The organism is Vreelandella sedimenti (assembly GCF_013416325.1).
In the GTDB taxonomy this organism is placed as follows: Bacteria; Pseudomonadota; Gammaproteobacteria; order Pseudomonadales; family Halomonadaceae; genus Vreelandella; species Vreelandella sedimenti.
Map to the genome: position 1 here is coordinate 172,816 of NZ_JACCGK010000006.1, position 57,671 is coordinate 230,486.

Below are 57,671 nucleotides of genomic sequence, written 5' to 3' on the forward strand. Positions count from 1 at the left end.
TTGCGCCGCTTTTTCCTGATCTTCTTGCCGACCAGCGCCTTCGAGGCAAGCCGCTTTCCACTGCTGAATTTGCTCGGGATAAAGGCCTTTTTCGCGACAGTAAGCGCCAAGCTCTGCCTCTGACAGGGTGGCGGTTTCGATGACCACGGCGAGCTTGGCGTCGGGCGACCATTCGCTGTCGCCTGGGGTGTAACCTGGCACAGGCACTCCTTTTACTCGACACTGTTTTAACCAACTATACAGCGTCGCATCAGAGATGCCTTCCTCTGTTGCTACCGATGCCACACTGTGATTATGGGGTGGTAACAACTTCTTCAGGACGGCTGCTTTACGCTCTGCAGAATAACGTGGCACAAGGACTCCATGCCGCTCCCTCTGGATTAGATTTAGGCGATATCACCAACCGGACAACAAGGCTGACAGAGGGGGGATTTGCGGCGGATGTTTTTTTATTTTAACTTTTAAATATCTGATTATTATAAATAATAATAAATTTTATTTTTTCATAGTGTCGTGTTTTTGTGTTTGTCAGTCTGAAGGTATAGAGTAACTATTGTCATTGTCCAGCTACTGGAGGTGTTACATGACTACTCAAACGCTTGAGTCACGCATTCGTGACAAAATTCGCAAAAGTCGGCGAATGGTATTTCTACGTGATGATTTCGCTGCACTGGGTGGTTATGACCAAGTTGGCCGTGTGCTTCGGCAATTAGAAGCGCAGGGAAGATTAGTACGTATTGGTAAGGGGCTATACGCTAAAGCGCGCCCAAATCGTATCACGGGTAAACCAATGATTGCGGCGCCCGGTGGCTTTGATCAAGCCGCCAAAGAGGCATTGAATCGCCTAGGGGTGCAGTGGGAGCCAGCCAGTGCAGAAAAGGCTTATCAGGCGGGCCGCACACAAATTCCGGCGCGAGTGATGGTCAGAGTCAAAGGCCCGTTTCATCGTCAGATTGCCTACGGCAAATATCGCTTGGGTATTGAGCGTGTTTCTGCATGAACATCGATCCGGGACTGTTTCCCGATGTGGCGGATGCGCTGGGCATTGATAGCCCTGCTATCGTGGAAAAAGATGTGTATGCCGTCCAGTTATTGAGTCTGCTTTCTGAGCTGCATTCGGAAACGTTTGAGCTGGTATTCGCAGGGGGTACCAGCCTAGCAAAAGCCCACCATAAGCTTTTCCGTATGTCCGAAGATATCGATATCAAGCTTGTTCCTCGCGATGGGATTGCAACGGGCATGTCTAGAACAGCACTGAAGGCAGCACGAAAGGCGGTGCTGACCGAAATAGAAACAATCATCAGCCGTTCTCAGATCTTAGAGATTGATCCCGATGATGGTATCGTCAAGCGTAACGAGTACCGGTATGCGGAGTTTACCATTCGCTATCCCCGAACCCAGGATAGCATTTCTGCGCTTCGACCTGACTTGAAGCTAGATGTCACAGCATCAGAACTTTATGAGCCCGCCGTGGTTTGCTCTGTCAGCTCCTTGTATGCCGAGGCTCTTAAGTTACCCCCAGAGGTAGGTTCCTTTCCGGTGGTTAGCCTGCCTGCCACGATCAGCGAGAAGCTGGTGGCATTACTGCGTCGCACAGCTCACGTGAATCGTGATCCTTCCCGAAAAGACGACGAAACGTTGGTGAGGCACGTCTACGATCTTCACATGGCGACATCCGGCGGATATGACATGGCCGCATTACGCACGCTAGTACAGGCAGTAATACAGACGGACGTGGCTCAGTTCGGGAATCAGCATGCGCAATTTGTCACTAGCCCAGCAGATGAACTGCAATATGGCCTCGGGTGCTTACAGACCAATCCTATCCATCAGGATCGCTACGAGCGTTTTATCGGCCCGCTGGTTTATCACGATGAACCCGCGTCCTGGCATGAAGCCTTGCAGACTGTGGACGAATTGGCCAAGCAGCTGCTGCTGGATGCTAGTGCTGAGCGCTGAAGCTTGCTTTTACCCATAATGCCATCTGTTGTTCGCCTATCACGTCGTACCTAGAATAACGGCCTTAGCCGCTTTGGGCGGCTTTCTATGCCGTTACCTGGCTACCTATTAGCTTTATGGAATAAAGCCTGGGAGGCGTGGGGTATCGTTTTTGGATAAACTACTAATCTTTTAGGCATTTTAGTGGCTATGAAAATTTCTTCTGCCCCCGTCAGCTATCAGACCCACGTTCGTCCGGCGCAAGTGCGTGACATGATTCGCTGCTGTGAGGATCTACAGCAGACGTTCAACCGTCTGGCCGATGCGACGACCAAAAACCTTGGCCATTTTCAAGATATTAGTAAAGAACCCGACTGGAAAGCAGTAGCGCTTCAGTGGCCGCAGCAGCCAGCAGTACGAGAATTCAAGGAAGCGGCGCTCAATAATCACTTCGTATGTGCCAATTGGAAGGCTTTCGATGAGCTTCAAGGTGAAGCGCATCGGTCACGCGAAGAATTACTGACGGCACGGTCTTTGGTGCCTGTGGATGCTGGTTTCATGTGGCTACGCCGTTTCATTCATTCAGTTGTGACGTGGGAGGGGCAGACCCGCAATAGCGTGTCGCCGTCGCTACAGGTAGCCGCAAATAATAGTGGCTGGATGATAATTGCTAGATTGCTTCAGCGTGAGCTGGATCAGGCTGAAGAAGTTTTGCTGGAAGACAGCAATGATAGAGGGAGAAGCTGGGATGGCGGATAACAGAGACCAAAAGGAGCCAAGCTGGCAAAAAAGGCTTAAAAAGCTCGCGAGGCAAGTCGCGGAAAATGATGAAGCTGTGAATGCGGCATACGGTGTTAACGAGCCGGACTCGATTGATGACTTTGTTAATACACTGCCAACGGACCATAGCAATGAGGCAATAGCGCCCGTCAATTCGGCTCCCCAGTCACCTATGACCAAGCCCTTCGATAACGTTTCTAGCGATTGGGGCTTAGTGGAACCTCCTCCCTTAACGCGAGTGAGTAACGAACCGCCTAAAAGTATCTTTTCCGATCCTTCCTGGCTAGAAAATGCGACGAAACCTATACGGGAAAAGCAATCGATACAGCCTCAGCTAACCAAACCTGCACAAGACTATCGCCAGCGCCGTGTTGATCGTGTTTCCAAGTTGCTACAGGATCGCTACCGGCGTATTACCAACGAAGCCAATAGCCCTTTGCTGGTGGATGTCTACACTGGTGACGTCTTGCCCGATAGGCTTGATGCCATTTCCTCAGCAGTGGCAGCTGACTATAGGCACCATTATCAAGCAGAAGTCCCTAATGCGGATATCAAGCGAGCTTTTAGTCACCTCAGTGCGCTCGTAGCGCCTTGGGAGGCTACAGTGTTTTTTGGCAGGGCAGGCTACGACCCACATCATCGAGAGCGCTATATCGATGCGGGACCGGGAAGGTGCTTCGTATTTACACCCGGTGCATCTTATTATCAGCCTCTAGTCGGCCAGCCGTGTATTCGACCACTCCAAAGTCGCCCCCTAGCTATTCCCGCTGAGATGGGAAATGTAAATCCCCGTTTAATAGATCCGTTGTTTGCTCTAACGGTGCTGCCCCAAGACTCGAATTTACTGGTCATTGCTTGGATGATTCTTTGTTGGATGCCGGACAGAAAGCAAGTCATGTTGGAGCTGCTTGGCACGCCTTCTAGTTCGCTAGAGCAAAGCCATACCCTCATCAAAAACGTGGTCGATCCGGCCACGGTGGCGTTGCATAACGAGCTGCCGAACCATGTTAAGCAGTTTAATAACTTGGCGCTCAAGCACTACCTGCTGAGCTTCAACCAGGTCGATGCCCTTACCCCTACCCAGCAAAATCATCTCTCTACCCTCATGCGGGGTAAACAGATTCCTTGGCAATGGCAGGGTAAAACGGTGGATGCGTCGATTACCGTCCAATGCCCCGTGATACTCAATAGCCTTGAAAGCGTTGTCACTACCTCCAAGCTTGCTGATGCAACCTTGAGCGTTGAGGTAGAGGAAAAAGATCAATCAAAGGGGCTTCCTGCCATGTTTCCCTCGGCAGCGAGTCTCACGGTGGGCCTGCTGATGATCTTTGGTCAGGTACATAGTGACTGGGAAACAGTGAGTTATGATTCCCGCTTTGAGCGGTATGGTGATCTCGCCGATCTCTGTCGTGTGGGAGAACTGGTGGCCGTTAGCCTTGGCCGTGGTCGGTCAATGTTCTGGGAGCAGTTTGACCGTAACCAGCAGGGGCGACGTGGCTTCGAACTGGAAGAGACGCCCGTGGCACAAGCGGTTGCGCATGCCCTCGACGATGTCCCTGGTGGCGTAATTGAACTGCCGGTCAAGCAGTGGCTGGCTCACCTTAAACCGTACCGCCCAGACGTCACACGCCCCGAGCAATGGCCCACCAGTTCAAGGGGCCTTGGGGCAGCATTCAAGCGGATAAAGCCCTTGTTACGAGACGTAGGGATCACCCTGACCTCGACCGGTCAGCGAGGGCCTTTCTGCTATTGGCGAGCCGAAAAGACCACTTCGCATTCCGCCGAGTAAAGAATGGCAATGCCTACTCAAGCGTGACGTTGTGATATATAAATGGCAGAAAATGGAAAATGCGCGATTTTATAGTGCACCATTATCCTTTTTGTATTCTCGACGTCACGATATCTTGTTTTGGTAGGCCTCCAACCAGCGCCTTAACAAGGTCGTGCCGGGGGCCTTGGGCATTCGCCGAAACTGCAGCCACTCTTCCAACGTTCGGCATGGCACCCCGACCTCCTCGGCCATTTGCGCCTGAGTAATCTTGCGCATCTTGTACAGCGCTTTGGCGTCCCGAATAAGCCGTCGCTTGGGTTCGTCACGCTCCATGGCTGTCAAGCGCTTGTCGGCGTCATCCTCGGCCATCGCGTTGCTTGCCCAAGGCAAGGCAGCGGGTGTCGAGCGGCGCGTCTGTGAGAACGCCTGTGGCGCTTGCTGCGGTTTATCTTGAGGGAAAGGAAAGTTAAACATCGTGCTGCTCCTTAGGATTCAACGAAAAAGGCCTGCTCCCAGAAGGGCAGGCCGTTAGATCGAAGGGTGAATGGTTTCCGGCGTTTGCCGTCGGCGGGCGTATTACGCGGCTTTAATCCGTGTAAGCGGGAAAGTCGTTATATCATAGGCAAGAGGACGTTCAGTTTTTGGTTCAGGGGAAGTCGACATCACCGAATGACCTGTAGGCAGGGAACAAACGTGGACGCCCAGGGCGAGGTCCTTCAGGCACATCACGCATGGCGCTGGTTTGGAACTTACGCCCTGTTACCAGCATCTCAGCATACTCGTCGATCTTGGTCAGGTAGCGGGCGATGTACTCCAGCCCGCGTTGCTTCTCAAAGTCGTGATAGTCGATGCAACCCAAAGCATTGTAGTGATACACGTTCTCTGCGTTTTTATTGCAGTTACGGTAAACACCCTGGCTACCGGTGATTGAGTGTACCCATAGCTCACCGATGCGTTTGGCATGGGGAACGTCTTCTTGTACATGGTGGCCATGGAAAAAAAACAGGAAGTGGTAATGAAAGCCCTTTTGGGGTTTCCACTCTAGCTTCCAAGCGTAGCCGAGCAGGTGAACGAACAGCTCATGCCTGTGGAACGTCTCACACAGCTGTTCACGATGGTAGCGTGCTGTCTCGTAGTCGATATAAGGGCCATCCATTTTGCTATAGCTCAGATCCACTCGCAGTACCGTCAGACGGCCGTAGCGCTTAAAGAGCGCATCGATCAGCTTACGCAGGCTCTGGTAGTTGTTGCGACTGTTTCGGCGGCTCCTATAGCACTCGCGTGCAAAAGCAGGTTCCTTAAGAAACTGGTGCCAGGCCATCAATCGCTGGTTGAGTTCCAGAACTGTTTGCTCAGCTACTTGTCTGCTCATGGTGGGTGGCTGATAAAATCCTGCCTCGCGCAGGTAGGCACAGCTCGAAAATGCCCATAGAAAACTAGTGGCGTAGGGGCTCGGTCGATAGTGCTGCCCAATATCAGTTTCATGGAACATCGTCACCAGCACTGTATAGATCGTGGTCAGTGTCTCCAGTAAGGCATCCGGGGCCAACACCACCACATCACTTCCATAGCTATTTGGCAGTATCAGCCGGTCACTGTTCAGAAGCGCTTCCACCCTCGCCAATTCTTTGAGTTGGCGATCTATCTCAATCAGGTCCTGCCGCCACAGGTGATGGGAAAGCGTAACGATATCTTGCCCTAAGGCCGAGGTCTCCAACACGGTGTCGCTCATGCCTAGGCACATGGCCAGCATGTCCGCTTCGCTCAGGGTATCGTCGTAAACATCATCGTACATGGGAAATGCCTCTGTTGATGGTATCGGAGTGTTTCGCTCGTACCATCGCCAAGGCATGTAAGAAATTACCTCACCACCGGGAGACGGGGCAGGTCACTTTCAAGAGACCTGGCACCTTGTTGGTCTCGTTGGTCTCCATCCAAAATTGGGAATCGGTTCGATCCATTGAGCAATCTTCCCTGTTGGCCTATGGCCTATTGAGTACCTCTTAATGGGTGCTGACTACGTGCACCCATTGCCTCTCTATTGCTATTGAAACCCCCATTAGAACTACTGGTTACTTCTAATAACATACAAAGCCAAATAGCTCAGAACGGTTAGTGGGTGCATGACCAAACAAAAGGTACCGGTTAATCGGTGTATACTGGAAAGTTGGGCTATAAGTGATTGAAAAAGTTAGTGTAAAAGACATGGCTTGCTACTGAGTAGCTGGCTGCCCGCCAACCGTGTCAATTCAAAAAAATCTCAGCCACATACTACCCCCATGAAGCTATCAGGAATGGCTTGATACGCATCCATTCACTGTTCATGGAGGAAAATTATCATGACGATCCATTGCCCTAGCTGTGGTTCACCACACGTTATATCCCGCAATGTCGGAAGAAAGGTAGGCGGTGCCACTGGAGCGGCTGCCGGTGCTGCCTCTGGGGCAGCCGGTGCCCTTAGTGGTGCCAAAGCAGGTGCGCTGGTCGGTGCGATGGTCGGGCCCGCAGGTATTACGATTGGCGGCCTATCAGGTGCTGTATTTGGTGGGTTGTTAGGCGGCACGACCTTTGGTGTTGCCGGTGCCAAGCTAGGGCATGAACTTGATCAGAAAATGCTCGATAACTACGCCTGCTGTGCCTGTGACTGCACCTTTCGTCCTCACGCTGAATAACCGCCTATCAGCGGCCCTATCTACCGCTTAATACGACGACTACCTCAACACGCATTCGCTTGCCCGCCTTACTTAGGGCGGGCCGCTATGCCGTGCGCGCTCATTAATACTGAAAATCCTAAAGGAGTTTGTAATGGCTCATCTCGTTGAACAAATGGCTTATGTTGGCAATACCCCTTGGCATGGCCTGGGGCAGCAACTTTCTCGTCATCAACCGCTGGAAGTCTGGCAGCAACAGGCCGGTATGAACTGGCACATTGAAGAAGCCCCGGTCCGCTTTATTGCCGAAGGCGCAAGCCACCTGGGCAGCATTCACTCATTTCCCGAACAGAAGGTGCTCTATCGCTCCGATACGAAGGTACCGCTATCGGTGGTGTCCCAGCGCTATAAGGTGGTGCAACCCGAAGAAATATTGGAATTCTATCGAGACCTCACCGAGTACGCTGGCTATGAGCTGGAAACCGCTGGGGTATTAAAAGGCGGTCGTAAGTTCTGGGCTTTGGCACGTAGTGGCTTAAGTACCTCGCTTAAAGGCCAGGATGAGGTCAACGACTACTTACTACTGGCAACCTCGTGTGACGGCACCTTGGCGACGATGGCCACACCTACCACGGTAAGGGTGGTGTGTAATAACACGCTGCAGATTGCAGTGGATGGCACCTCACAAGCCGTGAAAGTACCCCATCGCTCGGAGTTTGATCCCCGAGCGGTGAAGAGCCAACTGGGCATTTCTGTTTCCCAGTGGAACGACTTCATGTACCGGATGAAGACATTGGCAGAACGCAAGATTGATCACCATGAAGCCCAGCACTATTTTCAGTCAGTGATTTGTGGGGCTGAGAAGCCGTTAGATGATCCCTCTAAGCTGCCCAACTACCGGGCCCTGAATAAAGTGCAGAAGCTCTACCACGGTGAAGGCCGAGGTTCGCACTTGGTTACCGCCAAAGACACCGCCTGGGGCCTGCTTAATGCCGTGACCGAGTACGTGGATCACGACAAACGGGCACGCAGTAACGACACCCGGATGGATTCGGCGTGGTTCGGCCAAGGCGCCCAACTCAAGCAGGAAGCCCTGGATGCCGCGCTAACGCTAGTGTCTTAACCAACCCATCTGCTGGGCTTCGTTCTACCCCTTACTGTGATCTTCCCAATCCAATGATATCCACCATCTCCCCGGCATAGACGCCCAGCCCCTCAAAGGCTGGGCGTTTTGCTGTGGGGCTTATGCCGCGAGGTACTGCCATGACGTTTATTTCCCATGCCATTGAAGTTGCTTTGACACGTCTGACTGAAGAGCTAATAGCCAACCATGCCCACCGCGCTGACACCGTGGTCTGCGCTCAAGGCACGTTTTATCGAGCTGAGGTACGGCTAGTGCCTATTAAAGCCAATGAGCTAGCCCAGCATTTAGCGGAGTAATGCCGCGATCACTTCATAACGATGCCTGCCGACACGGCATCACCACTATTTCTTGTTTCAATGGAGGTGCCCCATGGCACGATCATCTAATGTGGTAAATTCTTCCTCCCGTCCGGTCACTCCCCCAACCAAAGCCAACGCCGCTGCCGTCACAGCTGTGCCTGCATCCCCCGTGGAGTCGACCTCTACAGCAGAAAGCACCGCGATCATCCAGGTAATCGAGCGTGCTGCCCTCAATCCCGATGTCGATATCGACAAAATGGAGCGTCTCCTACAAATGCAGGAACGCGTCATGGATCGACAGGCCATGATGGCCTATAGCGCTGCCATGGCGGCCATGCAGACCGAACTGCCTAGCATTGAAGAGCGTGGGCAAACCAACAACGGTTGCTACGCCACGTTGGAAGATATCGTTGATACCGTGCGGCCGATCATGCAGAAGCATGGCTTTGCGGTGAGCTTTCGTATGCAGACGCAGGAGCGCGGTATCCAAGTAACGGGGGTGCTGATGCACAAGGATGGCCACCGCGAAGAGACCAGCATGCTATTGCCTGCGGATATGAGTGGTAACAAAAATGCCGTGCAGGCGTTTGGTTCCTCTACCAGCTACGGCAAGCGTTATGTACTTTCCGCACTGCTTAACATCACCACACGTGGCCAAGACGATAATGGCAACGCTGCCGGTGGGGTTAGGCTCGTGACACCGTTTCAGGCAGGCCAGATTCAGCGGCTGATCAGCCAATGCCCAGCCACGACCCAGGAATGGTTCAGCGGCAAGTATGGTTCCGCCGTTCAGGTGCCTCAGGCTGACTTTGACAAGCTACGGGCGTCTCTTACCAAGCGGGCTGTTAAGTAATCGCGTTATCCCCCTGAATTTTTAAGGAGACATCTATGCAAATACTCAACATGGAGCAAGGCTCCCCTGAATGGCTGGCGGCGCGCTTAGGGCGCGTCACCATGTCGGAGCTAAAGTCATTGCTGGTTAAAGGCAAAGGCCGTGGTGGATTGGGTGCCGGGGCCATTACCTACATGCACCAATTGATCGGCGAGCGCATAACCGGCGAGCTGGCCGAGCCGTTTCAGGGTAACGCGCATACCCGTCGTGGCCATGAGTTGGAAGGCGTGGCACGTGCGCTTTATTGCGATGCCACCGGCGAACCCGAGCCCCAGGAAGTGGGCTTGATCCTCAATCACGAGGTGGGCTACTCGCCAGACAGCTTGGTAGACGCTAACGGCCTGCTAGAAATCAAAACCAAACTGCCCAAGTTCCAAATTGAAGTGCTGTTGAATGGAGAAATACCCGATGAGCACATTCCCCAATGCCAGGGTGGCTTATGGGTCAGCGAGCGGGAATGGATCGACTTTGTGAGCTACTGGCCGGGCATGCCGCTGTTTATTAAGCGCGCTTACCGTGACGACACCATGATTCGCACCATTGCTGAACGGGTCGAAGCATTCCATGAGGAGATGGAGCGACGCATTAGCCAAGTGATGGCTGCGTGACGGAACTCATACCTCAAAACTCAATACGCTACCTAACGACATAGATGCCGGGGTTACCACCCCGGCATTTTTTATTTTTTGGAGGCAACCATGACACACGCCAAACTCAAAGCCGGGGAAGTGGCAGGCACCTACCATGTAACATCGCCCGTGACCGAAACCGACATCATCACCATGGCCAAGCGCTTTGCGCGGCGTAAGCTCGCCAAAGGCCGCAAGATCACCCAGCCCTCGCAGGCCTTTGAGCATATGCAACTACTGTTTCAGGACTACGAACATGAAGTTTTCAGCGTGCTGTTTCTGAATGGCCAGCATCGGGCGATCCGTTTTGAGGAGCTATCTCGAAGCACCATCGACAACGCCAGTGTTTACCCGCGTGAACCTTAGAGGGTGGCTTTGCCATGTTTACTTGCTTTTTTTTTGCAAAAATTGGTAAAGGTGTATTGATAGCATGGCACACACTATATCAAGCCAAGCTTAGTAGTAGGCTGATGAGCGTATCAATTTGTCAATATAGTCTGGGGATTCATAAAAGAGGTCCCTATCTCGCTAGAAAAAGCTTGTTGTATCGAGCATTATGGAAGCTAGCACATTTTGCTCACTATATTTTGGTAGGTAAATCATTGGCGGAGCAGAAGAAGCCCATGGATTTCATGGTTCAGTCGCCGTTTTGAGTTTCTAGCAGTAAAAGAGATGCCTGATGATAAGCAAAAACAGAAAGGACAAACGGGATCGTAAGTCGATATCATCAGACGTGCCCTTGCTTTCTCAGGTTAATCAACTTGTTAGCCATGGTTTACGCCAAGCAGCTATTGATTTGCTTGATGAGGCCATTTCATCATCCCCAAATGATACCTCGCTGCTAAGCGCGCTGGGGCGTGTCTACCTCCTGGATAGGCAACCGGACAAAGCAGTCATTTATTTACGCCGTTCTCACGTTCAGTCAAATTCGCATTCCGCACAGGAGAATTACTACGCTTCAGAGGCGTTTACAGATGAAGACGCCGCTTACCTTGATGAAAGGTCTGAAGAACTATCGAATGAAGAATTCTCTATGCAAGATGAAGTGTCTACTAGAGAGCCAGATGATAGTAAGCCGCAAGCTGAAAGCCCTCGTAGGACACTACATTTGAAATGCAGTCGAATCAAAAGACGTCAAGCAATTACCAAAGGGGATTCTGGACCTAAAATTACTGTGATCAAACGGCGCTCGAAGGGAAATCAGGCTGAGCAAGGCGTAGATTTCGAGGAAGAGTTAAAACCAGTGGAGTGGGTAAATGAACTTCCGGAAATCAAAAAAGGTAACGACCTTGCGTCGGTTGCATCGAGAAATATAGAAGGATCATTGCCGGTTACCTCAACTTTTGGCGAATCACTTTCAAATGTCGACGTAAATTCTTCGAAATACGATGATCTACATAGGGACAATCATTTAACTACCTTATTTGATGAGTGTCTTGATGATTTAGAGGAAGATTTAGATCTTGATGACCTTTCTAGTAGTGCTCTTTCTTTTAATAAAATCGTCGATGACTTTGATGATGACCAGAACGAAGTCGATTTAGAGCTTGAGCAACTGGAGAAAGTCCCTTCAGTAGATGACTTCGACTTCAACTCCGAAGATTTCGGATGGGAAGACCTTGACGATTTTGAGGAATCTGCCAGTAGAGAAAATGAAGATGAAGACTTAGCTTTAATAGGAATAACGAGGACAGAGCGGGCCCGCCAGGTTGCCGTTGTTGTGTTGGGACAAACTGAGTGGGATCCAGAATATTTAACGTTGCTTCAGACAATCTTTACGGAGAGTGGTTGGGGGGCAACCCGCATCGCGATTGAGGGCCTGATTGAGAGAGGCGCAGTCCCTGAGGAGATCATTCTGGCTCGTCAGATCCGATCGATATGGTTTAACAATGAACACCTTTGGACCAGTTTCAGAATGAAGTCCAACGCGCCTTTCATGCAGGCTGAGGCTGTTTACAAAAATTTTAGTTGGGCAGATGCCTTGAGACTGATTCATTGTTTTCCGTCGATTCCTGACGGAACAGAGATAGAAGCTTTTATCGATCATATTTATGACGAGTGGTACTCCAATGACCGTTTAAGACGGCATTTCAAAGCATTTCTAAAGTATTTCCGGTATCGGATTGTCGAGACGAAAAGAACTCTACCCGGGGATATTGGCTTTCTGTTCAGCTCGCCGCTAGAGGCAGAGTGGGGCGCAGATAACCCAGAGCTAATGAGCGCAATCTCTGACATGAGATCGGAACTGAGGGAGCTCGGTGCAGATAGCGGATTTGAGATGCCTGGAACTGATAATAAATTCAATATCCTTCTGAAGGAAACATTTGACGAAGAAAAGGAAAGCAAGTGAGTAAAGCCGCTAATCGTCTCTTGCCTGTCAAAAACTGCTGGGTTAAGAAAGTGTCTCGCGCAGGCGAAGATATTGTAGGGCGTGTCGTCGACTCAGTGGATCGGGGGGATGACATCATCGTCACTGTGAAGTGGCGAAAAACTGGTCAAATTTCCACTGAATCCTTAAGCGATCTTAGAAGCGGGTTAAAACTGCAGATGGAAGTTCAGGATCTTCCATACTCTCGAGTCAGGACATCTCTTGGTGAAGGTGTGATCCAGCGATTGCGAACCATTGGTGATCGGGATCAGGCGTTGGTGGATTTCTTCCAGTTGGGGCGGCAAGTTTGGTTGCCTTATGAGAATCTGCGTCAAATAAAGGGTGCACGCCACCGCTTTATTCTTGGTGATACCGGACCAGAAGACAGTGCGGAACGGTTCCGACTGAAGTCCTTGGCGCACGCTCTGGAAATGTGGAATGAGAACACAGGGTCGCTGTCTCATTTAGAAATTGATCCACTCCCACACCAGATTCATTTGGTACACCACATTCTCGCTTCCGGGCATTTGAACTGGTTGATCGCGGACGATGTGGGTCTTGGTAAGACTATAGAAACCGGCATGCTTTTGGCCGCCTTGAAACAAAGAGGCCACCTGAAGCGAGTTCTTCTGGTCACCCCAGCGGGCCTAACGAAGCAGTGGCAAGAAGAGCTGAATTATAAGTTCAAAATGGGCGAATTCCAGATCTACGGAGAGGATTTCATCATCAATGAGCCTCGCCATTGGAAAATGTTTGATTTTGTCATTGCCTCCATCGACCGGTTGAAAAACCCTGAGAACCTAGAGCAGGTTCAGCAAGCGGGCAAATGGGACATGGTTATTTTTGATGAAGCCCATAGGCTGAGTCGTCGTCAATACGGAATGAAGCTGGATGCGTCCCAAAGGTTCCAGCTGGCAGCTAACCTGCGCCGCCATACCGACGCTCTAATTTTGTTGAGTGCGACTCCCCACCAGGGCATGCAAGACAAGTTTCAGGCTCTTTTAGAGCTACTGCATCCTGAACGAAAAGAAGAGATCACCACGCTTGCATTGAACCCCGAAATCATTGGAGACATGGTGTTTAGAAATAACAAAGCCGATGTTACTGATGCTGAAGGTAACTTCCTCTTCAAGGGAAAGACGACTAGCTCTGTACCCATTCACGTTTCTGATGAAGCTAAGGATTTCGATAAGAATCTCCAGGATTACCTCCGGAAAGGATATACAGCCGGAGCCGCTCTGGGCTTCAAGGGCAATGCTATCGGCTTTGTGATGACCGTTTATCGAAAGCTGGCGGCCTCAAGTGTCGCAGCTATACATCAAGCGCTATTGAATCGAAAGGCGAGACTTGAAGGTGAGATGATTAAAGGCTTTAGCTCTGAAGAAGTTGAGTCACAGGATCAGCGCTTTGTTGGTGAGTGGGAGGAGCAGTTAGTCACCGATGCAAGAGAGTTCTTCGAGGGTGAGCTAGAACTTCTGAACGAGCTAATCTTAGAAGCTGATGCCCTTCGCGACGACGATAAAAAACTGAAAGGTTTCTCCAATAAGGTGATATCTCAGATTCTTACGAGCAATCCGAATGAGAAAGTTCTGATCTTTACAGAGTATCGAACAACTCAGGCCTATATCCGCCAGACTTTGGAAGATCAGTACGGTGAGGGCTCTGTTGAATTGATCAACGGCTCGATGCCTCATGCCAAACGTAGAGAGGCCATTGCACGATTTGAGGAAAAAGTGAACTTCTTGGTTTCGACAGAAGCCGGCGGGGAGGGGATCAACCTTCAACGAAAGTGCCACATCATGGTGAATTACGATCTGCCTTGGAATCCGATGAGACTCGTGCAAAGAATCGGCCGTTTATACCGTTATGGTCAAAAAAAGCGGGTCGTTGTGTTTAATCTTCACTCCCCAGAAACAGCCGATGAGCAGGTTATGAATCTAATGTATACCCGCATTGAGCAAGTGGTGGATGACCTGGCAGGGGTGAGTACCGAATACAATGAGCAGCTCCGCGACGATATCTTAGGTGAGTTGGCGGACTTACTCGACATCAACCAAATTCTGGAAGATGCAACGGTTGCAGGGATAACACGAACCCAAGAACGAATATCTGATGCTCTGGAGCGGGCAAAGACCTCCACAGAAAAGCAGAGAGAACTTTTTGAACATGCGGCAGGCTTTGATCCCAATGAAACCAGAAGCAGTTTACGCATTGACCATGAGCACGGTGTAGCATTTGTGATCGGCATGTTTCAGATGCTGGGTGTGGAGGTTGTTGAAACAACACATGATGGAAGGCTATTCCATATCCGTTTGTCTGAATCTGTGCAGCAAGAGTTGGGAATCGAGCGCAGCCGCTATGAGGTTACCTTGGACCGTGAGTTGGTTGTGAACCGGCCAAACACGCATATGCTCGATCTTGACTCATTCTTGATGCAATACCTGCTCAGTAAGGCCAAAGGCTACGACTTCATGGGATTGAGTGCAGTCATACAAGCCCCGTCTTTTGGGCACGGAGTCCTGCTAACTAGCCTCCTTCATTGGCAGAACGACCAGGGGGGGCGAATGAGACAAGAGTATACAGCCTACTGGGTAAAGCAGAATGGTGATGTCCAAACAAATCCTGATGCTTTTACTAACTGGTTAAAGACACCTGCTCTAACCGGAACGCTGAGTGTAGACCGAAACGAAAATCAGGTCTTGTTTAAGCGGGCTGAAATAGCTGCCGACGATAGACTGAGGGTTGTAAGTAATATGAATTTACACCCGGAGAATAACCAATGGGTGTCTGGTGCTTGGCTCGTGTGACGCGTTGAAGAAAAAATTACACCTGGATTGGAGTAGATATGAAGTTGGACGGACCGTTTTACCAATCATTCGTTGAACAGGGCGACCGCTATACAGCTGATGATAGGCAATGTATCGAGCGGACTGTGAGCCGTTTGAGCGATATTCAGACGAGTGAAGAGCGACCCGGAATGCTGTTGGGAAAAATTCAGTCCGGTAAGACAAAAACGTTCCTCGCGATCATGGCACTTGCGTTCGACAATAACTTTGATGTGACAGTCGTACTTACCAAGGGCACTAAGGCGCTTGCCAAGCAGACCTATGAGCGAATCCTATCCGAGTTTAAAAGGCATGACCAAGACGACCGATTGAAGGTTTTCGACATCATGACGATGCCTAACCAACTCACAGGTTTCGAAATGAACCAGAAGTTGGTTCTGGTTGTTAAGAAACAAAAAGATAACCTAAATAGGCTGATTGATCTCTTCAGTAACAAGCACCCTCAATTAAGCAAAAAGCGCATTTTAGTTGTGGATGATGAGGCCGACTACGCAAGCGTTGGTTTTAAGAAAGACCAAGGTGAAATGGACATTAATACGACTGCTCTGCAGCTTGAAAAATTGCGTCAGGTGGCTGAGAGAACGTCTTTCTTGCAGGTAACCGCTACACCGTATGCACTCTATCTCCAGCCTGACAAAATTGAAATCAAAGGTGAAACATTCAAACCTATAAGGCCTGCCTTCACCGAGCTAGTCCCTGTGAATGAGGCATATATTGGCAGCGATTATTATTTTTCGGAGGATCACGAAGAAATCGAACTGGCGGATTATCTCTATTGCCCGGTTTCATATGAGGAACTTCTGCGTTTGCGAAAGAAGGATGGTCGTCGCCTCAAGCTAGAAGAGGTTCTAACCAGCAATAGTATTCCTGCGCTAAGAGCGGCAGTTGTTAATTTTATTGTTGGGGGGTGCATTCGCCGGATTCAAGAAGAAGAAAAAGGACAAGCAAAGAAGTTCAGCTTTCTTATTCATACCGAATCTGGAAAAGCCGCCCATGCTTGGCAAGAAGAGTTAGTTGATGCGATCAAAACACAGCTTACTGAAGCAGCGCAAAAAAATGATCCAGTGCTTCATGCGCTAGTCGAAACCTCTTACGAGGAGCTGCAGCCATCAATCCAGCTAAAAGGTTTCCATTGCCCCAGCCTACCTGTAGTTGTTGAGTCAGTCAAAAAGGCCTTGGCAGATGACTGGGTGATGATTTCCAGAGTTAACTCTGAAAGGCAAGTAGAAGAGTTGCTGGATGAGACTGGCCAACTTCGATTAAGAACCCCGCTCAATATTTTCATTGGGGGGCAGATTCTCGACCGAGGTGTCACAATTGCTAATCTCATTGGATTTTACTACGGGCGGAGTCCCAATGTGTTCCAGCAGGACACTGTACTGCAGCACTCTCGCATGTTTGGCTTCCGACCAGTCGCGGACCTTACCGTGACCCGTTTCTACACAGAACCTACCATCCATAAGGCCATGCAACGAATGCATGAAAGCGATATTGCGCTACGGGATGCGATCGAGAAAGATGCGGAGCAGCCTGTTGTCTTTATACAGAAGGCCGCTAATGGCGCGGTGGTTCCCTGTAGCCCGAACAAGATTGCACTCTCCAAGACGACAACATTAAAGCCCTTCAAACGCTTGTTGCCAATAGGTTTTCAAACGGATTACAAGAGCTATTTGCGACCTGTGACGGAGAATATCGATGAAATATTACGCGCTTTTGCTCCAGCAGATAGTTTTGATGAGCCATTCTTAATCACTAAAGAGCAAGCGAATTGGCTACTTAGTGAAATCCAGCCAACGCTGAAGATGGAGACTGAAGAAGGCTATGATTTTGACTGGGAAGCAACAAAATCGGCATTGAATTACCTGGCGAACCTGGGCAGTGACCACAACGGCGGAAAGGTGTGGTGTTTGGTTCGCACAGGTAGAAAACTCTCCCGAACCGTTGCTGTCGGGTCTCATGCCAAATACGCGGATGCTCCAGACTCTACCAAAACAGAAGGCGAAATCAGAAAGCATTATGCAATCCATAACCCAATGCTTATTTTGATTCGCCAAAATGGCGATGTTGAGCAAGGCTGGCGCGGATGTCCATTCTATTGGCCAGTCATCTCTGCGCAAAAGAACATCTCTCCAGCGATTTTTGCAGAGCAAACACTGAATTAATTCATCAGATAAACAAGTTATTAGCGTTCTACCTTTTGTAGTACGTAACTTGGCAAACTATTTTTAAGGTTTTTTATGGCACACGGAAAGCAGGATTCAAAAAACGCACAGCAATCGGGCACATATAGCCATCAGCAGGATGCTGTGCAGCGCCCGGATGTGGGTGTTCAGCCTGAATTTAATGTCAGAAAACCACCGAAAAACTACCGCTATGACTCCTCTTTAGCCCCAGAGCTAGTGTGGGATGAAAATGCAGAGCGCGATATGGCGGAATGGTTGTTGAGCCTGGTAGAAAAAACTGCCGACAAAGGCGAACAGGCCTTATTCTCTGAGCCACAAGTGTGGCTCGGCACTGGTGAGAAATTCCATTCGCTGGCGGAATGTATCGCTCGCCTTCGAAGCCTCACCAAGCCTTTCCTTAATTGGGCGGGTAAGGCAGAAAGACAGCAAATTAGCGTGCCGACTATTCCCTTATTCGTGCATGAACGGCATTCCACACAAGCAATTCTTGAGACGCTGGAAAGCTACAAGTCTTCGGGTAGCACCTTGGACCTTTTTGGGGATCCTGAACTTGATGTTACGGACAAGTTGGATGCCTACGAGCACAAGGGCCCTTGGACCAATCGAATGGTCTTGGGCGACTCTCTCCAAGTAATGAACTCACTTCTGGAATATGAGGGGCTTGGCGGGCAGGTCCAGATGATTTATGTAGATCCGCCTTATGGCGTTAAATTTGGATCCAACTTCCAGCCTTTTGTGCGAAAACGAGATGTGAAGCATGGCAAAGACGATGAAATGATTCGTGAGCCAGAGATGGTCAAGGCGTATAGGGATACATGGGAGCTTGGATCTCACTCGTATCTTACTTACATTCGTGACCGGGTTTTAATGGCGCGAGAATTGTTAACACAAAGCGGTAGCATATTCGTCCAGATTTCAGATGAAAATCTAGACTCTGTAAAAGCTGTTTTGTCAGAGGTTTTTGGAAAGGATAACTTCATGGCAATAATCTCGTATAGGGTTAAAAGCCCTCTCGGGGTTAATCATTTAGGCCGAGTAAATGACTTTATAATTTGGTTTGCGAAAGACAAAGAAAAGGTCCGATACAATCAGCTTTATATTCCAAAATCTCTTCAGTCAAATTCTGAGTTCGATCGTGTGGAGTTAGATAATGGGGATGAGTACACGATTGCAGAGTATTTAAAAAAGCATGATGAGCTGCCGGAAAACGCAAGATTTTATACTGGTCAGAACCTTGCTTCATCTGGACGAACAGAGTCCTGTCTTTACGATTATGAGCTAGATGGAACTATATATAAGTCGCCTCGAGGCAAGAGTTGGAAAACAACAAAGAAAGGAATGAGGAAGCTCGAAGAGAAGAATAGGCTACTTGGTTTAAAGTCGAGCTTGCGATGGAAATATTATCTCGATGACTTCTCGGTTCAGGAAATATCAAATGTATGGAATGACACGTTTGCTGAGCCAAAACGTGCTTATGCAGTCCAAACTGCGATGCTTCCCATTCAACGTTGTATGCTAATGACCACTGATCCTGGGGATCTTGTGTTTGATCCAACATGTGGCTCAGGAACAACTGCTTATGTTGCCGAACAATGGGGCAGACGTTGGATTTCGTGCGACACCTCCCGAGTTCCATTGGCGCTGGCCAGACAAAGGCTGCTAACCGCGACTTTCCCATGGTACGAGTTAAAAGAGCCAGACAGAGGCCTTAGCGCGGGATTTAAATATACTCGCAAGCAAAACAAAAAGGGTGAAGAGGTCGGAGGACTGGTTCCCCGAATTACGCTGAAGTCTATTGCAAATGACGAAAGCCCAGTAACCGCAACGCTTGTCGACAAACCTGATGTTAATAAGACAATAACTCGCGTCTGCGGGCCATTTACCGTCGAAGCCACGATACAGGCCACCGGCACGCTCCTGGAAGATACCAAAGGGATTAAGGAAAAAAATGATAGTCAGGATGAACCACGAAAATACTTGGATCGCATGATTGAGGTACTACGCCAGAGTAGAACGCTGCGTCTGCCTGGCAATAAGTCTCTTGAGTTTGATCGTGTACGTCCACTTGGTACCGAGTATGAGCACTTGCATGCGGAGGGCGTTGAACAGAATGGTGAAGACCGTCGAATTGCAGTGATGTTTGGCCCTCAAGATGGCGCTATTGATTCTGGAATTGTACTTGAGGCTGCTAGGGAAGCATGGTTTGCGAAGTTTGATGCTATTTATTTCTTCGGCTTCGCCATTCAGGCGAAGGCCAGAGAACTGATTGAGAATCGCGGCAAATTAAAGCTGCCATGCACTTATGTCTCAGTAACACCGGATGTTGTTATGTCCGACCTTCTAAAAACCAGTAAGTCGTCTGAGGTTTTCTCCATTACTGGTCTGCCAGACCTTGAGCTTCGCCTCACGGGTGATAGTTCAACGGATAGTAATCAGCTCTTCGAGGTAGAGCTGCTAGGTCTCGATATTTTCCGGCCACAGGATTTGGAGACGGAGTCTATAGAGGCAGATAACCTGCCATGTTGGATGCTGGATACGGATTATAACGGAATGGCTTTTATCGCCCGCCAAGTGTTTTTTCCGAAAACCTCAGCTTGGGACAATCTTCAGAGGTCGTTGAAAGCCAAGTTTGACGCCTCGGTCTGGGAGCATCTTGCAGGAACGATTTCTGAGCCTTTTGTGCTTGGTCGCAATAAGCGAATTGCAGTAAAGGTTATCGATGATCGTGGTAACGAGCTGATGGTTGTGCGAGAAGCATCGGAGGCAAACTCATGAGTCAGCCGAAAGTTTCTGCCCCGATCGCTTCGAATGAGATTGAATCGCCAATTATAAACTCGCCCTTCAGAGAGCCTGAATTTTTCTGGCAGATTGAAAAGGGTAATCAGCCGCTTAAAGCTTCAGGCCGGCGGCCTGCCAGTTATTTCTATCGCGTTCCTGAAAGTAGTGGTCGGAATCGTAAGGTTAAAGACCAATTGAGCCTGGAGGGTGACCTGGGCATAGGTCAGCAGGAAGATATCCCTTTGGTGAACTGGCTCCGGCAACGCATTAAAGAGTGGCGTGCAGGAGGGTTTACGGGTATTCCTTATGACGGCGCTTCATCAGTCAGTAAGGAATTAATGGAGCTCTGGCAGGGTGATGGAACTCTTCGAAAACAACGTCTGTTTTATGCGCAAATAGAAGCCGCCGAAGCAATTATCTTTCTTGTTGAAGCAAACCCGGTATACCTAAAAGGGTTACCTGAAATTCCAGTTGATCACCCCGGCGAATCTACAAGAGAAGCTGGTTTTCGTGCGTTTACTCGTTATGCCTGCAAAATGGCGACCGGTACTGGGAAAACCACCGTTATGGGGATGCTCTCTGCTTGGTCAATATTGAACTATGTTGCTTCACCAACGGACGAGCGTTTCTCCGATACTATTTTGATCGTATGTCCGAACGTGACGATAAGGGAGCGTTTGCAGGAGCTCAATCCGTCTTTAGGAGACAACAGTCTTTACCGGACCAGGCAATTGGTGCCGCCGCACCGGATGGAGGAGCTCCGTAGAGGTGAGGTAATGATCGCCAATTGGCATCGATTGGCGAAAAAAGAGACCAGTACTGTTAACGGCACATCAGCCAAGGTTGTGAAAACTGGTGAGCCGGTGGAAGTGGTCAAGAATGCGGGTAAGGCCAACGAGGAAGTCGAAGTTAAGTACTTCGAATCTGACCAAGCCTGGTTCAAAAGGATGCGCCAGGAACTCGGCTCCGGCAAGGGGCGTAGTCCCCACTGGCTTATTTTTAATGATGAGGCTCACCACGCGTACCGTCGTGGCGAGTCGAGTGCTGAATTAGACCTTGAAGATGACGCGACTCTCGCGAAGAAAAATGCCAAGGAAGCAACGATCTGGATTGAGGGTCTGGACCGGATTAATAAGCTGGCAGGTGGCCGTAAAAAAGGCATTCGCTTCTGTATCGATTTGTCTGCCACGCCCTTTTATATCCAAGGCTCCGGAAATGAGGTCGGTAAGCCATTCCCATGGATCGTGTCCGATTTTGGGTTGCTGGATGCAATCGAGTCTGGCTTAGTAAAAATTCCCCAATTGCCGACTCGTGACATTACCGGGGAAGAAGATGCAGGTTATTTTAATGTCTGGCGTTGGGTCGAGTCGATGGCCGAAAAAGACGGGCTAGGCACTAAGCTCAATCCGCAGATTGTAATGACCTATGCGGCTGCGCCTATTACTACCCTTGCCCAGGATTGGCACATGCGCTTCCAGCAGTGGCAAGAAGACAGCAAGGAAGATTTACACCCTGTTCCTCCCGTTTTTATTGTTGTTTGTAGAGATACCAAGGTAGCCGCTGAGGTATTTAATTGGCTGGCTGACAATGATGGTAATTACGGTCAGGCTCCAGACTGGTTCAGGAACCAGAAGGGTGAGGAAGTCACTGTCCGTGTTGACTCTAAAGTGGTGGAGGATCTTGAAGAGGGTGGGACTAAAGATGAAACCCGCCGGTTACGGTTTATCTTAGACACCATTGGCAAGAAGACTTGGCCAGGAGGTAAGGTGCCGGAAGAGTGGTCGGAACTTGTTCGAAAGAACAATGAGAAAGCGGCCAGTGACGATAATGATGGTGCGTATAAATGGATCGATGAACGTGTTCCTCCTGGCCGTAATATTCGATGCATTGTGTCTGTCTCGATGCTGGCAGAAGGCTGGGATGCCAATACTGTCACTCACATTGTTGGGTTGAGGCCGTTCGGATCACAACTGCTCTGCGAGCAGGTGATTGGACGTGCGCTTAGGCGTCGCAGCTACGCGCTCAACGAAGAAACTGATCAGTTCGAGGAAGAAACGGCCAAGGTGTTCGGTGTTCCTTTTGAACTGGTTCCTTTCAAAGTGTCCGACACCAAAGATCCAAAGCCACCAAAAGAGCCGAATCACATTTTTAGCGATCCGGAAAAAGAAAAGTACGAGATCGAATTCCCTCTAGTGGAGGGGTATTACAGCCCACAGACATTCGAGGTACACGTAAGCTGGGATCAAATTCCGCAGCTTACGATCGACCCCAAAGAAGTGCCGGATCAGGTCGAGATGAACTCAATGACATCGCCGGAAGGTAGCCTGGCTAAATACGGGCCAGGACAGAGGCCCGTATTGAACTTGTCTACTTGGCGGAAGCAATTTAGAAATCAGCAGGTAGCTTTCCGGTTAGCGCAGCAGGTTTGCAAGCGCTGGCAGGCTGAACAGGGGGATTCTGAGGCTGAGACCGTGCCAGTACACGTCCTGTTTCCAAAGGTAGCGTTTGCAGCTAAGCGATTCCTACACGAGAAAATCAACTGCAAGGGCAGCGCAGAACCATGCGACGTGCTACTGGTCGGCAAATACCAACAGCAAGCCGTAGACAACTTGTTCGAGGCCGTGCGAAAGGGCTCTGGCGGTTTAGTAGATAGCCCGGAATTACCGCGAATTCCAAAGGGTGCATCCGGCCGGGGCAGTACCCACTACGTTGACTATCATACAACTAAGTCTGTCTATTCAGTCACTAAATGCCATCTAAATGCCATGGTCGCTGATACCAAGAAATGGGAGCAAAGTGCGGGCTTCGCGCTGGATGTCCATCCAGGTGTCGTTAGGTGGGTAAAAAATGAGCACTTGGGCTTCTACGTTCCATACCGTAAGCACGGCGTTCCGTCTCGTTATATTCCTGATTTCATCGCTCAGCTTGATATTGGGCTGAATCTCGTTTTGGAGATAAAAGGTCAGTACGGCGACGACGCAGATCTCAAGGTGAAAGCCGCTGAACGTTGGGTAAATGCTGTAAACGAAGATGGTGGTTGGGGAATGTGGCTCTATCGAGTCGTTACGGAGCCTACCGACCTACCTAACCTGATCAATGAATTTGCGCTTGCCAAGTGGGATGATGAATCGCTAATTTTGGGTGGTAATGAAGATCTGCTTTCGCATACGAAAGAACGAGGTAATAACGATAATCAACACCTATCTGAGTCAGAGTTCATTCATTGGCTGAAAGCTCATGATATTTGGTCTGAGGAGGTTAGCCCTAGTACCTCTCGTCGCATTGGGAGACAAAATGCTGACGAAATGATGGATATGATGATCTCCGTAACTTCGGGAGATTTATCTGAGGCAAAGGTTACAAGAATTAATCTGAAGCGCTTATTGAGCCTTCCCCCACTTTCAGTGGGTTCCGTATCTATTAGCGGTGATGTTTATGCGATGACCGATGCATCATCAGATGCTATTTCGATAGGCTTGTTTGCACTGGCAACGCTGCTTTGTGGTGCAGTAAGTGCAAAGGAATTAATTACTGATACGTTTGATAGCCAGTACGCAGCTGTCCTGATCAGTTTGAAAGGAGTGGAGGCGCCTAATTCTATTTCAAAGAGTGCCCTCTTCGAAAAAGTAAACCAGTTACTGGCGGATGATGGAGAGGCAAATATAACTGAGAAGAAATTTGAAAAAATCCTAGGCAGACTGGAAAAAGATCTAAAATGTATAGAAGCTAATGTTCAAGGAGTTTGCCTGAAATCAAATGTGAAGTATAAATAATTAGATTTTGGTGCCAAGGAGAAGTAATGTATTTCTAGCAACTTTAAAGGTATGGTTGATAATGAGCTATTAATAGATAAAAAATTGCGAAGCTGTTAAATTATTTTGGTGGGCTGGGTGTCACTTCTAGCCTGCTGAAATAGATCGAGATGTCTGTTTTAAATGCTATTAATTTGGTGGCGAGACTAGACGCATTCGCAAAGTTATAAACCTTACATTCAGCGCAGCTGATGCTGGGGTCTTTAAGTGATCCGTAGTTGAATGTATTTTCATGATGCTCCATCTGACGTTTTCAGATTTACGTTTTGTGCAATCGAAACGGCGTTAGCTGGGCTATAACGCTTACGTTTACAAGTACAACATGGTAATACCTTATCAACCGAATTCCTAACACATCAAGCACTGGGCAAGCATGGTCACGCTCCGGTCCCTTATGCTCTCAATCCAACAGATGATCACCCGGCCCGTTGAAGAGGTGGGATGGCGAAACGCACCAATCAGCCTTTGTCATAGCACCAGGGCCTGCATCAGGGCCAGGATACGCTTGCGGCGAGTGGACTTCTTCTTATTCTGGTGCTCAGCTTAGGCGAACGAGATCTGCTTCATTGGATGGCTCTGTCAGACGGTGTGTAGTGGTAAGATTCTACCCGCCGCTGGTGATCAGGCAGCTACGACAGGGTTTGTGCAGCGTTTCCTTAACAACGCTCCTTGCACCACGAAAGGAAATATTTTCCGTACCAGAAAAAAACTATGTAAACGCCAGCGGCTACGAGCCCATGATCAAGGAGAAAGAATAGAGAAAGAGCAATCGTTGGAACTGCAAAGTGAAAGGCTAAAATTGCTTTGGATACGGCTGAATCTCGATCTGAGTGCCATTTTTGAACCATAGCTTTATGTTGCACATCGATAACATTATCCAGCTGCTCCGCACAGTACAGCATTTGAGCGCTAACGGCTTTAATCATCGATACCAGCAAAAGCGCTCCCGCGCCCACGCATGAAAGAGAAACTAGAATACGACGTGGAACCGATACAGAAAACTTAAAATGCTCGGAAAAAACAAGCGGCCAAGCTTCATACGTGCTTTCCAGCTTAGGCCATGTTCCGAGAGTAACAGCTACAAAATATGCTCCCACAAAACCTAATAAAACACCGCATAGTCCTGGGAAAGAAGAAACCACTGCTTCGTATGCATTGGGGGCGGCGGGATACTCTTTGGCCCTTGCATTCATTGAACCCTACCCCCGCAAAGTGGGCATTTATAAAGCTTATGCTTACCACAAAAAAATTCAAAACAGCTACTATTTTGACATTGAACAGCTGCAGACCGAGAAACTATTTCTAGATTATTCGGAAGTGCACAGACGACATTCTTGCTATTCCCGTCAACTCCTGACGGGAAACACTTCCAAAGGCTGTTCGTTACATATGCCGATATCTGCATTTCGAGATGAGCCCACTCGTCCTGCGAAAGGTGTTCTAGTAAGGAATCAGCATGTTCTGAACCAAGATTCTCTTTCGCAAGCTTGGCGATCAACTCTCTAATAATTTCTTCATAATTTTCCATATTTTACCCCCACCGAGACCGTTCTAACAGTTGCTAGGCTGATTAGATAACGATTAGAGTAACTTAACGGTTGCATTTTCTGAAACGGCCAATGGTTCGAGTTTTTCACGGCCATCTTGTACAGATTTAATATAGCAGAATTCGAAAAGTTAGCTAAATTGAGATGGTAAAGGCGGATAGATTTTGTAGAGACGGTTTTTAATATGCGAAAATTTCTCATTTAAGTACGATTAACATAAAGCGATGAGATTTCTTCTGTAATTTTTATTGGTTTTTTAATAATAAGAGGGGGAGATATGCCATCCATTCATGACTATGAAGGAAAGCTTGAGAAGTCTCTAATTGATGCTGCATCATTACCAGATTTAAGAAAATTCATGGAGCCAAGTGATATTGAGCAAAAAGTAATAGACTATGATGGCGGTTTACAAGCCCGTGTCGATTCATTAAATGCTTTATCAGTGAGAAAGTTCATTGAAAGAATAATAAGCGAAGCTCGACAAAAAGGGGTTGACCTTAAAGAATGGATATGTGGAAAAAAACAGTTTAACCTTTGCGAAAAATTAGATAGCCCTTTAGGGGATGTGATGCGTAGACTTGACGAGTTTATAAAAAATAAGATTTCTCAGGGTGGAAAAGAGATTATTGCCTTGGCCGCAGCTTTCAGTACAAAACTCGCGTCGCTAGAGCCATTGCTGGTTTTGTTTGGGGCTATTGGGTTCTTTAATAATGTCTTTATAAATTTGTGTGATTGTGAAGTTAACGGAAAAAATAGAGAAAAAGAAAAGAAAATTTTTTAATTATCTGATTTAATATTCACTTTATTAATTAATGTAAATTTTTTTACACAAATAAAATCATGGGATAAGTTATATCAATATAACTATGGTAGTTTTATTACTATAGTGGTCAAGTTGAACTGGCCACTGGTTTATAGTTATTCCACAAGTCTTTATCTCCTTATTTGAACTTATCCATTTATTGTGCTTATGTGTTTGAAGGGGGTAGTAATCCGATCAAATACTTCACGACGTAATGCTATGGCCGGGCGAGTGAGCTGAATAATAGATGCTAATGCGAAGCAAGTTCGTTGAAAAAAGCTGGGTTGTCCTGAATCGTCGCCAGTACCTTGGCGGCTAGCCCTGTAGGGTTACGGCGCTTGGTTTCCCAGCTTTTGATGGTGTCCACACTGGTTCCCATAGCCTCGGCAAACTCGGCTTGAGAGACGTGTAGTTTTGCTCGGATAGCTTTTACATCAGCCAACTCATGGCGTGTGATGCGGCTGGCTTGGGCTTTGCCTTGTTTGATTTCAACGGCTTCCTGCAGCGATGTTTGCAGTTCGTCAAAAATGCTCATTTGGAAACCTCCCCCTTCAATTGGTGGGTAAGTATTTTCAGTGCGGCCTTTTCAGCAGGCGTTAAGCTGTCCTTCACGCTCTTGGGGTAGGCCAGTATCAGATAGATTCTCTCTGCCGTTGCCAAAAAGTAGATAACCCTGGCGCCGCCGCTTTTGCCTTGGTTGCCCAACGCCATGCGTATTTTGCGCAACCCACCTGTGCCCTGAATTAGGTCACCTTTGTTGGGTTGAGCAATCAGGGTGCGTTGTAGTTCCTTTAATTCGTCGTCTGTGGCAATGGCATGGATCTGGCGTGTGAACGTTGGGGTTTCGATAAATTCAATCGCATGACTCACTTTGAGGCACTTCCTTTAGCCATTGCGTATTTTAGTGTACATAGTACATTTTGGGTTATCAATTATCGACTCTGCATTTTGCTGTAGCTGGCTGTAATTTGGTTGCCAACTGGTCGCCGCCTGGTTGTTATTTGGCTGTTAACAGGGTGAAAATCATGTGAGTAATGTAAACCATGGAAAACCTTAACTCATTGAAAAACCTTTGTTTCCGCATTGCAGGCGCGATCCCGAAATTTGTTTGGTTGCACTCATAATCCCTTGGTCGTAGGTTCAAGTCCTACTGGGCCCACCATTTCTATATTTACCTATTTCAAATGCAGGGAGTAATTAGTCCCTGGAGCTGCGGTATATCTGATTCTAGTTATCCCCTGCGTACTTCTGAGACTTTCAAGCCCGCCGTTTTTTACGATATTACCCAAACCACCAGCGCCAACCAGCAGCACAAAGCATACCCATTGCAATTGATACCAACGGATTCCTCATCACTACCGCCACCGTACCCGCCGCAATGGCAGCGAGCCGAACGCCACCGTCACCATGCACGATGATAGGTGTAATGACGGCAATCAGGACTGAACTAGACATGGCATCGACGAATCGCCGCACGCGTGGGCCTAGCGGCACCCGCGACATGATTAGTAGTCCCAGCACTCTGGATCCATATGCAATCACCACCATTAGCATGATGGCTATCAACGACTGCCACACGGGTGATGAGCTCATGAGGCGCTTTCCCTTAACCAGCGTCCGGGTAACAATACCGCCACCACGCCACCAGTAATCGCGCCCACCATCACATGTAGGTAAGGCGGCAGCCACCAGTACGCCATTAATGCACTCGCCGCTGCTGCCAGCCAGGGTAGGGCCATTGCTGCTCGTGGGTTTCCACCGACAACGATCATCAGCAGAAAGCACAGCATGATCACATCAAGGCCAAAGCGTTCAGGCTCGGTAATGCCCCCACCAAAGGCTAGCCCTATCGCAGTACCTCCGACCCAGGCGCCCCACAGCGCGATACCGCCACCTAGAAGAATGCCCAGGTTTCGCTCGCCGCGCTGATACTCTCCCAGTGCCATTGCCCAGTTGGAGTCGGTTAGCAGAATCACCATAGCGAATTGCTGGCGTTGAGGTAACGCCTTGAGCCAGGGATAAAGCGCCGCACTCATCAGCATATGCCGGGTATGAATCGCGAGTGTGACCGCTGCCAGAGCAAGCAGTGGCAGAGGCGAATGCCACATCTCAAGGGCAGCAAATTGCGATGGCGCCGCGAAGACAAACAGGCTCATTAGCATCGCTTCCCAGCCGGCCAACCCTTGGTGCACAGCGGCTACGCCAAACGCCAACCCAAAAGCGATCGTAAAAACCGCCAAAGGTAGCATCATACGAATCCCTTGCCAGGTACCCGCAATATCCAGCCGAGTAGGATTTTCTTTTATTTTCATTGCTTAACCTTTCTATGCGAAGCAGGTCGTATCAAAAACAAACAGACCTGCTTGTTTTTTTATTATTTGAAGTCTAGATTGAATTATGTACACGCGCCACATCGGGTGACGTGTCAACAATACAAAGTGATACAACAGAAAAAACAGCCGATTAAATCGGCCCGGGAAACTATATGAACTTCACTCGTAATACGCTGACACTCGCCGTTGGAGCGCTGGTCTTGCCTGTCGTTGCTTCTTCGGCCCATGCCGCAACATCCTTTATTGCCAATTCGTTTTATGACCAACAACACCCCCACTCCCGCTACGGTTACATCGAGTGGGCAGAAATGGTCAAGGAGCTCTCGAACGGTGAACTGCAACCCGAGGTTTATACCGGTACCGTACTGCTGGCACCACGCGCTAACCTGCAGGGTATCCAGGATAACGTGGTTCAGGTTGCTCACCATGCGGCTATTTACACACCTTCTGAAATGCCGGTAGCGAATGCCGTGCAGGAGTTAGGGTTTAACTATGATGACCCACTGATAGGCATACTGGCGGTGACAGACTTCAGCCTTAATAATCCGACTCAGCTAGCCGAGTGGGAGGAACTGGATATTGTCTACCTGGGCGCCTATAACACGCCTTCCTATGTGCTGTTCTGCCGCGAGCCAGTCCGCAATCTTGAAGAGCTGCGGGGTAAGCGTATTCGTACCGCAGGCTCGACTGTTTCTGCCTGGGTCGAGCAAGCCGGGGGAACGCCCGTCAATGTGCCTTCCAGTGAGATGTATAGCGGTCTCGATCGTGGCTCGTTGGACTGCGCCTCTAATGCGGCTAACGACTTGATTGACCGCTCATTGTGGGAGGTTGCCGAGCACACCACGCTGCTGCCTACCGGCATGTATTGGTCTGGCCCTCAGTGGGGTTTCAATTCAGGTTTTTGGGCTAGTCTCAACGATGAGGAGCGTGATGTCTTCAAAGAAGCGACTGCCAAGGCAATGACACGCATGATTGTCCAGTATCTGGGCGCTTCTGAAGCTGCACTGGAAGAAGCCGCCTCCCACGGCAACAACATCTACGAGCCCGAAAAGGATCTGATGGCTTCCGTGGAAGCTTTCCGCAATGAAGCGTTGGCAAACGTCTACGATAAGGCTCGTGATGAGTATGGCGTTGAAGACCCCGAAGCGCTGATTGATGATTTCATCGCGACCTACGAAAAGTGGGATGCCTTAATTAGCGAGATTGATCGCGAAGACGAAGAGGCACTGGCCGAACTGGCCATGCAAGAAATCTACAATAAGCTTCCTGCAGACTACGGAATTTATTAACGCTGCGACTCTTAGGCCGTCGCATTGAGGCGGCCTAGGCCAAATAAGGGTTCGCTATGACGAAGCGACAGAATCAAGAAGAACGCTCACGCCAAACCCAGGCCAGGGTCACGCAAGCGACTATCGAATGCATTCTCGAGAAGGGCATTCGTGCCACTTCAACCGTGGATGTCGCACGTCTGGCGGGCGTTTCCCGTGGCGCTTTAGTTCACCACTACCCTTCTAAGACATTATTGATGCAGGCGGCGTTGGAGGACTTGCTGAGTCGCGAAGTCGAAAGCGTAAGAGAGATGGCCGTGAAGGTTAAAGCAGGCGAGCTTAACTTTGACAACCTGCTTAAAGCACTGCATGAGCACTTCAAGGGTGACCTTTATATGGTGACCCTCGAATACCTCACTAACGCACGTACCGACCCCGACATCATGAGAGTGCTAGTGCCGCTGGCAGCCAATTTCAATGACTCTTTGGAGCAGATTTGGGAGCAACTGGTTGCCAGCGCCAACCACACGTCACATCAGAATCGCGTCGCCCTGAATGCCACCTTGTGCATGATGCGGGGTATGGGAGCGCAAAGTATTTGGCGAGATGACCCTGAACTCTACCGCGATATGTTGCTGTTCTGGAAAGAGACGCTTCTGGAGCTGGGTTTTTCTGCCTCAGATGCGAAGAGGAGTGAGCCTGTATGATCGCTAAACACGTAGAGTCGTTGAGCCAGTGGATCGCCAAAAGTGCCATGGTGCTGGCGGCCCTCTTTCTGGTGCTTATGGCGCTGCATGTCTCACTCGATGTTGGGCTGCGCTACTTATTCGGAAAGTCGTTTACCGGCACCCTGGAATTTGTGTCTTTTTACTACATGGTCGCCGTCGTCTTTCTGCCTCTTGCCTATGTGGAGCTTCAGCGGGAACACATCAGCGTGGATGTGCTGGTGGGAAGGCTTCCGCCTAGCGCCCAACTGGTGCTTTACCTGTTTGCCAGCACCCTGGGGCTCCTCTATTTCGGCATGCTCTGCTACCAGAGCTATCTAGATGCAGTGCGCGCTACGGTTCGAATGGAAACGGCCATGGCCAATTTCACCTTCTATCTATGGCCCAGTCGCTGGGCGTTACCGGTTGGCTTCGCAGCCATGTGCCTGGCCATCCTCGCCAACATGATTAAGGCGCTGCAACAACGCCAAGCCCTGTAGGAGTTTCCTAATGAGTAATATCGAGATAGGCGTGGCAGGCATTGCCATCGCCTTGGCCCTTATCGCCCTGCGCGTACCAATCGGCGTGGCACTGGGGTTAGTGTCGATTATCGGCATTGGTGAAATGACCAGCATGCGTGTGGCCTGGGGGATGATTTCGGCCACTCCGTTCGACTTTGCAGGCACCTGGGAGCTGACCGCGGCACCTATGTTCCTGTTTATGGGCTATTTGTGTACTAGCACTAATATGACCCAAGGCCTGTTTCATGCCATGCGCCTTTATCTGGCGCGCCTGCCTGGCGGTCTGGCCGTTTCCAGCGTAATGGCCTCTGCCTTCTTTGCCGCAGCCTCCGGCTCTAGCGTCGCAACATCGGCGGCCATGTCGCGTATTGCCGTGCCCGAAATGCTCAAGCATAACTACGACAAGGGGTTGGCCACAGGTACCGTGGCAGCATCTGGAACACTCGGCTCGCTGATTCCCCCAAGCGTGCTGCTGGTGCTCTATGGTGTTTATGCCCAGGTGTCGGTGGGCCAGCTGTTTATGGCGGGTTTCATTCCCGGTGTGCTTTCAGCGCTGCTTTACATCGCCATGATCATGGTGCGAACCAAGCTTAACCCCAGCCTGGCGGGCAACACCGATGTGCGCTCTAGCTGGGACGAAAAATGGGATGCCTTTAAGCATATCTGGCCGTTGCCACTGCTGATCGGCTCAGTCCTTGGTGGGATTTTTCTGGGTATTTTCTCGCCTACCGAAGCGGGAGCAGTGGGTACTTCCATTGCAGCTCTGATCGCCTTGTCACGGCGCACGCTAACCTTTTCAGCCATTCGGGAAGCGCTGATTCGCACAGCGGTGAGCACGGCAAGCATCTTTATTATTCTCATTGGGTCGCTGTTTTTCACCCGTTTTCTAGCCATGAGTGGCGTGCCCGCTGCTTTCTCCGAAATAATCCTCGGCGTCAGCACCGAGACCTGGTGGATCATTCTCGCTGTGGCACTGATCTATCTTGTGCTGGGCATGTTCATCGACTCCATTGGCTTACTGCTGCTCACTCTGCCGCTAATCCTGCCCTTAGTAGAAGGCGCAGACCTTAACTTGATCTGGTTCGGCATCATCGTCGTCAAGCTGCTTGAAGTGGGGCTGGTCACCCCGCCTATCGGGCTCAATGTTTATGTCATCAAAGGAGCCCTGGGCAATAGCGTCACCTTGTCTGAAGTGTTCAAGGGCGTCACCTGGTTCATCGTCATGGATATTGTTGCCCTGTTGCTGATCGTGCTGATTCCAGCGCTTTCGCTCTACCTCCCTCAAAAAATGTTTTAACGCCACTCTCACCTGGAATACCCACAAGGAACACTCATGACAACGACACGTTTTATTAATGCCAACGTCATCGACACGCGCAACGGAAAGGTACTCGCCAACCAGCAGGTGCGTATTCAGGATGGCCGTATCGTCGATGTGAGCGATTCGCCGCTAGAGGGCAGTGATGATCACGTCATCGATATTCAAGGCTACTTCCTGATGCCCGGTCTGGTTGATTCGCATGTACACGTCACGGCAATTACACCCAATTTTGCATTGCTTGAGACGCTCTCGCCTTTCTATGTCGGTGCCAAATCAAGCGAGCTGTTGGAAGCCATGTTGATGCGCGGATTCACGACCGTGCGTGACGCTGGTGGTGCAGATTACGGGCTAGCCAAGGCTGTAGACGAAGGCGCTCTGGTCGGCCCGCGCATCATGTACGCCGGGAATGCACTCTCTCAGACAGGTGGCCATGCCGACATGCGTGGCCCAGGTCAGCAAACCTTTGAAGGCTGCTTCTGCTGCGCTGGTCTAGGTCGTGTTTGCGACGGTGTTAGTGAAGTACGACGAGCCGCCCGGGACGAGATTAGAAAAGGTGCCACTCAGATCAAGATTATGGCCTCTGGCGGCGTTTCTTCACCTACCGACCGTATAGACAGCACTCAGTTCTCGCTTGAGGAAATTGATGCCATTGTGGAAGAAGCCACCGCCGCTAATATTCACACCATGGCACATGCTTATACGGCGCGCGCTATCAACCGGCTTATCCCAAGAGGCGTCAAGACCATAGAGCACGGCAACCTCATGGACGAGGAGAGCTGTCGGCTATTCCTTGAGTACGACGCTTATCTTACTCCGACCCTCTGCACTTACGATGCCCTGGCGAAGGAAGGTGTAGAGGCGGGTATGGCTGAGCACCTACAACGCAAGGTTTATGATGTGCTGGATGCTGGCGGTAAGGCACTGGAAATGGCTCAACGCCATGGGGTTAAAATGCTATATGGCTCTGACTTACTCGGTCGGATGCAGCGCCATCAGCTTAATGAGTTTAATTTGCGTAAGGATGTAGTGCCCACCGATGAACTGATTCGTGCAGCGACAAGCCACGCCGCCGACGCTTATGGCCATACCGGTGATTTTGGCGAGATTATTCCAGGCGCAAGGGGAGACGTCATCGTGCTTCAAAACAATCCTTTGGACGACATTAATGTGCTTACTCAGCCGGATGAGCAGCTTATGCTGATTATGAAAGGGGGAGTGGCTTACAAAAACGTACTTTAGTCAGGCTTAATGCTGCTTAATAAAACGCTGCGTAATGAAGAGGCCAACCAATGGCCTCTTTACGTAGCCCGTTGGCGTTGCAGAGGAGGGGCTTATTAAACGCTTGATCAAGCGTTACGCATTCTTCCTCTATAACACCGGCAACATTTTGGCGTATAACGCGCAATCATCGCTATAGCACTCGCAGGAGGCCTCGATTAGGCCTAGTCGATCAAGCACCGTGATGGTTCCACGCTGGTAACGGATTAGACCACGCGTCTGCATGGCTATCGCTGCCAGGGTAATGCCTGCACGTCTAACCCCGAGCATCATAGCCAGAAACTCATGAGTCAGATTCAACTGATCAGTACCAGCGCGATCCTGAGTCATCAGCAGCCAGCGGGCGAGGCGCTCTTCAATTCGATGAAAATGATTACACGCCGCAGATGTCGCCAGCTGCTTCATCACGACATAGATATATCGCTTTAGTCGCTGATGTAATACCGGAGTGCTAAGGAGTAGTTGTTGAAAGGCTCCAGCGTCAATGCGTAGGGCCGAACCTGCCCCTTGAACCAGCGCGAGTAGTGGCGCCTCATCAATGCCTAACACTAAGGAGCTGCCCAGCATTCCTTCCCGGCCCGCCATCGCGACTTCCAGCTGTTTTTCCGTATCGATGACGACAATCAGTGAAATGAAGCTATCGATGGGAAAATAGACGTGGGTAAATGTCTCTGTGGGCTGTAACAGCACTTCACCAAAGCTAAGCTCCACGGTGTCGCAGGCAGCCATAAAGGCATTTCGCTCGACTTCCGGCAACTCAACAAGGAGTTGATTGGCAGCGGGAACGTTTAAAATAGACGTCATGTGCCTCTCCGGTTATAAGAACCTGGCAAACGGCACAATGAAGGTGTAAATCATTTTGATGTCGGCTGCAGATAGGCCATCATCAGCGTTATTGACGGACTATGCGTACATTACATTGGGTAAATCAAGCGTCGGCACGCTAGCGTACATAACGCTGGAAGGGTGTTTACGGGTAGATGGATAGTAGGGATTGAAGGATTACATTACGTCATGGTGGTTGAGTAGGCGGTCGTACTCGCGCTTAACCACCGCGTAACACTCGCAGACCCGCTTCTCTAGCCCAGGCCTGTCAATGACGGTGATATGCCCGCGGTTGTAGGAAATCAGCCCTGCTCGCTGGAGTTTCCCTGCGGACTCGGTCACGCCTTCACGCCGCACGCCCAGCATATTGGCAATTAGCTCTTGGGTCATAATCAGTTTGTCGCCCGGTAGCCGGTCGAGGCTGAGCAGCAGCCAGCGGCATAGCTGCTGATCGACGCTGTGATGGCGGTTGCATACCGCTGTCTGTGCCATCTGCGTCAGCAAGGCCTGGGTATAGCGCAGAAGTAGTCGCTGCATGGGGCCCGCGCGATAGAATTCGTTTTTGAGTAATTGCCCCTTAAGGCGGTAAGCCGTCCCTGCACTCTGCACAATCGCTCGGCTGGGGGTGGTCTCACCACCCATGAACAGAGAGACACCAACGATCCCTTCATAACCCACTACTGCGATTTCGGTCGAGGCACCATCCTCCATCACGCAAAGCAGCGAAACGATGGCATCAAGAGGAAAGTAGACGTGGCTCATTTGCCGGCCGGATTCGCTGAGTGACTGACCCAAGGACAATGTAACCTGCTCAAGATGAGGCAACAGATGCGCAAGGTCTTCTTCGGGTAATAAGCCAAGCAGAGCGTTCTGCTGGGGTTCTAGCATCGCACCTCTCCCCCTGTTGTTGGCTATCGCGCAGCTTTTGATCACAACTGTCTGAGTAAGATGTTATTTTCTAATGCTTTTTACTGTTATCACAAATTTTTATACAGACATCGTTTTAGTATAGGCTATCGGCAGGCCAACTCAGCACGCTAACGCACATAAGCCTCTTGGAACAGGCTTAGAAACAACGCGTTGTATAAGAGAGAATAGTTGGAGAGGGATAGTTATTGCAGGAGTTTTCACCCCCGTGTTCGCCAGCGCACAGCCAACAGATAGCTAACTGTTTAATGTACCCATAAGTGTGGCAACGGAAATGCCTAAACAGGACGTTGCACTTTGCGCTGCAGGGAACGCAGCGCTTCTCTTCTCAAATCTCAACTGCTAAAGCATCTAAGCAGTTGAGATGCATTGGGTACAGTCTGTTGGTGTCGAGCTCAGTCAGCGTTGAAAAACCCCGCATTAGGCCATTGAAAGCATCTATTCAAAAGCGCTATCATGAATGCTAATAACAACGATTATCATGATGCTTATTTCTCTGCTTCCTCTTTGCTCCTAATTCCAACTGAGACTCTATCATGCCTCGTCTGCCGTTTGCCCGTCGTCCTTTGGCGCGCTCAATTTCCGCACTGATCCCCGTCACTGCGGCGCTCTTTTGCGCATCTGCCTATGCTCAGGAAGAAACCACTTCCAACGATACCGTGGTGGTTACCGCCACGGCGCTAAAAGTCGATACCCCGCTAGTAGAGACGCCACGTCCGGTCTCAAGCGTTGACCGTGAAGAACTGGAAGCCCGTAACGTCCAACAGCTAGATGAAACGTTCCGCTATCGTGCGGGCGTGCTGTCGGGCCATTACGGTAGCGATAACAATACCGATTGGCTCAAGGTGCGCGGTTTTGATCAATCGACTTACCAAGATGGTCTGCGTATCTACCGCGAAGGGTTTTATCAGTGGCTACCCGAGCCTTATGGTTTGGAGCGTATCGAGGTATTTAAAGGGCCTTCATCGATTCTTTACGGTGAGGCGCCTCCTGGGGGCTTGATCAATGCGGTCAGTAAGCGTCCGACTGAGACGCCTCAAGGGGAGTTTAATTTACAGATTGGCAATCGCAACCATCGCCAAGTTGGCATTGACACCAGCGGGCCGCTGGGAGAGTCAGACGATGTGCGCTATCGCTTGGTGGGATTATACAAAGAGCGCGACGGCGATTTAAACGCCACGGATAACGAGCGCTACTATTTTGCGCCGAGCCTGGCGGTTGATCTTAGTGAAGACACTACCGTTACCTTTTTAGCCAGCGTGCAAAAAGATGATGGCGTTCCCGTTAATGGCTTTAAGCTGCCCTATGGCACTGTGGAAAACACCCCCTTTGGCCACATCGACCCACAGACCAACTTGAGTGAACCTGGATATGACCAGGATAAACGCACTCAGTGGGGGCTTGGTTATGAGCTTCGCCACGCTATTAACGATACCTGGTCGTTTGAGCAAGATCTGCGCTACAGCGAACTGGACTTAGAGCTGCGCAGCACCTACGCGCTCTCCATGGTTGATGATCGACGCGCATCCCGTGGATTGGTTTATCGCGATGGTTCCATTGATAGCTGGACGATTGATAACCGCATGGTGGGTACTTGGTACGGTGATCGCACCGAGAATACGCTGCTGCTGGGTGTTGATTACCAAAACTTGAGCCTTAGTGGCCAGGAAGGGGATAACTATGCGTTCGGCGAGCCGATTGATATCTTTAATCCAACCTACGGTAACTTTACGCCGATTGCGGAAGAAGATCTGCAAACTCGGGAAATCGATAAAGAGCAGACCGGACTGTATGCCCAAAACCAGCTGCGTATTGATGACCGCTGGGTGCTGTTGGGCGGCGTACGCTACGACCAGGCGGAAACGGATAACCGTAATCAAACCGCAGGAACCACTCAGCGCTCAGATGACGACCAAGTGTCTTGGTCAGGTGGCGCAATGTACCTGGGTGAAAACGGCGTTAATCCTTACGTTAGCTACACCGAGTCATTTGACCCAGTGGGTAGAGTAGACGATGCGGGCGACCTGTATGATCCCCGTGAAGGTCGTCAGTGGGAAATAGGCGCTAAGTTGGCGCCGTTCGACTGGGATGGCTATGTAACGGCGGCAGTTTTTGATCTAGAAGAGACCAATACTCTAGTGACCTCTCCAGCAGGCTTCCAGGTACAAGAGGGCAAGCGAACCTCTCAAGGCTTTGAGCTGGAAGGGGTTGGTTATATTACCGATGCGTTAAAAGTCACCGCGGCTTACACCTACACCGATGCCCGCCTGGAAGGCGATGAGCGTGCGCCGTTAATCCCGCGCCACCAAGCATCAACATGGTTGGATTACGCCTTCACCGGCGGCGCGTTAAATGGCGTGACGCTGGGTGGTGGTGTTCGTTATGTGGGCAGCACCGTTGATACCAGCGTCGCCGACAACACAGCAGTGGATAGCTACACCCTGGTCGATGCCATGGTGGGCTATGAGTTTGCTGACGGCTGGCAGGCTCAGGTCAACGTCAACAACCTTACCGATAAAGAGTACGTGGCCAGCTGTGAATACTGGTGCTACTACGGTGAATCCCGCAGTGTGATTGGCAGTGTGAAATATAGTTGGTAAAGGGCTATCTCGAACTAAAACCCTTATTTAATGAGTGTCCACTATCTGCGGATGACGCAGGTAGTGGACGAGTTTATGACTAACAATTTTTGGATGTTTCAGTCTATTTTAAATCTCTCGGCCAAGTGTCTGAAAGTTGATAACCCTCTGGCCATGGGTCGCTGGGATCGAGTAAATGCTGGTGAGTTCCAGTAATCCAGGCGCGTCCGGCTAGACTAGGAATAATTGCTGGGCGACCCGCTATATCGCATGGGCTTACGATTCGACATTCAAACTCCGAACCGATAATAGATCGACCGATAAAGGGCTCCCCAACTTTCAATTGACCCTTCGCGTGCAGCACCGCCATGCGTGCAGAACAGCCTGTGCCGCAAGGGGAACGATCAATCTTACCAGGACGAATCACCACCGCATTCGTGGCGGTTGCTACGCCGCTTTCGTGGCTCACCGGTGCCGCTATTTGGCAAAAAGATATATGTGACCATTGTGGATTCAATGGATGCGTAAACCCCAGCTGTTCATTGGCAGCATGGGTGATCTTAAGGCCGGTGGCGACTAGATCGGCTGCTTCATCAGCATGCAGTGAAAACCCCAGCTGTTGGGGGTCGGCAATGACAAAGCTATCGCCCCCGTAGGCGGTATCGACTTGCAGCGATCCTACCCCTTCAACCTCGATCCAGCGGTCAATTTTGTCGGCAAAGGACGGTACGTTATGCACTTCAACTTTCTCGGCTTTGCCGTCTCGGCACTGCGCGGTAATCTCAACCAGCCCCCCCGGCGCTTCCAGTACCAAATGGGTAACAGGCTCCGTCATAGGCAGAATGCCGCTATCGAGCAGCACAGTTGCGACACAGAGCGAATTAGAACCGGACATCGGTGGTGTATCGGCGGGCTCCATGATGATCCATGCCATCTGGGCGCGAGGGTCTTTTGACGGCACCAGTAGATTGACGTGTCGAAATACGCCCCCACGTGGCTCATTGAGCATAAAGTTGCGCAGGGTTTCATCGCGTGCAATCCAGCGCGATTGCTCCCATAACGTATCGCCAGGTGGTGGGGCGACGCCACCTACGATGACATCTCCGACTTCTCCCTCGGCATGACAGCTGACAACATGAATGACTTTGCTTGAACGCATGTGAACCTCTAGACCACTGATTTGAGAAAGGCGGCTGTTTCCGGCTTCTGCGGGTTATCTATCACTTGATCGGGAGGGCCAATCTCATGAATGAGGCCTTCACGGAAAAAGGCCACGCGATCTGATACGTCTCGTGCGAACGGGATCTCATGGGTAACCAGAATCATCGTCATGCCGTCTTCAGCCAGTAGGCGCATGGTGTCGAGTACTTCACCTACCAGTTGTGGGTCTAGCGCAGAAGTGGCTTCGTCGAAGAGCATATAATCTGGCGTCATAGCCAGCGCCCGGGCAATCGCCATGCGCTGCTGCTGGCCACCAGAGAGCTTGCCGGGAAACACTTTGAGCTTATCAGCAAGGCCCACATGGGTGAGTTGCTTTACAGCTAACTCTTCGGCTTCAGCACGACTTTTGCCCTGAACTTTGCGCGGTGCCAACATAACGTTCTCTAATACATTCAAGTGGGGAAAGGCGTTCCACTGCTGGAAGACAATGCCAATTTTCTGGCGTAACTGATTGATGTCGGTGCCCTTAGCATGCACCTCGGTGCCGTCGACTTTAATCGATCCACTTTGGATATTTTCCAAGCCGTTGATGCACATCAGCAAGGTTGATTTCCCCGAGCCGGAGCCTCCCACTATGGAGACCACCTCGCCTTTTTGTACCGTCAGGTCAACCCCTTTGATCACTTCTAAATCTTTAAATGATTTATGTACTTTTTCGATCTCAATCATTCTGCTGCCACCTTTTTTCCACTTGGGCACCTAGGCGGGATACCACCAAGCTAATGAGGTAATAAATAAGCCCTGCGATGCACAGCACCAGTAATGGCTCCTGAATGCGCGTGACGATGGCCTGGGAGGCGCGGAGCAATTCAATGATGCCGATCCACATGACCAGCGCGGTATCTTTCATGGCCGAAAGCGATAGGTTGAGCCAGCCGGGAAAGGCGACCCGGGTCGCTAGTGGTATTACCACATAACGCAGGTCTTGCCAGTAGGTCATGCCCAGCGAGCGACTGGCCAAACGCAGGTTCTGGGGCACCGACAGCACGCCGCTGCGAACAATCTCGGTGCAGAAAGCGGCTACATACACGCCAAGGACCACACAGCCCACGGTGAAAGCGCTCCAATCCAGGCCCACAATGCTCTTGAGCGAATTGAACAGCACAAATTGGATCAGCAGCGGCACGCTGCGAAAGATATCCAGAAACCACCCCAGCGGAATCGTTGCTCTGGGCAGTAGCGCGCGGAGTAGCCCACAAGAGACGCCAAGAAAGGTACCGAGTAGCATCGACCAAAACGTCAGTAACAGAGTGACCCAGGCCCCTTGAAGCAGAAACAGCAGGTCGTTCCAGGTAAAGCTAGTTGAAAACATGGTCAGGCCCTCAATAGCGGAATAAGCGCCAGGCCAACAGCCGGGCTATCGCTACGATTAGTTTGGCGATCAGGTAATAGATCACCGCTGCCAGCGCAAACAGCTCAAAAGTGCGGAACGTTCTGACGTTGTAATCCTGGGTCACCCCGGTGAGGTCGTTATTTAGGCCAACGATTACCCCTAACGACGTCATTAATACCGCCCACACCATCTGGTTGGTGATGGGGTAAAACACGATCCGCAGTAGTTGCGGCACCACCACCAGGCGATACGCCTGGAAGCTGCTCATTCCCAAGGAGCGGGCCGCACGGACTTGGGTATCGGGTATTGCTTTGAGGCCGCCACGAAAATTTTCAGCCAAGTAGCCAGCGTTATTGAAGGTGATACCGGCTAACAGGGCAGCCCAGGAACTGACATGCAAACCGATGGCGCCTAGGCCGAAATAGACGATGTAGATCTGGAACAGAGCAGGGGTGTTGCGAGCGATTGACACCCAGGTACCTGCCAATGCCCGCGTAGCAAGGTTGGGGGTCTCCCGCATCGCCAGCAAGGCAAGAGCGATTAAGACACCGAAGATCATCGATAGCGCCGCGGTCTCAAAGGTGACAACAGCGCCTTCGAGCATATCCGGCAGGGCTCTTAAGGCAGTACGCCACTGGAAGGTGTAATCAAACATGGCTCAGTGTGCTCCTTGACGAGTTGCAACGCCTGTTAGCCAGGTAGGTAGCCGGCCACTGGCCTCTCCGCTGCAGGCGGTTTCGACACACTCAGCAAGGTTGCCGAAGTGCACCTGACGACCGACTAACCCAGGGGCGTAGTGGGCATATTTCCCCGAGTTAGTCATTAGGGTGCGCGCCGTTGGCGGCACCACAGGCTCACCCAGCATGCACCAGCAGGTATCGTTGATAAGCTGGGCACCGAAACGCTCCAGGGTAGTGACGTACCCCGCCGCGCTAGCGTCGGCATAAACTGCCCGCCCGAGCGTTACTGCCATGGCGACATCCGGATGTTTATGGCGTCCAGTACAGAGCTTCGCCAGTGCCGCGCATTCGCTTAGCGAAAAGTGCGGATTGCCCAAGGAGACAAGGCCGACTTGACGCGCCTCAGCGTGATCCAGTTCATACCAGCTAGTGAGTAGATCCGCGGGTTCAACCGTTAGCTGGCGTAAAGGCGGTAGTTCCCCCAGGGCCCGGGATTCACTCATCGCTTCAGGGGTAATCTTGCTGATGTGGAACATCGGTGCAGCGGAGGTAGTAGCGAAGGCCGCACCGAATGCTTTGAGATCATCGCGGCTGGGAGCTGTCTCTTCCAGTCCGCAAAGCAAGGGAATCTCACTGCCGCAGAGCAGTCCGACGTGATACCCCAACAACGGCCAGAAAGCGTCATCCAGTGTATCGAGTGGCTTAATGTCAATACGCAGCGTGGCAATACGCCCCTGGTCTCGATGAGCGCCAATATAGGGAGCCCGCCCCGTTAAGGCGATGCAAATATCCAGATAATCAGGGTATTTCAGCGTTCGTGCCGCGAGCACACTGTTGGCATAAACGACGGCGTTAGACTCGGCCCAGACGATCTGTTCGCCTGCCTTAGGGGCGCTGTCGAGTAAATAGGGCGCGCAGGTGTAACTGAGTTGCGCGCCCATGGCCATATAGGCGTTGCCTAGCGCACTGGCAGGTTCGCCGAAAGCGGGGTCGATGCCCTGGGCCCGCCAGCGGCACTGGTCAACAGAAATAGCATTGAGGGTGGTGGGAACACTCACCTGTGCCCCCCATTCAACTAGCTGTTCAGCGAAACGCAAACTGGCGGGGCCGGTGTAAATACAGCCGTCTATATGCGCTTGGCTGATGTCTATCAGTTGGTCTGCGCCCTGAAGCTCAGCCATTCGTAACACGATGCGCATCGCCTCCTGAGCCGCTTTACCATGATGACCACTAAGGAACGCCTGGTCGCTTTCGCTGAGCGATACGCGGGAGAGGGTTGGCCTGACGGGCGCTGGTGTAGAGTCGGTGTTGTTCACCTTTGCCGCCCAATCTCCTAAGGGAGGAGTATCGAAAAAGCTTATTGTTTCATTTTCAATACGCGCAAAGCGCCTTTGGCGCAGCGTGGTAAACAGTTCTGGGCCGACGCACACTACTGGAATCGAGGATTTAAACAGTGTTTCGGCGATGATGACCCCTAGGGTCAGGATCTCTTCTTGATCGGCGAATATTAGCGCGGCGGGGGCGTTGTCGCCGGTAAGCAGTTCAAGTAGCACGCTGCTACCAGTGCAGGAGCCGCGTCCACTAGGCAGTGCGAGTATGCGCCCGGCAATACACTGGCCTCTCAACGGGTGATGACAGTCAATAATCTCGCCACTGAACGGATCGACACCACCCCAAAAGCTCAAGCCAACGTCGGTATACAGTAGTTCGCCCTGGGCTGAACCACAAACCAAACTACGACCGGTGAGCGAAATATCAGACATAGCGTCATCTCGTTCGTTGGAAAGGGCGCGCCGCTCGGGCGGCGCGCGATACATGGTTGTGATTGGATTTGTGTTACGTGGCTATTAGTAATAAACGCCGGGTACGGTCAGGTCGACGGGTTCGCCGCCCACCCACTTGTCGTAGAGTTCCGCATAACGCCCAGTGCGTACTTGCTGGTTGACGAATAGATTTAGGTAATTCAGTAGGCCGTATTCGGTGCGATTGGCTGCCAGTGATACGTAATCAATGACATAGGGCGCTTCGCCAGCAATTTTAAGACCTTCATATTTGCCGGATTCAAGGGTCGAGGATGCCACTGTGTTGGTGACCACGGTTGCATCAATATGGCCTTGGGCGACAGCGAGAATAGTATCGTTCTGGGTTTGATAAGCACGGAAGCTGCCATCACCCCACTCATCAACATCTTTCTCCAGTGCCATGGCTTCGTAGGTACCGCTGGTATTGCCAACAGGGCGACCCTGCAAATCATCATATTGATCGATACCAGTGTCGTCACGGGTTAGGACGACCATCTGGAAAGCGAAGTAGGGAATGGACATGCCAACGGTTTTGGCGCGCCCCAAGGTGTCAGAAGTGGAGGCCACGATCACATCAGCGCGCCCGGAGACCAGCGCAGGAATGCGGTCAGGGAAGGGGGTTTCAACGATTTCAGCATCGACTTCGAGGACATTGGCCAGATCGTTACAGTAGTCGACATCGAAGCCGGCAGGCTGGTTGTCATCGTCTCGAAATCCCATGGGGGGAAAATCCAGGGTGACAGCACAACGTAGGGTGCCAGAGCTAATTATTTCATCGAGTTTGTCAGCCTGCGCCTGACCGATGACGGATACACTCAAGATAGCGGAAAGCGCTAATGGGGCTGTCTTGTTTATCATTCTTGACCTCCTAGGTGGGCTTTGCTTGGCTGTAAGAAACAGCAAACTTAGTATTTATTATTTCGGATACGATTTGCAAGTTTTGCAGTCATTAATTCTTATTTATAACTAAGGTGTTGTTTTCTTCGTTTTAAATAGAAATTTCGAGTAACGGTGCAAGGTGGGGTGATCATAATAATGAGGGAATAGACCGCTATATCACCGCTTTAGAGCCGCAGCGTTGAAACAGATCACGCAAGAACAAACACAAGATACTGCCGGGTTGGGCAGCGAGAGTATCGCTGCCCTGCGGATTAAGAGGGCGAGTGTTTGTGATCTAAGCCTGGCTGAAAAGTCAGCGGCTATTTGGCAAGTCGGTTAGGCAGGTGATCGTAAAGTGTCCGACACACACCGATGATATGGCGCTCAACCAGTGCCGCTGCTTCGTCGGCGTCGCCTGTACGGCAAGCGGCAATAATCGCGCGATGCTCAGTGTCGGCACGAGCCTTTCCCTGGGATAAGCTTAGCTGTAAGCGAAGGTAGCGCTCCACCTTATCGTGGATAGATCGAATCAAACTCATCATAAAGGGGCGCTGCGCAGGCTCGTAGAGACAGGCGTGGAACTCCCAATTTAAGGCGGCCCAGCGGCCCACGTCGTCCTCACGGTTGAACTCGTCGCAGATGCGTTCGGCATTATCGAAGGTTGCCAAGCCCATGTTGGGTACCGCGAGGCGGATGGCCTCTACTTCCAGCAATACACGTACTTCGAACATCTGGGCAAGCTCGGGTTCGGAGATTTTGGTTACCACGGCGCCTTTGTTGCGCTGGAACAGTACCAAGCCCTCCGCTTCCAGGCGTTTGAGCGCCTCCCGTACCGGGATTTTGCTAACATTGAACTTGTTGGCTATGTCATCCTGGCGAATCGGCTCCCCCTCTTCGATTTGGCCAGCAATAATGGCTTCGCGCAGGTGTTTGACGATCACCTCTGAAGTTGAAGGGGTAATGCCAAGGTTAGGTGCGTTAAACATGGTAAATGACAACTATAAGAATCCGTAGGTGAGAGAAATATATGAGATATTGTATACCAACTTAGCATTTTGCAATTCTTTTTCGCCTCAACTGCGTAGCTTAATATTTAAGCTGTTTGGCATGTTGACGATTTTTCCTGTCAGGTAAAACGGCTTAACCGGTAGGGCGATAAGTTAGCCACCGGCTGAGAGTGAGAGCACGCTGCCAGGTCGGCAATAATCTCTGCAGTCAGCGCTGCCTGGGTCAAGCCAAGGTGGTGATGCCCGAAGGCCAGTAAAACCTTGCCATCTTTGACACTGTCGATAATCGGCAGGGAATCGGGCAGAGAGGGGCGAAAGCCCATCCAGGGTTTGGCCCCAGTGGCATCCAGCTCATTTCTAAATAGCCCTTGGCTGAGCTTATGTAGCTGCCAAGCGCGCTGCATATTGGCTGGCCGTTGAAGCCCAGCAAACTCAACTGTCCCTGCCAAACGTAGCCCTTCATCCATTGGCGTCATGATAAAGCGACGCTCCAACGACGTAACCGCCACCGGTAGGCGTCCTCGTTCATTTGGCAGCATCAGGTGGTAGCCCCGCTCGGTATCCATCGGAATACGTATACCCGTTAGCGCGGCGGCCAACTTGGCCGAGTGGGCGCCGCAGGCTAACACTACTTTGCTGGCCGTCATGGGCGATGCGTTGTCAGTCTGTAGAGTGACGCCTTGATCATTGACATATCCCGTTAGCACCGTGGACTGCCTGAACTCTACCCCGTTCGTTTCAGCGGCCCGCACCAGCGAGTTAACTACCTGCCAGGGGTTGATAACATGGGCGGTACCTGGGAAAAACAGCCCCCCTTGAATGGTGTTAGACAACTCGGGGGCAACGTCTCGAATGGCACTGCCTGACCATCTTTCTACCGGGACTTTCTGCTCGGCCATCCGTGCCCGCAGCACCTCCAGTTCGTGGGCAGCGTCGGCCTTTTCGTATACCAGGAAAGAGCCTTCTTCTTTCAATAAGTGTCTGCCATTGATGCTGTCGAGAAGTCGCTGCCAGGCAGTCAAACTGTGTTCATTCAGGGCGCTAATGCCCGCCACGCTAGTTTGATAAGGGGCTTGGCGTAGATTCCAGAGTAACCGAGTGAACCAGGGCAGCGCTTTAGGCATATAGCGCCAATCCAGCCGCAATGGCCCCATGGGGTCGAGCAGCATCTTAGGCAGCTGTTTTACGATGGCGGCATCGGCAATGGGGAAGACCTGCTCCGTTGCCATATGCCCAGCATTCCCATAGGAGGCTCCCATCCCAGGGAGCTGGCTATCCAGCACCACGACGCGCAAGCCTTGTTGACTTAAAGCCAAAGCGCAAGCGGTGCCGATAATACCAGCACCAATAACGACGATATCAGCCGCTATATTGGGATGGCTTACTGCCTGTGGGTTTGTTTCCATGGAAATTCCCGGTTTTTACAAAAGAGCGCTTCGGCTGGATACACAGCCAACGTGTAGCTAGGTTATTAGCGATTATCTAGCGAAGCAGACCAGCTCGAATACCAACTACGGAAGAGCGCGTACTGGGACTCCACATAGTGACGTTGTGAATCGCTGAGCGCGTCGGTTTCATTAAAGTGCAGGGCGTATTCGCTATCGCCATTGAGCACCATCAGGTGCTTGTAGTAGAGAACCAGGTCGCCGCCTTCGTCAAAAGAGGAGAGCACGCCTAGTGCTTCCTCTAGCTCCATGGCCAAACGCCGTGCTTTGACGTCCCCTTTCGCGGCCTGTTGGCTGAGCGAGACAAGTTGCAATACCTCTCGGGGCAGCGCATTGCCGATACCGGTTATAGCGCCCGTGGCGCCACAGTTGACGAAACCATGATAAACAGTGGTGTCGACACCGACCATCAGAGTGACATCTTCGTCTTGAGAGGTAATGTTTTCCGCCGCATAGCGGAGATCATCAGCGCCGCCAAACTCTTTGAAGCCAATCAGGTTGGGGTACTTGCGGCGTAGCTCAAAGAATAAGTCGGCACGTGTGGCGAAGCCGTAATAGGGGCTATTATAAATCACCGCCGGTAGCTTGGGCGCCGCGTCCAAAATGGCCGAAAAGTGTGACTTCTGCGCAGCCGCCGAGGTGCCTCGTGAAAGCACACGCGGAATCACCATCAGCCCTTTGGCACCTACTTTAGCGGCGTGAGCCGCATGGGAAACAGCCTCCCGTGTGTTGATTGCACCGGTACCCACAATCGTCGGAACGTCAGCCTCAACGAGGCGTGCGACGCCTTCCTGGCGCTGCGATTCGCTGAGTAACGGCCAGTCGCCCATGGAGCCACAATACACCACACCGCTCATACCCAGATCTACCAATGAACGGCCTTTAGCTACCAGGGCGTCGAAATCAGGTTGACGGTTAGCGCTGCAAGGCGTCATTAGTGCCGGTATGCAGCCGGTAAAAATGTTATCGCTCATTGTTGTTCCTCTTCGTTTGGTGGTATTGGCCGTGGGAGTTAGTGTTGCGTTCAAGAGCAGGGTGGCCGGTATAGAATGATTACGAGGCAGTAATTCCCCAGGCGAACGGATCTTGCTCATCAATCAACAGAGTGGTGTCGGCGCTTAAATAAGCACGACCTTTAATGTAGGGGCGAACACGGTCACCTTCCCATTCGTAGTGTGCTTCGAACTGACTGCCGCAAATACTCGCCTGTACCCAGGGTGTGCTGGGTGCAAGTTTGCCATCCGCCGCTAGGCACGCCAGCTTGGCGCTGGTGCCGGTACCGCAGGGGGAACGGTCATAGGCCTTGCCGGGGCAGAGTACGAAATTACGGCTATCGGCCACAGCGTCGTCAGCAAATAGTTCGATATGGTCAATCTCGCCACCGTCATCCCCGGTGATGGCCGCCGCTTCTAGCGCCTGGCGAACGGCCCAGGTGAAATTCATCAGCGCCTCGACGTTATCCAGGGTCAATGATTGGCCATGGTCACTAATCAGGAAAAACCAGTTGCCGCCCCAAGCAATATCGCCGTGTACCCGCCCGAAGCCGGGTACCTCAAGGGGAACGTGCTGACGGAAGCGATAGGCGGCTACATTACGAACGGTAACCGCCCCATCATCATGGAGCGTTGCACTGATTGGGCCGACCGGGGTGTCGATCTTATGATTACCGGGGCCGATCAAACCCAAGTGATGCAGAGAGGCCACTAGGCCGATGGTGCCGTGGCCGCACATGCCCAGATACCCCGTATTATTAAAAAAGACCACCCCGCAGGTCGCATCCGGCGACTCGGGTGCGCAGTAAAGCGCACCTACCAGTACATCATGGCCCCGTGGCTCTAACATGCAGGCGCGTCGCCACTGATCATGGGAGGTGCGTAGTGCATCGCGCTTCTCCGCCATGGTGGTGCCAGGGAGGTCGGGGAAGCCCTCTATGACCAGCCTTGTCGGTTCCCCCCCCGTATGAGAGTCGATGACGCGTACCTGTTTCATGGGACACCTTTGGTTTATGCCATGTGTTTTATGTCATGGGTTACTAATGCTGAAAATAGCAGTCTGCCTAATCATGCCTGATTTTTTATATCTTATACAATATCCAAAAAACTTTGTGAAGCTACCCATGTTCCCTCTATGAGGATTGTCGGTATAGCTAGGACGTCGCATTGGTTTGGTTTTTATCTCAAGAAAATCTTGCAATGCACTTTGGTATATCTTATACCAAAAAGAGAGGCGAAAACTGATTAGAGAATTTAGTGAGCTGGTGGCTTACCCGGTTTTGGTAGCGTCCAGCCTGTCTCAGGGAGAGATGAATAAAACCAACACACAGCAGGGGTGATTGATCATGAATATTATGAAAAGTAATTTAAAAACAACGAAGTGGATTCCATCAGTGCTAGCAACAATAGCGCTTTACTCTCCCTTATATGCAGCAGAAGTCGAGTGGCGAGTGCCTACTTCAGTGCCAGGAGGTTCTCCTTTTTATGAAAACTTTCTTGAGAGGTTCGCTGATAATGCAGAGAGGCTAACAGCAGGCAGAGTGGAGATTAGCCCTTTCGGCGCAGGCGTTATTGTGCCTGCATTGCAGGTTTATGATGCGGTAAAAGAGGGCACCGTTGAGGCTGGCCATTCCACTCCTAGCTACTTAGTTAACCAAAATCCCATCAATGCTATTTTTGCTGGGTTTCCGGGAGGCATGGGATCGCAGTCATATATTAACTGGATTTACGAAGGGGGTGGCCAACAAGCGCTGCAAGAAGTTCGAGCTAGCGAAGGGTTGCACTCACTCATTGTGGGGATTGGGTCTACTGAAATATTTGCTCACTCCAATGTGCCCATTAATGGTCCAGATGACCTTGATGGCTTGAAGTATCGAACTTCTGGGCCTTGGGCTGAAGTTGTGCGCGAGTATTACAATGCGGTGCCCACTGTGGTGCCACCCGGTGATATTTATACGTTACTACAACGCAAGGGTGTTGATGCCATTGAGTGGGCAACCCCTTCCAGTAACTATCCAGAAGGCTTTCATGAAGCAGCCCGCTACATCATCGTGCCCGGCGTGCACCAACCCACCTTTCTCTGGGAAGTGGTTGTCCGTCAGGACACTTGGGATCAAGTCCCTGACGATCTAAAGCAACTTATTGAGTCCGCTGCTAAGTTAACCACTTACGAAGGACTTACCAATTTTTATCATAACGATCTAATCGCTATGGAAAATTATCGCGCCGGTAGAAACGAAGTGATCAGTTTGGACGAAGCGTTTGTTGAACAGCTAGCGGAAAATGGCCGTGCTTGGATCGCGGCCCGAGCAGCGGCAGAGAGTGATGCAGGCAACCCAGCCATGGAAGAAATTTTAGAAGATTACCAAGCTTATCAAGCGCGTTGGAATGCTCAGAAAGACTATCTCATCACTGACTAATATAAACCTGCCAAGGGAAGGCGCCTAAGCCTTCCCAGGTAGTTATACCTATGAGCAATGTACCGATATGAGTGATGCCTATCATGTTTTTTAATTTAGTGGATCAGCTGGCTAAAATATCGGCTTGGCTAAGTAAGCTGGCGCTCATCGTCTTGGCAGGTGCGATGTTATACGAAGTAGTAGCGCGCTACGTTTTTAATGCCTCCACCATCTGGGCTTTTGATATCTCCTATATGGCCACTGGCGTTGCTTTTATGCTGGGTGTCGCCTGGACAGCGCAGGTGGATGGTCACGTCAAAGTAGATGTTCTGAGTAGTCTTATGCCAGTTCGCCTCTCACGTATTATAACGGGAGTGGCTTATACCTTTGTGTTGTTCCCAACTCTTTCGATGGTTGCTTTGTATGGCTGGAAGAAATCTCTGTCGGCCTTTACAACAAGTGAAGTTGAAATGGTCAGTACATGGGCGCCGAAAATGTTGCCCTTTTATACCTGTATTGCTGTTGGACTCACGCTTCTTGCGCTTCAAGTTCTGGTCATTGGACTGCGATCTTTTCTTGTTAATACTCATTCTAATAGGGCTAACTAAATGGATACCATGACGGCTGCCCTGATGTTCCCAGGGCTGTTCTTGTTGATCTTTATGGGTATTCCTGTTGCTTTCTCACTGATTACCGTCTCATTGGTGGCTGGCTGGTTTGCCTTCGGGCCTATTATCTTTCAGCAACTTTACGGCAGTATTTATAGCGCTTCATCTAATTACGTTCTTTCCTCAATTCCACTCTTTGTGCTTATGGGCGCGATACTTGAGAAGTCGGGCATCGCCAAAAACCTCTTCGATGCTATTCAGATGTGGATCGGCCGACTGCCAGGCGGGTTGGCACTGACCACGATCGCCATGGCAGCAATATTTGCGGCTGCCTCTGGGGTCGTTGGCGCGGTGGAAATAATGATTGGGTTAATGGCTATCCCTGCCATGCGAGCTTACCGCTATAACAATTCGCTGATTGCGGGGACTATTTGTGCGGGCGGATCCTTAGGCACGATCATTCCTCCTACCGTTATAGTGGTCGTCTACGCGGCTCTTGCCCAACTATCTATCGGTGCACTTTTCGCTGCGATTATTCTTCCCGGCATCTTAATGTTGTCTCTTTTCGCCCTTTATATCGTCGGGCGTTGTTGGTTGCGTCCTCAAGATGGCCCTGCTGCTAAAGCCACCAATGATAAAACGCTGGGAAGGAAAATCAGCATTACGCTGAGAGCGTTACTGCCCCCTCTGCTATTAATGTTTGCGGTACTTGGATCGCTCTTGGGCGGCATCGCTTCACCTACAGAAGCTGCTGCCGTTGGCGTGGCAGGCGCAGTAATCTTAGCGGTCATCAATGGCGGCATCACCCTGCCTTCATTGGTTGATTCTCTGTCACTGACGGTGCGTATTACAGCGATGATTCTGCTGATTGTAGCCGGGGGCACGATGTTTACTGGCATCTTCGCAGTCAATGGTGGCGGTGAGATGGTGTCCGCAATAGCTAGTGGCTTGGGTGGTGGTACAACAGGCGTCATCCTATTTTTTCTAGCCGTCACATTCTTACTGGGGTTTGTACTTGACTGGACATCGATTGTTTTGATCTGCGTGCCAATATTTACCCCTATCATCAAACAGCTGGGTATTGATCCTATTTGGTTTGCCACGCTCGTGTTGGTAACTATCCAAACCAGCTACCTGACGCCGCCTATGGCATCGTCAATCTTTTATTTAAAGTCGATTGCACCCAGCGATATTACCTATGGGCAAATGTGTAGAGGTGTCTTGCCATTTATCGCGGTGCAATTGCTAACGTTGGCGGTGGTGGCGTTATTCCCTGCAATGGCTACATGGCTGCCTGACAAGATAGTGGGTTTTTAAGGAAACACTATTGGTAATAAATGGTGGGTTGCCTATTTCATGGTGTGCTATCAATGTTATTAGCGAAGAGGATAGATGAATAGCGACTATTACAGTGCGTAATGTAGATGATGAACTCCTGAATTCAAACATTAAGCGCAGCTCCGCATTTAAGCGGCGAGCCATGGTCACTTTATGGAGGAAGAGGTGCGGCTTATTCTTTCTCGATCCGCAGCGTTATTGCACAACTGTTTCCGTTTTCGCAATGGATTGGCTGCGTTTCCGCGGTACGCAAATAGGGCTGCCGCTTTCAGGGTCGTGGAGCACATGAGCATCAAGGTCAAAGACGCGCTTGAGATTGGTCGTGGTAAAGACTTCGCTAGGCGCGCCGCTGGTGACGATACGACCATTGGACATCATCACTAAATGATCAGCGTAGGCGGCGGCCAGGTTTAGATCGTGGAGCACCAGTAGCAGGGTGCGGCCTTTCTCATGGGCCAGGCGCGAAAGCAGTTCCAGCAAATCAACCTGTACCTTCAGATCCAGAAAAGTAGTGGGCTCATCAAGCAGAATCAGATCGGTTTGTTGAGCCAGCACCATGGCAATCCAACAGCGCTGGCGCTGGCCGCCTGAGAGCGCATCGATATTGCGCTCGGCAAACTCTGTCACGTGGGTATAAGCCATGGCTTCACGAATAGCAGCGGCGTCCTGCTGAGCATTTTTCTGCCACAACCCCTGATGTGGAAAACGCCCCATCCCCACTAGCTGCTTTACGCTCAGCCCCTCAGGCGCTACCGGACCTTGGGGCAGAATCCCCAGGCGCTTGGCGACCTCCCGCGTCTTGCTGCGATGGATATCCTTGCCGTCCAAATACACATGCCCGCCACTAGGCGTAAGCGTGCGCGCGAGGGTTTTCAGCAGCGTCGACTTGCCACTTCCATTCGGCCCCAAAAGCACCGTGAGCTTGCCTTCCTCAATCGAAATGTCGACACCATCCAGTACACGTCGAGTGTCATAGCCCGCTTGCAGGGCTTCGCCCGTCAAGCGAGGTGGCTGATGAGAAGGGTGGGCCATGAATGTGCTCATTGGGGTTGTTTAGGCAGGCAAAACCGTAAGACAAAATATTCTCATTTTCAATACTTGCCATTGCTCAGCAAGTAATTGCTCACTGCCTCTAAGCGTCAGCCGTAGAAGAAATGTGGGATAAGAGAGGTGAGGAGTCGTGTCGTTATCCTGAACAGTTCGTTCTGCTTGAGTAGACCTCTGTGATTTATATGCATAAAATAATCATTATTATTTAGATGTAGATTACGTTTTCAGAGTGGGGTTCACTCAAAAGCAGGGGGGATAAAAACTAGATGTACATTAAGAAACGCCAGGTATTTTGGCCTACGGTGACGCTTGCCGGTTTGGTAGCTGCCAGCCACGCGTATGGACAGGAGCCTGCTGCCACAGGATCGCAAAGCGGTGCCAGTGATGCCGACTCGACCATGGTGGTGACTGCCACCCGCAGCCATAGCGAAGCGGGCCAAACGCCGCAGCGGGTAACGATCATTACCCGTGAACAGATCGAGCAGCAGCTAGCGATTACTGATGATCCGGGCCAGGTGCTCAGTAATCTTATTCCCTCTTACTCCCCCAGCCGCCAAAAGCTCTCCAACGCGGGCGAGACATTCCGCGGCCGTGATGCCCTGTTCCTGATTGACGGAGTGCCGCAGTCCAACCCCCTGCGCGACAGCTCGCGGGATAGCTATACCATTGACCTTTCCATGGTAGAGCGTATTGAAGTGATCCATGGCGCCAGCGCCGAGCACGGATTAGGTGCTACGGGGGGCTTGATCAACCTGGTGACCCGGCGTGCCGAAGGCGGAGGCATTAGCCAGCACGCAGGTATTAGCCTGACCACGGACGATGATTTTCAATCCGGTGGGCTAGGCCACAAGTTGGACTACCGCATTAGCGGTCAGCAAGGCGACTGGGATTTCGTTGCTGCAGCGACGCGTCAGGCGCGCGGGGTCTTTTACGATGGCAACGATGAGGTGGTCGGTATCGCCTACCCAGGCGAGCTGCAAAACTCGGAAAGCTATGATCTTTTCGGCAAGCTGGGCTACTGGATCGACGACAACCAGAATATTGAGTTCTCGCTGAACCACTTCGATTTGGAAGAGGGCAACGACTACGTACCGGTAACAGGAGACCGCTCCGCAGGTGTTCCCACCACGGCGCGCAAAGGCAGTCGTGACGGCGAGCCTGGATTTAATGAAGTGACCTCTGCGCGGCTTTCCTACTCCCACGCTGATTGGTTTGGCAACGAGCTGGATGCCCAGGTTTATCACCAGCGCTTTCGTGCGCGCTTCGCCACCACGCCGTTTTTCCCCTATGTGGATAGTGCGGGGGCTACCCAATACGACCAAACGCGGAATGAATCTGATAAAACGGGCGCCAAGTTCACCTTGAACCGTGACGGCATGCTGGGCGACCGTTTGGGTGTGACGGTTGGTTTGGACGTGCTGGAAGACGAAACAAGCCAGATGTTGGTGCATACCGGGCGTACCTACGTGCCGGAAAGCGGTTATCGTAATTTGGCGCCTTTTCTGCAGGGCCAGTTTAAGCTCGCGGATCCTCTCACGCTGCATGCCGGGGTGCGTCACGAATATGCCGAACTTGAGGTAGATACCTTTCAGACCATCGATCGCAGCAATGTTACTCAAGACAACGTTACCGTTGATGGCGGTAATCCCAGCTTCGATGAGACGTTGTATAACGTCGGCTTAACCTACCAAGCCACCGATTGGGCTCAGCTGTATGCCAACTACTCGGAAGGATTTGGCATGCCCGACGTGGGCCGAGTGCTGCGCGGTATTGGCACGTCGGGCCAGGATGTGGATACCCTGCTGCAACTTCAGCCTATTGTTACCGATAACCGGGAAATCGGCGCGCGTTTTGACTGGGATGGCTACGGGCTAGAGATTAGCTACTACGAATCCAATTCGGATTACGGCCAGCGGCTTACCGAACAGAATGGCTCCTGGGTAGGCAGCCGGGAGAAGACCGAGATTCAAGGTGTTGAGATTACCGGCGACATGCAAGTGGCGGACAAGCACGATCTATCGCTCTCCTATGCCCACACCGAGGGCAAGTCAGATCAGGATGGCGATGGCAGTGTGGATACCAAACTCACCGGTATCAATATCGCCCCGGATACGCTCAAACTGGGCTGGAGTGCTACCTGGAACGACCGCGTTTCCACGCGCTTGCAGGGTAGTTACTACTTCGATCGCAGCGTCGATAATCCTGAGCTTGATTTTGACGGTTACGGCTTAGTGGATGCTTCTCTAGCTTATCGCCTGCCCACCGGCAGGGTGTCAGTGGGTATCGAAAACCTCACCGATGAGGATTACCTCACTTACTACTCTCAAGCCGCACGCATCAGCGATGAGTACTACTTCACTGGGCGTGGTCGTACTTTCACGCTGGGGTATCAACTGGATTTCTAGTCAGCCGCTTTCTATTTTCTATGTTTTGTGCTCGATACTGTTTGGCGGCGCCTTTGGGGTGCCGCTTTTTTTTGTCAATTCGCGCTAAAAGCGAGCTCGCGATCTATGCAGTAAATAAACGAAGAAGGGCGCGCCTATCCCGGCAACAAAGATGCCAGCAGGTAAATCTTTGGGCAAAAACGCTACCCGGCCCAGCAGGTCGGCGTAAAGCACAATCAAGGCGCCAACCAGCGCTGATGTAGGCACCAGGTGTGCCATGTTCCGCCCCACCAGCTTGGCCGCCAAGTGGGGCGCAATTAAGCCCACAAAGCTCAAACCACCTGCAAACGCCACCGCGGCGCCTGCCAGCGCCACGCTGCAGGCCAGCAATACCAATCGGCTGCGCAAAATCGCCACGCCAAGCCCTTCGGCAACGCTATCACCCAGGGCCATGGCATCCGCATGGCGGGCGAAGAGTAGGCTTATAGGCACCGCGACGACTAACCACGGTAATAGACCCCACACATCGTCCCATTGCGCCGCGTAAAGGCTGCCGGTTAGCCATACATAGGCGGTCATGGCGGCAGAGTCATCGCTGATCACGATTAACAGGGTGGTGCCAGCGCCCATGGCCGCCGCCAGGCCAATGCCGACTAGCACCATGCGCGATGGGCTAATACCGTTTTTCCAGGCCAAGCTAACCACCAGCAGTGCAGAAACCAGTGCTCCCAGCATGGCTGCAACAGGCAGCCAGTGAATGCTAAGGGTCGAACTCAATAGGGATAGGAACACCACCGCCGCCAGCGCCGCACCGCTGGTAATGCCGATGACATCTGGGGAGGCCAGCGGGTTACGCACAATGCTTTGCAGAATCGCTCCCGCTATTGCCAGGGCAGCGCCGACCAGTATCGCTAGCGTAATGCGGGGCAGCCGAAGCTCCCAAATAATAAAGGCGATATCGCTACTTTTTGGGGCCGCCAGCGCGTTTAGCACCTGCAGAGGCGGCGTGGGAAAACTGCCTAAACAAAGCGATAGCCCGGCGCTTGCTAGCAATAAAAGGCTTAGCATCAGCAGGCGACGTGGTAAGCGATTACTGTCGCTTTTTGCTTCGCTATTGATGGTTAACGTGGCGTCTGTTCTCATTGGCCAGCTATCTTGCGTCGTGCCAGATAGATAAAGAAGGGCGTGCCGATCAGCGCGGTCATCACTCCGACTGGGACCTCCTGGGGTGGCATTAAAAAGCGCGAGCCCAGATCGGCCAGCAGCAGCAAACAGGCACCCAATAGCGCGCAGGCCGGCAGCAGCCAGCGATGGTCGATGCCAAATATTCCCCGCGCCATGTGGGGCACAATCAGGCCGACAAAACCGATCATGCCCGCCAGCGCCACGGAGCTACCCGCTAGCACAATCACAATTAAGCCCAGCAGTAGCTTGATGGTGGTGGCCTGCATGCCGAGTCCAGTGACCATATCATCGTCCAGTAACAGCGCATTGACGTGACGTACCAGAAGTGCGCTGAGCAGCAGTGCTCCGCCGAAAAGCGGCAGTAAGGGCGTTACCAATGAAAGATCGCGTCCCGACACTGAGCCCGCCAGCCAGTAAAGCACGCTTTCAAAACTTTGCTGATCAATCACCAAAAGTCCTTGGCTAAACGACACAAACATTGCCGTTACCGCAACGCCTGCCAGCACAACCCGTAGTGGGGAAAGCTCACCGTGGCGGCCGCGGCTAAGTACTACCACCAGTATGGCCGCAACGAGTGCCCCTAATAGCGCGGCCCATACGTAGTGAGCGGGGGTATGTAGCGGTAATAGCGAAACCGCAACCACCACAAAAAACATCGCGCCGGCGTTAATGCCCAAAATGCCCGGCGACGCCAGCGGGTTGCGCGTCAAGGTCTGCATCAGGGCGCCGGCAATCGCTAAGCTGGCGCCCACCAGAGCGGCAATCACCGCACGGGGTAAGCGCTCAGTTAAAAGAATGATGTGGGAGATGTTGGTAGGATCGTAATGGGCGAGCGAGCCGTACAGAGAGGAGAGGGCGATCTCAGTTGTGCCTAACATCACGCTGGCGAAAAAGGCGCCTAGTGCCACCAGCACGCCAAGTAGCAGGCCAATACTTTTTGCGGCAGTACTGTTTAGCATGAAGTAGGCTCCCCACGGCCACCGGCGTGAGGCAGGCAAGCCTGATGCGCCGCCGCTTCGGGTTGCAACAGCCCATAGTGGCTATACAGATCATCGAGCATGGCGTTGGCCGCCAGTATGCCGCCCCCCATCATCCAACTGACCGGATCAACTTCAAATACGCGCCCGCTCTGTACCGCTGACAGCTGTTGCC

50 protein-coding genes (2 of these 50 only partly in view) are annotated in these 57,671 nt (G+C 51.2%); 26 read left to right on the forward strand and 24 right to left on the reverse strand.

All coding sequences use genetic code 11. The features are described from left to right. Positions 1–354 (reverse strand): IS3 family transposase gene (locus HZU72_RS08505; protein ID WP_328736755.1) (it extends 1,217 nt beyond the left edge of the window). Within the gene, positions 1–354 belong to an annotated coding region that runs on past the window's edge; the region does not span the whole gene. A 229-nt stretch (positions 355–583) separates the two neighbouring features. Between HZU72_RS08505 and HZU72_RS08510 the strand changes: the two genes are divergently transcribed. The 4 genes from HZU72_RS08510 to HZU72_RS08525 all read left to right on the forward strand — a co-directional run bounded on the left by HZU72_RS08510 (position 584) and on the right by HZU72_RS08525 (position 4,507). Continuing rightward, the gene (locus HZU72_RS08510; protein ID WP_180091396.1) at positions 584–1,000 is read left to right on the forward strand and encodes a DUF6088 family protein; all 417 of its coding nucleotides are present in this window, start codon (positions 584–586) and stop codon (positions 998–1,000) included. Next, positions 997–1,959, forward strand: a complete 963-nt coding sequence (locus HZU72_RS08515; RefSeq protein ID WP_180091397.1) for a nucleotidyl transferase AbiEii/AbiGii toxin family protein — start codon at positions 997–999, stop codon at positions 1,957–1,959. The genes HZU72_RS08510 and HZU72_RS08515 overlap by 4 nt, the downstream gene beginning before the upstream one ends. Positions 1,960–2,148: 189 nt before the next feature. After that, on the forward strand, positions 2,149–2,697 hold the full coding sequence (locus HZU72_RS08520) for a hypothetical protein (RefSeq protein ID WP_180091398.1): 549 nt from the start codon (positions 2,149–2,151) through the stop codon (positions 2,695–2,697). After that, positions 2,687–4,507 (forward strand): AICE-type RepA C-terminal domain-containing protein, encoded by a 1,821-nt coding sequence (locus HZU72_RS08525; RefSeq protein ID WP_180091399.1) that lies wholly within the window; start codon positions 2,687–2,689, stop codon positions 4,505–4,507. The genes HZU72_RS08520 and HZU72_RS08525 overlap by 11 nt, the downstream gene beginning before the upstream one ends. 105 nt (positions 4,508–4,612) lie before the next feature. On the opposite strand, the gene HZU72_RS08530 is transcribed toward HZU72_RS08525, so the two are convergent. Together HZU72_RS08530 and HZU72_RS08535 are read right to left on the reverse strand one after the other, a co-directional pair. Next, the gene (locus tag HZU72_RS08530) at positions 4,613–4,963 is read right to left on the reverse strand and encodes a helix-turn-helix domain-containing protein (protein ID WP_180091400.1); all 351 of its coding nucleotides are present in this window, start codon (positions 4,961–4,963) and stop codon (positions 4,613–4,615) included. A gap of 172 nt (positions 4,964–5,135) precedes the next feature. Continuing rightward, positions 5,136–6,284: a YagK/YfjJ domain-containing protein gene (locus HZU72_RS08535; RefSeq protein ID WP_180091401.1), complete on the reverse strand. Its 1,149-nt coding sequence runs from the start codon at positions 6,282–6,284 to the stop codon at positions 5,136–5,138. Between the two features lie 544 nt (positions 6,285–6,828). On the opposite strand from HZU72_RS08535, the gene HZU72_RS23790 reads away from it, so the two are divergent. The 11 genes from HZU72_RS23790 to HZU72_RS08590 all read left to right on the forward strand — a co-directional run bounded on the left by HZU72_RS23790 (position 6,829) and on the right by HZU72_RS08590 (position 24,052). After that, positions 6,829–7,161 (forward strand): hypothetical protein, encoded by a 333-nt coding sequence (locus HZU72_RS23790; RefSeq protein ID WP_180091402.1) that lies wholly within the window; start codon positions 6,829–6,831, stop codon positions 7,159–7,161. Positions 7,162–7,294: 133 nt separating this feature from the next. Further along, a complete protein-coding gene (locus HZU72_RS08545; protein ID WP_180091403.1) occupies positions 7,295–8,263 on the forward strand; it encodes a DUF932 domain-containing protein in 969 nt (322 codons plus the stop codon). A 140-nt stretch (positions 8,264–8,403) separates the two neighbouring features. Further along, a complete protein-coding gene (locus HZU72_RS08550; protein ID WP_161491498.1) occupies positions 8,404–8,580 on the forward strand; it encodes a hypothetical protein in 177 nt (58 codons plus the stop codon). A 73-nt stretch (positions 8,581–8,653) separates the two neighbouring features. Further along, complete coding sequence (locus HZU72_RS08555; protein ID WP_180091404.1) at positions 8,654–9,436, forward strand: ERF family protein; 783 nt, start codon at positions 8,654–8,656, stop codon at positions 9,434–9,436. A gap of 35 nt (positions 9,437–9,471) precedes the next feature. Beyond that, positions 9,472–10,083, forward strand: coding sequence for a lambda exonuclease family protein (locus tag HZU72_RS08560; RefSeq protein ID WP_180091405.1), 612 nt, complete (start codon positions 9,472–9,474; stop codon positions 10,081–10,083). A 90-nt stretch (positions 10,084–10,173) separates the two neighbouring features. Then, positions 10,174–10,470, forward strand: a complete 297-nt coding sequence (locus HZU72_RS08565; protein WP_235976038.1) for a JAB domain-containing protein — start codon at positions 10,174–10,176, stop codon at positions 10,468–10,470. 313 nt (positions 10,471–10,783) lie between these two features. After that, on the forward strand, positions 10,784–12,454 hold the full coding sequence (locus HZU72_RS08570; RefSeq protein WP_180091406.1) for a tetratricopeptide repeat protein: 1,671 nt from the start codon (positions 10,784–10,786) through the stop codon (positions 12,452–12,454). Continuing rightward, the gene (locus HZU72_RS08575) at positions 12,451–15,279 is read left to right on the forward strand and encodes a DEAD/DEAH box helicase (RefSeq protein ID WP_180091407.1); all 2,829 of its coding nucleotides are present in this window, start codon (positions 12,451–12,453) and stop codon (positions 15,277–15,279) included. Before HZU72_RS08570 ends, HZU72_RS08575 begins: the two co-directional genes overlap by 4 nt. Positions 15,280–15,317: 38 nt before the next feature. Beyond that, the gene (locus tag HZU72_RS08580) at positions 15,318–17,480 is read left to right on the forward strand and encodes a Z1 domain-containing protein (RefSeq protein ID WP_180091408.1); all 2,163 of its coding nucleotides are present in this window, start codon (positions 15,318–15,320) and stop codon (positions 17,478–17,480) included. Positions 17,481–17,555: 75 nt separating this feature from the next. Further along, positions 17,556–20,276, forward strand: coding sequence for a site-specific DNA-methyltransferase (locus HZU72_RS08585; protein WP_180091409.1), 2,721 nt, complete (start codon positions 17,556–17,558; stop codon positions 20,274–20,276). Then, on the forward strand, positions 20,273–24,052 hold the full coding sequence (locus tag HZU72_RS08590; RefSeq protein WP_180091410.1) for a BPTD_3080 family restriction endonuclease: 3,780 nt from the start codon (positions 20,273–20,275) through the stop codon (positions 24,050–24,052). Before HZU72_RS08585 ends, HZU72_RS08590 begins: the two co-directional genes overlap by 4 nt. Positions 24,053–24,747: 695 nt before the next feature. On the opposite strand, the gene HZU72_RS08595 is transcribed toward HZU72_RS08590, so the two are convergent. Beyond that, the gene (locus HZU72_RS08595) at positions 24,748–25,284 is read right to left on the reverse strand and encodes a hypothetical protein (protein ID WP_180091411.1); all 537 of its coding nucleotides are present in this window, start codon (positions 25,282–25,284) and stop codon (positions 24,748–24,750) included. Between the two features lie 631 nt (positions 25,285–25,915). Here HZU72_RS08595 and HZU72_RS08600 point away from each other — a divergent pair. Beyond that, positions 25,916–26,419 carry a hypothetical protein gene (locus tag HZU72_RS08600; RefSeq protein ID WP_180091412.1) on the forward strand — a complete coding sequence of 168 codons (504 nt, stop codon included), beginning with the start codon at positions 25,916–25,918 and terminating at the stop codon, positions 26,417–26,419. Positions 26,420–26,690: 271 nt separating this feature from the next. Here the strand turns inward: HZU72_RS08600 and nadS are convergent, their stop codons facing one another. The 4 genes from nadS to HZU72_RS08620 form a co-directional block, all read right to left on the reverse strand. Then, a complete protein-coding gene (gene nadS / locus HZU72_RS08605) occupies positions 26,691–26,975 on the reverse strand; it encodes a NadS family protein (RefSeq protein WP_180091413.1) in 285 nt (94 codons plus the stop codon). After that, a complete protein-coding gene (locus HZU72_RS24115) occupies positions 26,972–27,310 on the reverse strand; it encodes a type II toxin-antitoxin system RelE/ParE family toxin (protein WP_180091414.1) in 339 nt (112 codons plus the stop codon). Before HZU72_RS24115 ends, nadS begins: the two co-directional genes overlap by 4 nt. A gap of 411 nt (positions 27,311–27,721) precedes the next feature. Then, the gene (locus tag HZU72_RS08615; protein ID WP_180091415.1) at positions 27,722–28,033 is read right to left on the reverse strand and encodes an AzlD family protein; all 312 of its coding nucleotides are present in this window, start codon (positions 28,031–28,033) and stop codon (positions 27,722–27,724) included. Next, on the reverse strand, positions 28,030–28,752 hold the full coding sequence (locus HZU72_RS08620; protein ID WP_180091416.1) for an AzlC family ABC transporter permease: 723 nt from the start codon (positions 28,750–28,752) through the stop codon (positions 28,030–28,032). The genes HZU72_RS08615 and HZU72_RS08620 overlap by 4 nt, the downstream gene beginning before the upstream one ends. Positions 28,753–28,925: 173 nt before the next feature. On the opposite strand from HZU72_RS08620, the gene HZU72_RS08625 reads away from it, so the two are divergent. From HZU72_RS08625 to HZU72_RS08645, 5 genes are read left to right on the forward strand one after another with little or no spacing between them, the layout of a single operon-like run. Beyond that, the gene (locus tag HZU72_RS08625) at positions 28,926–30,062 is read left to right on the forward strand and encodes a C4-dicarboxylate TRAP transporter substrate-binding protein (RefSeq protein WP_180091417.1); all 1,137 of its coding nucleotides are present in this window, start codon (positions 28,926–28,928) and stop codon (positions 30,060–30,062) included. Positions 30,063–30,118: 56 nt separating this feature from the next. After that, positions 30,119–30,748: a TetR/AcrR family transcriptional regulator gene (locus tag HZU72_RS08630; RefSeq protein ID WP_180091418.1), complete on the forward strand. Its 630-nt coding sequence runs from the start codon at positions 30,119–30,121 to the stop codon at positions 30,746–30,748. After that, a complete protein-coding gene (locus HZU72_RS08635) occupies positions 30,745–31,245 on the forward strand; it encodes a TRAP transporter small permease (protein ID WP_180091419.1) in 501 nt (166 codons plus the stop codon). Before HZU72_RS08630 ends, HZU72_RS08635 begins: the two co-directional genes overlap by 4 nt. A gap of 10 nt (positions 31,246–31,255) precedes the next feature. Then, entirely contained in the window at positions 31,256–32,563 is a 1,308-nt protein-coding gene (locus HZU72_RS08640; protein WP_180091420.1) for a TRAP transporter large permease, read from the forward strand. Between the two features lie 36 nt (positions 32,564–32,599). Further along, positions 32,600–33,826: a metal-dependent hydrolase family protein gene (locus HZU72_RS08645; RefSeq protein ID WP_180091421.1), complete on the forward strand. Its 1,227-nt coding sequence runs from the start codon at positions 32,600–32,602 to the stop codon at positions 33,824–33,826. A gap of 129 nt (positions 33,827–33,955) precedes the next feature. On the opposite strand, the gene HZU72_RS08650 is transcribed toward HZU72_RS08645, so the two are convergent. After that, positions 33,956–34,669 carry a Crp/Fnr family transcriptional regulator gene (locus HZU72_RS08650; protein WP_180091422.1) on the reverse strand — a complete coding sequence of 238 codons (714 nt, stop codon included), beginning with the start codon at positions 34,667–34,669 and terminating at the stop codon, positions 33,956–33,958. A 198-nt stretch (positions 34,670–34,867) separates the two neighbouring features. Beyond that, positions 34,868–35,578, reverse strand: coding sequence for a Crp/Fnr family transcriptional regulator (locus tag HZU72_RS08655; protein ID WP_180091423.1), 711 nt, complete (start codon positions 35,576–35,578; stop codon positions 34,868–34,870). 575 nt (positions 35,579–36,153) lie between these two features. On the opposite strand from HZU72_RS08655, the gene HZU72_RS08660 reads away from it, so the two are divergent. Continuing rightward, positions 36,154–38,217 (forward strand): TonB-dependent siderophore receptor, encoded by a 2,064-nt coding sequence (locus tag HZU72_RS08660; protein ID WP_180091424.1) that lies wholly within the window; start codon positions 36,154–36,156, stop codon positions 38,215–38,217. Positions 38,218–38,320: 103 nt separating this feature from the next. On the opposite strand, the gene HZU72_RS08665 is transcribed toward HZU72_RS08660, so the two are convergent. From HZU72_RS08665 to HZU72_RS08710, 10 genes are all read right to left on the reverse strand, one after another. Continuing rightward, entirely contained in the window at positions 38,321–39,355 is a 1,035-nt protein-coding gene (locus tag HZU72_RS08665) for a trans-3-hydroxy-L-proline dehydratase (protein WP_180091425.1), read from the reverse strand. Between the two features lie 8 nt (positions 39,356–39,363). Next, positions 39,364–40,086 carry an amino acid ABC transporter ATP-binding protein gene (locus HZU72_RS08670; RefSeq protein ID WP_144811122.1) on the reverse strand — a complete coding sequence of 241 codons (723 nt, stop codon included), beginning with the start codon at positions 40,084–40,086 and terminating at the stop codon, positions 39,364–39,366. Next, positions 40,079–40,729, reverse strand: a complete 651-nt coding sequence (locus tag HZU72_RS08675) for an amino acid ABC transporter permease (protein WP_180091426.1) — start codon at positions 40,727–40,729, stop codon at positions 40,079–40,081. Before HZU72_RS08675 ends, HZU72_RS08670 begins: the two co-directional genes overlap by 8 nt. 10 nt (positions 40,730–40,739) lie before the next feature. Further along, entirely contained in the window at positions 40,740–41,405 is a 666-nt protein-coding gene (locus HZU72_RS08680) for an amino acid ABC transporter permease (protein WP_035584948.1), read from the reverse strand. A 3-nt stretch (positions 41,406–41,408) separates the two neighbouring features. After that, on the reverse strand, positions 41,409–43,193 hold the full coding sequence (gene lhpI / locus HZU72_RS08685) for a cis-3-hydroxy-L-proline dehydratase (protein ID WP_180091427.1): 1,785 nt from the start codon (positions 43,191–43,193) through the stop codon (positions 41,409–41,411). Positions 43,194–43,277: 84 nt separating this feature from the next. Then, positions 43,278–44,090 (reverse strand): ABC transporter substrate-binding protein, encoded by an 813-nt coding sequence (locus tag HZU72_RS08690; RefSeq protein ID WP_035584945.1) that lies wholly within the window; start codon positions 44,088–44,090, stop codon positions 43,278–43,280. A 341-nt stretch (positions 44,091–44,431) separates the two neighbouring features. Continuing rightward, positions 44,432–45,109, reverse strand: coding sequence for a GntR family transcriptional regulator (locus HZU72_RS08695; protein ID WP_235976039.1), 678 nt, complete (start codon positions 45,107–45,109; stop codon positions 44,432–44,434). A gap of 128 nt (positions 45,110–45,237) precedes the next feature. Then, entirely contained in the window at positions 45,238–46,524 is a 1,287-nt protein-coding gene (locus HZU72_RS08700) for an NAD(P)/FAD-dependent oxidoreductase (protein WP_180091428.1), read from the reverse strand. Positions 46,525–46,589: 65 nt separating this feature from the next. Continuing rightward, the gene (locus HZU72_RS08705; protein WP_180091429.1) at positions 46,590–47,537 is read right to left on the reverse strand and encodes a dihydrodipicolinate synthase family protein; all 948 of its coding nucleotides are present in this window, start codon (positions 47,535–47,537) and stop codon (positions 46,590–46,592) included. Positions 47,538–47,616: 79 nt separating this feature from the next. Next, the gene (locus tag HZU72_RS08710; protein WP_180091430.1) at positions 47,617–48,552 is read right to left on the reverse strand and encodes a 4-hydroxyproline epimerase; all 936 of its coding nucleotides are present in this window, start codon (positions 48,550–48,552) and stop codon (positions 47,617–47,619) included. Between the two features lie 349 nt (positions 48,553–48,901). Between HZU72_RS08710 and dctP the strand changes: the two genes are divergently transcribed. The 3 genes from dctP (at position 48,902) to HZU72_RS08725 (ending at position 51,879) form a co-directional block, all read left to right on the forward strand. Next, entirely contained in the window at positions 48,902–49,975 is a 1,074-nt protein-coding gene (dctP, locus tag HZU72_RS08715) for a TRAP transporter substrate-binding protein DctP (RefSeq protein WP_235976040.1), read from the forward strand. Positions 49,976–50,058: 83 nt separating this feature from the next. Then, the gene (locus HZU72_RS08720; RefSeq protein ID WP_180091431.1) at positions 50,059–50,562 is read left to right on the forward strand and encodes a TRAP transporter small permease subunit; all 504 of its coding nucleotides are present in this window, start codon (positions 50,059–50,061) and stop codon (positions 50,560–50,562) included. A gap of 24 nt (positions 50,563–50,586) precedes the next feature. Further along, the gene (locus HZU72_RS08725) at positions 50,587–51,879 is read left to right on the forward strand and encodes a TRAP transporter large permease (RefSeq protein WP_235976041.1); all 1,293 of its coding nucleotides are present in this window, start codon (positions 50,587–50,589) and stop codon (positions 51,877–51,879) included. 216 nt (positions 51,880–52,095) lie between these two features. On the opposite strand, the gene HZU72_RS08730 is transcribed toward HZU72_RS08725, so the two are convergent. Next, positions 52,096–52,932 (reverse strand): ABC transporter ATP-binding protein, encoded by an 837-nt coding sequence (locus HZU72_RS08730; RefSeq protein WP_180091433.1) that lies wholly within the window; start codon positions 52,930–52,932, stop codon positions 52,096–52,098. 284 nt (positions 52,933–53,216) lie between these two features. On the opposite strand from HZU72_RS08730, the gene HZU72_RS08735 reads away from it, so the two are divergent. Beyond that, positions 53,217–55,355, forward strand: a complete 2,139-nt coding sequence (locus tag HZU72_RS08735; RefSeq protein ID WP_180091434.1) for a TonB-dependent receptor — start codon at positions 53,217–53,219, stop codon at positions 55,353–55,355. A gap of 84 nt (positions 55,356–55,439) precedes the next feature. On the opposite strand, the gene HZU72_RS08740 is transcribed toward HZU72_RS08735, so the two are convergent. The 3 genes in view from HZU72_RS08740 to HZU72_RS08750 are tightly spaced (each overlapping or abutting the next) and all read right to left on the reverse strand, a layout consistent with a single transcriptional unit that may run on beyond the window. Further along, positions 55,440–56,477, reverse strand: coding sequence for a FecCD family ABC transporter permease (locus tag HZU72_RS08740; RefSeq protein ID WP_180091435.1), 1,038 nt, complete (start codon positions 56,475–56,477; stop codon positions 55,440–55,442). Next, positions 56,474–57,478 (reverse strand): FecCD family ABC transporter permease, encoded by a 1,005-nt coding sequence (locus HZU72_RS08745; protein ID WP_180091436.1) that lies wholly within the window; start codon positions 57,476–57,478, stop codon positions 56,474–56,476. The genes HZU72_RS08740 and HZU72_RS08745 overlap by 4 nt, the downstream gene beginning before the upstream one ends. Then, positions 57,472–57,671: the end of an ABC transporter substrate-binding protein gene (locus HZU72_RS08750; RefSeq protein ID WP_371829538.1), read on the reverse strand. 781 nt of this gene lie beyond the right edge of the window; the window shows 200 of its 981 coding nt (coding positions 782–981); its start codon lies off the right edge, out of view; its stop codon occupies positions 57,472–57,474. Before HZU72_RS08750 ends, HZU72_RS08745 begins: the two co-directional genes overlap by 7 nt.

Coding starts and splice junctions, on each gene's coding strand:
- HZU72_RS08640 (WP_180091420.1), top strand. CDS start 31,256: ATGAGTAATATCGAGATAGGCGTGGCAGGCATTGCCATCGCCTTGGCC.
- HZU72_RS08520 (WP_180091398.1), top strand. CDS start 2,149: ATGAAAATTTCTTCTGCCCCCGTCAGCTATCAGACCCACGTTCGTCCG.
- HZU72_RS08560 (WP_180091405.1), top strand. CDS start 9,472: ATGCAAATACTCAACATGGAGCAAGGCTCCCCTGAATGGCTGGCGGCG.
- HZU72_RS08690 (WP_035584945.1), bottom strand. CDS start 44,090: ATGATAAACAAGACAGCCCCATTAGCGCTTTCCGCTATCTTGAGTGTA.
- HZU72_RS08510 (WP_180091396.1), top strand. CDS start 584: ATGACTACTCAAACGCTTGAGTCACGCATTCGTGACAAAATTCGCAAA.
- HZU72_RS23790 (WP_180091402.1), top strand. CDS start 6,829: ATGACGATCCATTGCCCTAGCTGTGGTTCACCACACGTTATATCCCGC.
- HZU72_RS08620 (WP_180091416.1), bottom strand. CDS start 28,752: ATGAAAATAAAAGAAAATCCTACTCGGCTGGATATTGCGGGTACCTGG.
- HZU72_RS08530 (WP_180091400.1), bottom strand. CDS start 4,963: ATGTTTAACTTTCCTTTCCCTCAAGATAAACCGCAGCAAGCGCCACAG.
- HZU72_RS08595 (WP_180091411.1), bottom strand. CDS start 25,284: ATGAATGCAAGGGCCAAAGAGTATCCCGCCGCCCCCAATGCATACGAA.
- HZU72_RS08565 (WP_235976038.1), top strand. CDS start 10,174: ATGACACACGCCAAACTCAAAGCCGGGGAAGTGGCAGGCACCTACCAT.
- HZU72_RS08535 (WP_180091401.1), bottom strand. CDS start 6,284: ATGTACGATGATGTTTACGACGATACCCTGAGCGAAGCGGACATGCTG.
- HZU72_RS08745 (WP_180091436.1), bottom strand. CDS start 57,478: ATGCTAAACAGTACTGCCGCAAAAAGTATTGGCCTGCTACTTGGCGTG.
- HZU72_RS08650 (WP_180091422.1), bottom strand. CDS start 34,669: ATGACGTCTATTTTAAACGTTCCCGCTGCCAATCAACTCCTTGTTGAG.
- HZU72_RS08525 (WP_180091399.1), top strand. CDS start 2,687: ATGGCGGATAACAGAGACCAAAAGGAGCCAAGCTGGCAAAAAAGGCTT.
- HZU72_RS08545 (WP_180091403.1), top strand. CDS start 7,295: ATGGCTCATCTCGTTGAACAAATGGCTTATGTTGGCAATACCCCTTGG.
- HZU72_RS08655 (WP_180091423.1), bottom strand. CDS start 35,578: ATGCTAGAACCCCAGCAGAACGCTCTGCTTGGCTTATTACCCGAAGAA.
- HZU72_RS08710 (WP_180091430.1), bottom strand. CDS start 48,552: ATGAAACAGGTACGCGTCATCGACTCTCATACGGGGGGGGAACCGACA.
- HZU72_RS08585 (WP_180091409.1), top strand. CDS start 17,556: ATGGCACACGGAAAGCAGGATTCAAAAAACGCACAGCAATCGGGCACA.
- dctP (WP_235976040.1), top strand. CDS start 48,902: ATGAATATTATGAAAAGTAATTTAAAAACAACGAAGTGGATTCCATCA.
- HZU72_RS08515 (WP_180091397.1), top strand. CDS start 997: ATGAACATCGATCCGGGACTGTTTCCCGATGTGGCGGATGCGCTGGGC.
- HZU72_RS08660 (WP_180091424.1), top strand. CDS start 36,154: ATGCCTCGTCTGCCGTTTGCCCGTCGTCCTTTGGCGCGCTCAATTTCC.
- HZU72_RS08735 (WP_180091434.1), top strand. CDS start 53,217: ATGTACATTAAGAAACGCCAGGTATTTTGGCCTACGGTGACGCTTGCC.
- HZU72_RS08580 (WP_180091408.1), top strand. CDS start 15,318: ATGAAGTTGGACGGACCGTTTTACCAATCATTCGTTGAACAGGGCGAC.
- HZU72_RS08550 (WP_161491498.1), top strand. CDS start 8,404: ATGACGTTTATTTCCCATGCCATTGAAGTTGCTTTGACACGTCTGACT.
- HZU72_RS08635 (WP_180091419.1), top strand. CDS start 30,745: ATGATCGCTAAACACGTAGAGTCGTTGAGCCAGTGGATCGCCAAAAGT.
- HZU72_RS08645 (WP_180091421.1), top strand. CDS start 32,600: ATGACAACGACACGTTTTATTAATGCCAACGTCATCGACACGCGCAAC.
- HZU72_RS08670 (WP_144811122.1), bottom strand. CDS start 40,086: ATGATTGAGATCGAAAAAGTACATAAATCATTTAAAGATTTAGAAGTG.
- HZU72_RS08665 (WP_180091425.1), bottom strand. CDS start 39,355: ATGCGTTCAAGCAAAGTCATTCATGTTGTCAGCTGTCATGCCGAGGGA.
- HZU72_RS08730 (WP_180091433.1), bottom strand. CDS start 52,932: ATGGCCCACCCTTCTCATCAGCCACCTCGCTTGACGGGCGAAGCCCTG.
- HZU72_RS08600 (WP_180091412.1), top strand. CDS start 25,916: ATGCCATCCATTCATGACTATGAAGGAAAGCTTGAGAAGTCTCTAATT.
- HZU72_RS08700 (WP_180091428.1), bottom strand. CDS start 46,524: ATGGAAACAAACCCACAGGCAGTAAGCCATCCCAATATAGCGGCTGAT.
- HZU72_RS08625 (WP_180091417.1), top strand. CDS start 28,926: ATGAACTTCACTCGTAATACGCTGACACTCGCCGTTGGAGCGCTGGTC.
- HZU72_RS08630 (WP_180091418.1), top strand. CDS start 30,119: ATGACGAAGCGACAGAATCAAGAAGAACGCTCACGCCAAACCCAGGCC.
- HZU72_RS08740 (WP_180091435.1), bottom strand. CDS start 56,477: ATGAGAACAGACGCCACGTTAACCATCAATAGCGAAGCAAAAAGCGAC.
- lhpI (WP_180091427.1), bottom strand. CDS start 43,193: ATGTCTGATATTTCGCTCACCGGTCGTAGTTTGGTTTGTGGTTCAGCC.
- HZU72_RS08725 (WP_235976041.1), top strand. CDS start 50,587: ATGTTCCCAGGGCTGTTCTTGTTGATCTTTATGGGTATTCCTGTTGCT.
- HZU72_RS08680 (WP_035584948.1), bottom strand. CDS start 41,405: ATGTTTGATTACACCTTCCAGTGGCGTACTGCCTTAAGAGCCCTGCCG.
- HZU72_RS08590 (WP_180091410.1), top strand. CDS start 20,273: ATGAGTCAGCCGAAAGTTTCTGCCCCGATCGCTTCGAATGAGATTGAA.
- HZU72_RS08570 (WP_180091406.1), top strand. CDS start 10,784: ATGATAAGCAAAAACAGAAAGGACAAACGGGATCGTAAGTCGATATCA.
- HZU72_RS08555 (WP_180091404.1), top strand. CDS start 8,654: ATGGCACGATCATCTAATGTGGTAAATTCTTCCTCCCGTCCGGTCACT.
- HZU72_RS08720 (WP_180091431.1), top strand. CDS start 50,059: ATGTTTTTTAATTTAGTGGATCAGCTGGCTAAAATATCGGCTTGGCTA.
- HZU72_RS08705 (WP_180091429.1), bottom strand. CDS start 47,537: ATGAGCGATAACATTTTTACCGGCTGCATACCGGCACTAATGACGCCT.
- HZU72_RS08615 (WP_180091415.1), bottom strand. CDS start 28,033: ATGAGCTCATCACCCGTGTGGCAGTCGTTGATAGCCATCATGCTAATG.
- HZU72_RS08675 (WP_180091426.1), bottom strand. CDS start 40,729: ATGTTTTCAACTAGCTTTACCTGGAACGACCTGCTGTTTCTGCTTCAA.
- nadS (WP_180091413.1), bottom strand. CDS start 26,975: ATGAGCATTTTTGACGAACTGCAAACATCGCTGCAGGAAGCCGTTGAA.